55 protein-coding genes (1 of these 55 running past the window's edge) are annotated in these 57671 nt (G+C 48.3%); 18 read left to right on the forward strand and 37 right to left on the reverse strand.

Features of this window, described 5'->3' with window-relative positions:
- Together C162_RS07285 and C162_RS07290 are read right to left on the reverse strand one after the other, a co-directional pair.
- A partial coding sequence (locus C162_RS07285) for a sialidase family protein (protein ID WP_036692994.1) occupies positions 1-2183 on the reverse strand: 2183 nt, incomplete at its 3' end.
- A 298-nt stretch (positions 2184-2481) separates the two neighbouring features.
- Entirely contained in the window at positions 2482-3216 is a 735-nt protein-coding gene (locus C162_RS07290) for a hypothetical protein (protein ID WP_143804333.1), read from the reverse strand.
- A gap of 193 nt (positions 3217-3409) precedes the next feature.
- Here C162_RS07290 and C162_RS37560 point away from each other — a divergent pair, with 193 nt between their 5' ends.
- A complete protein-coding gene (locus tag C162_RS37560) occupies positions 3410-3562 on the forward strand; it encodes a DUF4304 domain-containing protein (protein ID WP_084648854.1) in 153 nt (50 codons plus the stop codon).
- A 163-nt stretch (positions 3563-3725) separates the two neighbouring features.
- On the opposite strand, the gene C162_RS07295 is transcribed toward C162_RS37560, so the two are convergent.
- The 6 genes from C162_RS07295 to C162_RS34180 form a co-directional block, all read right to left on the reverse strand.
- Complete coding sequence (locus C162_RS07295; protein WP_036693000.1) at positions 3726-4895, reverse strand: DUF4317 domain-containing protein; 1170 nt, start codon at positions 4893-4895, stop codon at positions 3726-3728.
- A gap of 182 nt (positions 4896-5077) precedes the next feature.
- The gene (locus C162_RS07300; RefSeq protein WP_036693010.1) at positions 5078-5686 is read right to left on the reverse strand and encodes a hypothetical protein; all 609 of its coding nucleotides are present in this window, start codon (positions 5684-5686) and stop codon (positions 5078-5080) included.
- A gap of 45 nt (positions 5687-5731) precedes the next feature.
- Positions 5732-6571, reverse strand: coding sequence for a hypothetical protein (locus tag C162_RS07305; RefSeq protein ID WP_036693014.1), 840 nt, complete (start codon positions 6569-6571; stop codon positions 5732-5734).
- Between the two features lie 274 nt (positions 6572-6845).
- On the reverse strand, positions 6846-8393 hold the full coding sequence (locus C162_RS07310) for a GGDEF domain-containing protein (protein WP_036693017.1): 1548 nt from the start codon (positions 8391-8393) through the stop codon (positions 6846-6848).
- Between the two features lie 73 nt (positions 8394-8466).
- The gene (locus C162_RS07315) at positions 8467-10221 is read right to left on the reverse strand and encodes an ABC transporter ATP-binding protein (RefSeq protein WP_036693020.1); all 1755 of its coding nucleotides are present in this window, start codon (positions 10219-10221) and stop codon (positions 8467-8469) included.
- Positions 10218-11951, reverse strand: coding sequence for an ABC transporter ATP-binding protein (locus C162_RS34180; RefSeq protein WP_162174445.1), 1734 nt, complete (start codon positions 11949-11951; stop codon positions 10218-10220). Before C162_RS34180 ends, C162_RS07315 begins: the two co-directional genes overlap by 4 nt.
- A 170-nt stretch (positions 11952-12121) precedes the next feature.
- Here C162_RS34180 and C162_RS07325 point away from each other — a divergent pair, with 170 nt between their 5' ends.
- Entirely contained in the window at positions 12122-12328 is a 207-nt protein-coding gene (locus tag C162_RS07325) for a helix-turn-helix transcriptional regulator (RefSeq protein WP_036693024.1), read from the forward strand.
- The gene (locus C162_RS07330; RefSeq protein WP_036693028.1) at positions 12325-12756 is read left to right on the forward strand and encodes a hypothetical protein; all 432 of its coding nucleotides are present in this window, start codon (positions 12325-12327) and stop codon (positions 12754-12756) included. Before C162_RS07325 ends, C162_RS07330 begins: the two co-directional genes overlap by 4 nt.
- 17 nt (positions 12757-12773) lie before the next feature.
- On the opposite strand, the gene C162_RS07335 is transcribed toward C162_RS07330, so the two are convergent.
- From C162_RS07335 to C162_RS07350, 4 genes are all read right to left on the reverse strand, one after another.
- Positions 12774-14498, reverse strand: coding sequence for a helix-turn-helix domain-containing protein (locus C162_RS07335; RefSeq protein WP_036693032.1), 1725 nt, complete (start codon positions 14496-14498; stop codon positions 12774-12776).
- Between the two features lie 51 nt (positions 14499-14549).
- Positions 14550-15317, reverse strand: a complete 768-nt coding sequence (locus C162_RS07340; protein WP_036693035.1) for a (2Fe-2S)-binding protein — start codon at positions 15315-15317, stop codon at positions 14550-14552.
- Between the two features lies 1 nt (position 15318).
- Complete coding sequence (locus tag C162_RS07345) at positions 15319-16386, reverse strand: ABC transporter substrate-binding protein (protein ID WP_036693038.1); 1068 nt, start codon at positions 16384-16386, stop codon at positions 15319-15321.
- Positions 16387-17136: 750 nt separating this feature from the next.
- Positions 17137-18294, reverse strand: a complete 1158-nt coding sequence (locus tag C162_RS07350; RefSeq protein ID WP_036693042.1) for a 5-methyltetrahydropteroyltriglutamate--homocysteine methyltransferase — start codon at positions 18292-18294, stop codon at positions 17137-17139.
- Positions 18295-18516: 222 nt separating this feature from the next.
- On the opposite strand from C162_RS07350, the gene C162_RS07355 reads away from it, so the two are divergent.
- The 5 genes from C162_RS07355 to msrAB all read left to right on the forward strand — a co-directional run bounded on the left by C162_RS07355 (position 18517) and on the right by msrAB (position 23212).
- On the forward strand, positions 18517-19059 hold the full coding sequence (locus C162_RS07355) for a hypothetical protein (RefSeq protein ID WP_036693044.1): 543 nt from the start codon (positions 18517-18519) through the stop codon (positions 19057-19059).
- 76 nt (positions 19060-19135) lie between these two features.
- Positions 19136-19840: a response regulator transcription factor gene (locus tag C162_RS07360; RefSeq protein ID WP_036693045.1), complete on the forward strand. Its 705-nt coding sequence runs from the start codon at positions 19136-19138 to the stop codon at positions 19838-19840.
- A gap of 83 nt (positions 19841-19923) precedes the next feature.
- Positions 19924-20880 (forward strand): HAMP domain-containing sensor histidine kinase, encoded by a 957-nt coding sequence (locus C162_RS07365; protein WP_442792423.1) that lies wholly within the window; start codon positions 19924-19926, stop codon positions 20878-20880.
- A 43-nt stretch (positions 20881-20923) separates the two neighbouring features.
- The gene (locus C162_RS07370; protein ID WP_036693048.1) at positions 20924-21640 is read left to right on the forward strand and encodes a cytochrome c biogenesis CcdA family protein; all 717 of its coding nucleotides are present in this window, start codon (positions 20924-20926) and stop codon (positions 21638-21640) included.
- Positions 21641-21658: 18 nt separating this feature from the next.
- Positions 21659-23212: a bifunctional peptide-methionine (S)-S-oxide reductase MsrA/peptide-methionine (R)-S-oxide reductase MsrB gene (gene msrAB, locus C162_RS07375; protein ID WP_200869189.1), complete on the forward strand. Its 1554-nt coding sequence runs from the start codon at positions 21659-21661 to the stop codon at positions 23210-23212.
- 96 nt (positions 23213-23308) lie between these two features.
- Here msrAB and C162_RS07380 read toward each other — a convergent pair whose 3' ends face one another.
- Positions 23309-24412, reverse strand: coding sequence for a slipin family protein (locus C162_RS07380; protein ID WP_036693050.1), 1104 nt, complete (start codon positions 24410-24412; stop codon positions 23309-23311).
- A gap of 396 nt (positions 24413-24808) precedes the next feature.
- Between C162_RS07380 and C162_RS35905 the strand changes: the two genes are divergently transcribed.
- Positions 24809-24967: a hypothetical protein gene (locus C162_RS35905; RefSeq protein WP_156949560.1), complete on the forward strand. Its 159-nt coding sequence runs from the start codon at positions 24809-24811 to the stop codon at positions 24965-24967.
- Positions 24968-25446: 479 nt separating this feature from the next.
- The gene (locus C162_RS37565; protein ID WP_367272796.1) at positions 25447-25530 is read left to right on the forward strand and encodes a putative holin-like toxin; all 84 of its coding nucleotides are present in this window, start codon (positions 25447-25449) and stop codon (positions 25528-25530) included.
- Positions 25531-25723: 193 nt separating this feature from the next.
- Here the strand turns inward: C162_RS37565 and C162_RS37445 are convergent, their stop codons facing one another.
- From C162_RS37445 to C162_RS07415, 7 genes are all read right to left on the reverse strand, one after another.
- Complete coding sequence (locus C162_RS37445; RefSeq protein WP_063828991.1) at positions 25724-26428, reverse strand: NADAR family protein; 705 nt, start codon at positions 26426-26428, stop codon at positions 25724-25726.
- A gap of 25 nt (positions 26429-26453) precedes the next feature.
- Positions 26454-27290, reverse strand: coding sequence for a copper amine oxidase N-terminal domain-containing protein (locus C162_RS07390; RefSeq protein ID WP_036693051.1), 837 nt, complete (start codon positions 27288-27290; stop codon positions 26454-26456).
- Between the two features lie 62 nt (positions 27291-27352).
- On the reverse strand, positions 27353-29767 hold the full coding sequence (locus C162_RS07395; RefSeq protein ID WP_036693052.1) for a DUF2357 domain-containing protein: 2415 nt from the start codon (positions 29765-29767) through the stop codon (positions 27353-27355).
- A complete protein-coding gene (locus C162_RS07400) occupies positions 29739-31544 on the reverse strand; it encodes an MrcB family domain-containing protein (RefSeq protein WP_235218370.1) in 1806 nt (601 codons plus the stop codon). The genes C162_RS07395 and C162_RS07400 overlap by 29 nt, the downstream gene beginning before the upstream one ends.
- 489 nt (positions 31545-32033) lie before the next feature.
- Positions 32034-32357: a nucleoside triphosphate pyrophosphohydrolase gene (locus tag C162_RS07405; protein WP_036693056.1), complete on the reverse strand. Its 324-nt coding sequence runs from the start codon at positions 32355-32357 to the stop codon at positions 32034-32036.
- Between the two features lie 5 nt (positions 32358-32362).
- A complete protein-coding gene (locus tag C162_RS07410) occupies positions 32363-33049 on the reverse strand; it encodes a nuclease-related domain-containing protein (RefSeq protein ID WP_036693057.1) in 687 nt (228 codons plus the stop codon).
- A 142-nt stretch (positions 33050-33191) separates the two neighbouring features.
- The gene (locus tag C162_RS07415; protein ID WP_036693059.1) at positions 33192-33689 is read right to left on the reverse strand and encodes a hypothetical protein; all 498 of its coding nucleotides are present in this window, start codon (positions 33687-33689) and stop codon (positions 33192-33194) included.
- A 152-nt stretch (positions 33690-33841) separates the two neighbouring features.
- Here C162_RS07415 and C162_RS07420 point away from each other — a divergent pair, with 152 nt between their 5' ends.
- Positions 33842-34099 (forward strand): helix-turn-helix domain-containing protein, encoded by a 258-nt coding sequence (locus C162_RS07420; RefSeq protein WP_036693061.1) that lies wholly within the window; start codon positions 33842-33844, stop codon positions 34097-34099.
- 141 nt (positions 34100-34240) lie between these two features.
- Complete coding sequence (locus C162_RS07425; RefSeq protein WP_036693063.1) at positions 34241-35104, forward strand: hypothetical protein; 864 nt, start codon at positions 34241-34243, stop codon at positions 35102-35104.
- A 36-nt stretch (positions 35105-35140) separates the two neighbouring features.
- Here the strand turns inward: C162_RS07425 and C162_RS07430 are convergent, their stop codons facing one another.
- From C162_RS07430 to C162_RS07460, 7 genes are all read right to left on the reverse strand, one after another.
- Positions 35141-36256, reverse strand: coding sequence for a DNA cytosine methyltransferase (locus tag C162_RS07430; RefSeq protein WP_036693064.1), 1116 nt, complete (start codon positions 36254-36256; stop codon positions 35141-35143).
- Positions 36257-36529: 273 nt separating this feature from the next.
- Positions 36530-39190 (reverse strand): DEAD/DEAH box helicase, encoded by a 2661-nt coding sequence (locus C162_RS07435; RefSeq protein WP_036693065.1) that lies wholly within the window; start codon positions 39188-39190, stop codon positions 36530-36532.
- Positions 39180-40100, reverse strand: a complete 921-nt coding sequence (locus C162_RS07440) for a Hachiman antiphage defense system protein HamA (protein ID WP_036693066.1) — start codon at positions 40098-40100, stop codon at positions 39180-39182. Before C162_RS07440 ends, C162_RS07435 begins: the two co-directional genes overlap by 11 nt.
- A gap of 192 nt (positions 40101-40292) precedes the next feature.
- Complete coding sequence (locus C162_RS07445) at positions 40293-41312, reverse strand: hypothetical protein (protein ID WP_036693067.1); 1020 nt, start codon at positions 41310-41312, stop codon at positions 40293-40295.
- 279 nt (positions 41313-41591) lie between these two features.
- Positions 41592-43469, reverse strand: coding sequence for a DUF2075 domain-containing protein (locus tag C162_RS07450; RefSeq protein WP_051493294.1), 1878 nt, complete (start codon positions 43467-43469; stop codon positions 41592-41594).
- A 19-nt stretch (positions 43470-43488) separates the two neighbouring features.
- Complete coding sequence (locus tag C162_RS07455; RefSeq protein ID WP_036693068.1) at positions 43489-43818, reverse strand: nucleotide pyrophosphohydrolase; 330 nt, start codon at positions 43816-43818, stop codon at positions 43489-43491.
- 119 nt (positions 43819-43937) lie between these two features.
- Entirely contained in the window at positions 43938-44264 is a 327-nt protein-coding gene (locus C162_RS07460) for a hypothetical protein (RefSeq protein ID WP_036693069.1), read from the reverse strand.
- A gap of 97 nt (positions 44265-44361) precedes the next feature.
- Here C162_RS07460 and C162_RS07465 point away from each other — a divergent pair, with 97 nt between their 5' ends.
- Entirely contained in the window at positions 44362-44856 is a 495-nt protein-coding gene (locus tag C162_RS07465; protein WP_036693070.1) for a hypothetical protein, read from the forward strand.
- Between the two features lie 69 nt (positions 44857-44925).
- On the opposite strand, the gene C162_RS07470 is transcribed toward C162_RS07465, so the two are convergent.
- The 4 genes from C162_RS07470 to C162_RS07485 all read right to left on the reverse strand — a co-directional run bounded on the left by C162_RS07470 (position 44926) and on the right by C162_RS07485 (position 47097).
- The gene (locus C162_RS07470; protein WP_036693072.1) at positions 44926-45387 is read right to left on the reverse strand and encodes a hypothetical protein; all 462 of its coding nucleotides are present in this window, start codon (positions 45385-45387) and stop codon (positions 44926-44928) included.
- Positions 45388-45398: 11 nt separating this feature from the next.
- On the reverse strand, positions 45399-45965 hold the full coding sequence (locus tag C162_RS07475) for a DinB family protein (RefSeq protein WP_036693074.1): 567 nt from the start codon (positions 45963-45965) through the stop codon (positions 45399-45401).
- 73 nt (positions 45966-46038) lie between these two features.
- Positions 46039-46815: a hypothetical protein gene (locus C162_RS07480; protein WP_036693076.1), complete on the reverse strand. Its 777-nt coding sequence runs from the start codon at positions 46813-46815 to the stop codon at positions 46039-46041.
- A gap of 57 nt (positions 46816-46872) precedes the next feature.
- The gene (locus tag C162_RS07485; RefSeq protein WP_036693079.1) at positions 46873-47097 is read right to left on the reverse strand and encodes a hypothetical protein; all 225 of its coding nucleotides are present in this window, start codon (positions 47095-47097) and stop codon (positions 46873-46875) included.
- A 250-nt stretch (positions 47098-47347) separates the two neighbouring features.
- Here C162_RS07485 and C162_RS07490 point away from each other — a divergent pair, with 250 nt between their 5' ends.
- Positions 47348-48082, forward strand: a complete 735-nt coding sequence (locus C162_RS07490; protein WP_235218373.1) for a class I SAM-dependent methyltransferase — start codon at positions 47348-47350, stop codon at positions 48080-48082.
- A gap of 3 nt (positions 48083-48085) precedes the next feature.
- Here C162_RS07490 and C162_RS07495 read toward each other — a convergent pair whose 3' ends face one another.
- Entirely contained in the window at positions 48086-48574 is a 489-nt protein-coding gene (locus tag C162_RS07495; protein WP_036693080.1) for a hypothetical protein, read from the reverse strand.
- A 200-nt stretch (positions 48575-48774) separates the two neighbouring features.
- On the opposite strand from C162_RS07495, the gene C162_RS07500 reads away from it, so the two are divergent.
- Entirely contained in the window at positions 48775-49752 is a 978-nt protein-coding gene (locus tag C162_RS07500; protein WP_036693083.1) for a phosphotransferase enzyme family protein, read from the forward strand.
- 94 nt (positions 49753-49846) lie between these two features.
- On the opposite strand, the gene C162_RS07505 is transcribed toward C162_RS07500, so the two are convergent.
- The 3 genes from C162_RS07505 to tnpA form a co-directional block, all read right to left on the reverse strand.
- Positions 49847-50866 (reverse strand): carbohydrate-binding protein, encoded by a 1020-nt coding sequence (locus C162_RS07505; protein WP_036693084.1) that lies wholly within the window; start codon positions 50864-50866, stop codon positions 49847-49849.
- 287 nt (positions 50867-51153) lie between these two features.
- On the reverse strand, positions 51154-52227 hold the full coding sequence (gene tnpB / locus C162_RS07510; RefSeq protein ID WP_036693087.1) for an IS200/IS605 family element RNA-guided endonuclease TnpB: 1074 nt from the start codon (positions 52225-52227) through the stop codon (positions 51154-51156).
- A gap of 6 nt (positions 52228-52233) precedes the next feature.
- Positions 52234-52635 carry an IS200/IS605 family transposase gene (tnpA, locus tag C162_RS07515; protein WP_156949566.1) on the reverse strand — a complete coding sequence of 134 codons (402 nt, stop codon included), beginning with the start codon at positions 52633-52635 and terminating at the stop codon, positions 52234-52236.
- Between the two features lie 183 nt (positions 52636-52818).
- Between tnpA and C162_RS07520 the strand changes: the two genes are divergently transcribed.
- The 3 genes from C162_RS07520 to C162_RS07530 all read left to right on the forward strand — a co-directional run bounded on the left by C162_RS07520 (position 52819) and on the right by C162_RS07530 (position 56521).
- A complete protein-coding gene (locus C162_RS07520; RefSeq protein ID WP_036693091.1) occupies positions 52819-53361 on the forward strand; it encodes a hypothetical protein in 543 nt (180 codons plus the stop codon).
- A 303-nt stretch (positions 53362-53664) separates the two neighbouring features.
- Positions 53665-55809 (forward strand): ATP-binding protein, encoded by a 2145-nt coding sequence (locus C162_RS07525; RefSeq protein WP_036693094.1) that lies wholly within the window; start codon positions 53665-53667, stop codon positions 55807-55809.
- A 22-nt stretch (positions 55810-55831) separates the two neighbouring features.
- Positions 55832-56521, forward strand: a complete 690-nt coding sequence (locus C162_RS07530) for a response regulator transcription factor (RefSeq protein ID WP_036693096.1) — start codon at positions 55832-55834, stop codon at positions 56519-56521.
- Between the two features lie 69 nt (positions 56522-56590).
- Here C162_RS07530 and C162_RS07535 read toward each other — a convergent pair whose 3' ends face one another.
- Both C162_RS07535 and C162_RS07540 read right to left on the reverse strand, forming a co-directional pair.
- Positions 56591-57160 carry an SF0329 family protein gene (locus C162_RS07535; protein WP_036693099.1) on the reverse strand — a complete coding sequence of 190 codons (570 nt, stop codon included), beginning with the start codon at positions 57158-57160 and terminating at the stop codon, positions 56591-56593.
- A 117-nt stretch (positions 57161-57277) separates the two neighbouring features.
- Positions 57278-57671, reverse strand: the 3' portion of a protein-coding gene (locus C162_RS07540) for an RtcB family protein (RefSeq protein ID WP_036693102.1). Its footprint extends 833 nt past the window's final position; 394 of the gene's 1227 nt are visible here — the last part of the coding sequence; the start codon falls outside the window, past its right edge; it ends in the stop codon at positions 57278-57280.

Consider the following 57671-nt stretch of genomic DNA (forward strand, 5'->3'; position numbering starts at 1 on the left):
GACGGAACATTCAGCGTCTGCGCCACGCTGTCTGTAGTCGCCGAACCGTCACCCTTTTTCACGATGCTTAATGACGTTCCCAGCCAACCGCTATCTATAGCCAGCTTGCCGTTAACGTCTACCGTTACAGGCTGACCATTCACGGTATAAGCAGCGCCTGGCGTCAGGCCAGTCAGCTGCTCTGCAGTATAGTCGATCACCGCTCCAGGGGTAGTCTCCGGTGCCCCCCCCACTCCACTGTCCAGTACAATTCTTGTATTGTCGTTACCTACAATATAGAATTTATCATTCTGGAACCTAACCTGGTTTAATCCTTTTCCGCTGACTCCCAGCGCCTGCTCATCATATTGGGTCCAGGTAACCAGGTCTTTAGAAGAATAAACCACATGGGATTCCTGATCGTTGTACACTACACCCGCAGCAACATAATAACCGTTACCATAATCTATGGAACGCAGCTCCGTCCAGGCTGCGCCTGCATCAATCTCATGCTTCGTCCAGACAGAGGTGTCGCTTAACACACCGCTTGTCTCCAGCAGCTGCGGAGTTCCATCATTGCCATTCGTAGCTATAACGGCATATTTTCCATTCGCATAAGTGATATCATAGAAAGTGATGTAGCTGGAGGGCTCGTAATCCTTCAATGAGTCAAGTGAACTCCAGCTTGTTCCATTCGTAGAGGCCCAGATCCCTCCTGTACCAAAGGCCACATAACCCCCGTTCACAGCCTTCACATGGTTGAAAGAAGCGCCGTTTAAGGTAGTTACAACTGTCCATGAGACTCCATCAGCAGATTGGAGAACGTTATCGCCAGCCACGGCAACAAAACCGTTAGTGCCATAAGCTAATCCTTGTACAAGACCGGTAGCTCCGGCTGGAAGATCTGTAACCGTCCAATTCTCTCCATCTCCAGAGACACCCAGCTTTTTCCCCGCTGCAACGAAAACATTGTTTCCATAGGCAATTTCAGCGAATCCCAGCTTAGGCAGCAGGCGGTTAGACACACTCAACTGATCCCAGCCGCTTGAAGAGGACAGGAATATACTATCCTGAAGCTCCGAACCCGCGTTTGAGAGAACGTTTCCAACAACCTCCCACTTGTTTCCATTATAAGAACTTCCTTGTAAATTCCCGCCGAATCTGGCCCAGCGGGTCTGATCTGACGTCACGACAAGACTATGCGATGACTTGGTTATCAGAACCATTCCTGTGCCGTTTGAAGCAGCCGATATAATGGTATGATTCGTTACGGGCTCCGCCGCTGTCCAAGCCCCTCCACTATTGGCCGAGGTATACATTTTACCTTCCCTGCCATATCGGTAGAGTAATGATCCCGCCTGCACAACGCCAAGCATATAATCGTAAGAAGAGTCTGCCGCAAAGGTCATTCCATTGCTGCTTACATAACCGTTCTCCCAGTTTTTCGATACATAGAGCTTACCGTTGTACACAGCTAATGCATCCAGCCCAAACGTTCCGCCCAAGAATGCAGACGTCCAGCTTGACCCGTCACCCGAGTGGGCATAAGAGGCGAATATATTTCCCGTAATCACATATTTTCCATTGAAATTAATAATGTCCGTTATATAAAAAGTAGTACTGGTAGTCGATCCGTTTGGCCAGAGTGCCGGAACAGTACTCCACTGGCTCCAATTCTGTCCGTCTGCGGAAGAATAGATAACTCCAAGGTCTTGCGCCCGATTAGCAGCGGCCCACCTTCCGCCGACAGCATAAAATATCCCGTTAATGTAACGTACCTTTTGCAGGATATCAGCATTTACAGATGAGGATTTATCACTCCAGGTTCCGCCTCCATCCGTAGAGACAATAACCTTAGCCTTTGCAGTGGAGTTTGAATAATCAACACCTACCGCTACATAAGTACTTGAGGTAAATGCAATACTCCTCCATGAAATCTTGGCATTAGATGAAGGGGTACTGATCTTGCTCCAGCTCATTCCATCAGCCGATTGTACGATTCTCCCGCCCTCTCCTACTGCGGTATAAGTTCCGTTCTCATAGATTACACTGTTCAAGTTCGTATCCAGGTTGTCTGCCACGGCCGATGCAACAGTCAAAGTATCCGCCGAAGCCTGTGCTCCGGCAATACTCATATTCGGGAATATCAGTATAAATATAAGCATGAAAATCGAGATTTTTTTCCATAACAACGGTCTTTTCATACACATGCCCCCTTATGTCTATTAAATGTGCCGTCCAATTTATCCGTTAGCCAGCCCTCAACCCGTTAGTAAAAGTGCCCTCCTGTGAGCAGAATATAATTATCCACATTGGATTCGACAAAAATCGCCATAAACCTTCAAAATTACTTTACTAAAATTTAAAATACATCATTATATTTTTTTGCCGAATTTGGAAGCCACTCTTGCAAAAGAACTCCAGCTTCGCAACAGGATGAGTTACCATACGCGCAAAAAAGCCCGCTCTGTCGATTGCACAGAACGGGCTGATAAATATCCTCTACATTTCTTCCACATACCGCTTGGCTTCGCCAAGGGGCATATCCGTATGCTGACGAACCAGCTTGATGGCAAGAATAAGCTTGCCGTCCTTTTTTAACTGCCGGACATGCTCCTGGACCTCTTCGGGAACGACCCTCAGTGTTGTGCTTGCTGCCTCCCGGCGCTTCAGCTCCGCGGCTACCCGCTGCTCCATATCCGGCGTCAACGTCTCGTCTACAGAAGCGGCAGGCACCGGCCAGCGCTCCGGCCTACTTCCCCGGACCGCTGCGAGTACGGTGCCTACAATCGAATAGAGCACCATATACTGGGCCAAGCGGTACAGGTATAACCATACGGTACTTAGCGTGACCATCTCCCCGCCAGGCTTCAGTATAGCAAGGTTATCCGAAATGACATACTGGCCTGGCGCATAATTATTGACATCCTGGTCCAGCTGCAATTGACCTATAGATGAGACGATCCATTGCAGCGGCTTATTGTATACGGGGTTCCCGGCCGTGTCGATCATCATGCCCAAGAACGAGAAGACGGCGACGGCAAAGACCAAATAAGTGGACCAACTCAACCTTTTTACTAAAACTATAATACTGAACACAACCAGCAACGTCAGACTTCTCATGTAATCGTTATGTAGGAATAATTGAAAAACTACCGGCAGCCCCCATCCGAACAGCAGCACCATCACAGCCGCAAACCCAAAGAAAAACAATAGAATCTTAACATTCTTCATCACTACCTGCATTCTCCTTTCCTGTCTCCTATCCTATATTTACCCAGAAAGAAGTCATTTGAGGCGATCCTGTTTATAGTACCCTATAGCTGTCAGCCGACAGGTTATAATATGCAGCCTACTATCACCTCAGGTGAAGGAGGACTTACTTACTATGCAGGAATTGTTAAATATGAAATAATTATTCAAACAAGTCATCAAGCAGGACGTCAAACCTTTTTTCTCCGCACAGGGCTACCGTACAAAGGATCTGAACTTCTACAAAACAGAGGGCCAGCTTATCTATAACATCAATATTCAGAAATCGACGGGCAATACCTGGGACAAGCTCAGCTTCTATGTGAATTGAAGCTCTTCCTAAGCCCGCCCTGCTCCGGCCCATTGTGTTCGGTTTTTCGCAGACATTGGGCGTCGCGCACTCGCACCAACCCTACACCTACACATAAAGGGCTTCCCGCTCTCCTAAGGAGACATCGGGATAGCCCTTTTTCCGAAAAAACCTTCTATACAGATTAGGATAAGTTCTCCGTCAGCAGCGTGAAGCCCTCGATCACCGCATCCTCATCAATCTCAATCATGATGCAGCGCTTGCCCTGGTAATTCACCTGCCGCACATATCTCAGGTCCTGCGGGCTGATCGTGATGGAAGCGACCTTCGTATCGATCTTGATCGACTTCGAGGTGAACTTCGGGATGACGCTGCTGGCCTTCATCTCATAGTGCTTATTGTCCACGATGGTCTCGAATGCCCGCTCCACCTTCTCCGCCGTCACATCCTCCACGCCACTCGCCTTTAGCACACGCTCCACATCACGGTAATCGAGTCTCGGCGGTTCTTCCTCTTCCGCGTTGTCTTCAATCACCTGATGAATCTCTTCATACACCTGGGCAATGGTCGCCACATCGATCTGTTCGCCCGCCACTTCCTTCACAATATCTTCAAAAATAGACCGTTCCTCCAGCGCCGTCACCGACCGCTCCGCATTCAGCACCTGCTCGATGAACTGCGGGTTCGGGTTATTCGCGCTTCCTGTGCAGTACAGGACACGGTTGATATCCGAATAGTTGTCGGTCACACTCGGGTAGAAGAAGCCCTGCTCCGGCGTGCTGAGCTTGATGATCGGGTCCACCATGATATTATACTTGAACTCCCGCTCCACATAATCGAACAAAAGCGTCTTACGCTGCTGCTCCGTAGAATTCACACTGCACAGAATGAACGGGTGCGCGAATACCTCGTCCTTCCCGGTCTGCTCAGCTTCGTCATTACGCGCCTTAGTCGGCCGGAAGTATTGCCCCCTTACGAAGGTGATGACCGCATCCTTCTCATACTTGGCATCCACCAGCATTTTGTCCACCAGCATGAGCATCAGGTCCTGCCACTCCTCCGGGTCACCGGTTATCAGCCCCTGGTGCAGCATCACCTGCGACGGCTCCTCCGCTTGCTCCAGGAACTTCAGCTCGAACAGCTTCTGATCCAGCTCGCCCGTCAGCAGCTTCCGGAAGTTACTCATATACAGCTCCTGCTTCTCGCGTTCCAGCATGGCGAACGGCTGGCGCTCGAAGTGGTAGATTTCGTTCGTTTCTTTCATAATATAGACATTCAGAATATCGTACAGATTCAGCTGATCATGGTCCATCTTGAACTGCTTGCGGATATGTGCGGCTTCTTTCTTGATCATGGTATGTGACACAGCTCCTATGAAATGAATTGGTCAGGCAATAGCTTCCTTAATTATAGCACGTACGTTCTCCATGCAGTTGAAAATTCCGATTCAGCCCCTCACCTCAATGGAGGTGAATTCTCAACGTTGGTGATAAATAAAACCCCTTCGCCAGAAGGGGTTTTATTTATCAGTTCTATTCATTTTTTGTAGGCGGCTTCAAGATCCAGCAGATTCTTATCCGAGATCACCTGGTAATTACCGTCCTGTTGGGGAAATTCCAGGCTTGCCATAACTTCAGCTTTGAACAATCCATTCTCCCTCTCTGCTGTCTTGTCTGTTCCTGAGGATATCTTTATCAAGACCCAGCCGGTGCGATAATTTTCCTCCTTACGGATAATGTTGATCCATGAGTCTCCAACATCGGCAGGCTGTTTCTGCGGGTCTCCGTAGAGGTAGTTCCAGTAGAAGCGTTCCCCGGATTTCTTTGTGTTTCCTCCTTTGCTGAGGCTTTCAAGCTTCCCCCCAGCATCAACACATAGGTAAGCAGTATCTCCAGATAATTCATAGATAACATCATCACTGCCGTGCAGCTCAAACAGAATGCCTGGAGTTACGCTGATTGCTGGTGACCACCCAGCATTCCAGGATATATCAACTATTTCGTCAGCAGGCACATCAACAGCATTCAGTTCCTTCACTTTTTCCTCCGTATTGAGCGAGCACCCGGTACCAATCAGAGCCAGCATAAGGACTGCGCAGACAAATTCCCACCTTAATCTGCCAACTTTGATTTTGTTGAAGCTCATATTCAGCACCTCCTCTATTCAATTGGGATATTAGAAAATCAAAAATCAGATTGCAGGCTCAATCTTGTTAGGTTGGGGCCCAGGACCGTTTTTTGCCCAATAAATAATATAATAAATTGAGCTATTGTATGTTATGTTCCCCGGGTTACTTATATTGTTTACAGAATATTCATTAGTCCAGGTGGTATATCCTGGAGAGGAATAATTCCATCTCAAAGGATTGGTCCCCCCAGGTTTATGTGTCCAATCATTACCTGATAGATCACCTTTCATGAAAAGATAATCTACGCTGCCTTTTCTAATAGCAACTACTTTTTGATAATTAGCTAGTGGCGATGGTTTTGTGATTGTTTTATAACCCCAATATCCAAGGGTATCCAAATCATCAACTACTAAGTCCGCCATACTAGCTATAGGTAAACTCATACTGAATCCCTGACCGGAATGATAGCCTGGATTTTGGAATACATGCACTCCAATAGAATATCCATAACAATTATATCCGGTATAGCTGTTTGACCATGATCCTATCACTGTGCTATTTACTAACGAATAGCTGGCTTTAGCAGAGCTTTTTAAGGGAGAGACATCGAGAATTCTCCTAGCTAACTCCGCTAGCTCTGTATAATTATATGGGATGTGGTCCGTGCTTACTACTCCCCGCTCGATGTCCGAAACTATTGTCTTCACAGCATTCTCAGTGTATTCATTCTGTTCTAATCCCTCAGGCAGGATCAGCCCGTTATCAACGAGGGTATCCAGTAAATTATCACTGCTTAATTGTGCCAGCTTCTCTATTGCTAATGGGTTAGTCTCAGCATTCACTTGATTGGCCGGGAATCCGAAGACAAATAACATTATGATTACCAAAAATCCTGAGAGCATTACCTCCCCCTACAATAATAAAGATAAAAGCACAAAAATGTAATATTTTACACAATAATTCCATATCTTTATTTTCTACGAATGCTAAAAAGCCTTTTCTGCCATTGAACAGAAAAGGCTCCTCCGACAAAACATATCTACTACACAATAACCATATCAAAATTTCGCCTGATAGCCTGAGTGTAGTGGGGTGCTCTTGATATCAAGGACCCTTGCCGTCTCATACAGAAACTCCCGCACGGTTTCCTCAATTAACGACATCCCCCTGCCCATCTCAAATCTCATGATTTCCCTCCGCCTCTCCCCGCTTGATCGCATACATCCGTCTGTCGGCTTGGCGCAGCAGCGCGTCCGGGGCCGTTCCGTCCTGCGGATACAAGCTGATGCCGATGCTCATATCGATCTTCAGCTCTTCGCCTTCATAATCCAGCGTGGCCTGTGCAGCCGCCGCCAGCAGCCGGTGTTCCAGCTCTGCGGCGGTCAGCCCGCCTCCATCCACGGGGCAGAACAGCACGAATTCGTCGCCGCCGAAGCGGGCCGCCAGCCCGTCCGGCTGAACCAGCTGATGGATCATGCCCGCTACCTTGCATAACATCTGGTCACCGGCCTCATGACCCCAGCGGTCGTTCACCAGCTTGAACCGGTCGAGATCCAGCAGCAGGATGGCTACTTCCCCGCCACTGCGCTCTGCTTCCGCAAGAGTCTCCTCCAGTTTGTCGTAGAATTGTCTGCGGTTCGGCAGCCCTGTAAGCGGATCATGATAGGCCATGAAGGCAATCTGCCTTACATGCTGATTGCGCAGCCGGATGTCCCGGATGAGCAGCACGGCATGAGGCTCATGATCCACGGTCACGTAATCCCCGTTAATCATCACCTCGATCGGACTGTCCCCGCTGTGCAGCACCATTTCCAGCTCGCTGATATCCTCTTGCGCCTGAAGCTTCGCCACGATCTCCGCACCGCCCAGATCGGCAAGATTAGCCTTCCCGAGGGACAGACGATCGAACATCCTGCCGGCACTCGGATTCGCTTCCTTGATGCTGCCTGACAACGAGACGAGCAGCGCAGCCTGCGAGCTGATCTGAAACATTTTTTTATAGCGCTGTCCTGAATGGTGTAGGAACTCATACCTCTGCATGGACAGGCGCAGCACGAAGCACCAGATCAATCCTCCGTAGATATACGTATAGGGCGGCAACATTTCATCGAAGCGGAGATAACCGAATACAGCTACCCAGAAGAACGTCACCCAAGAGCCGTACTCCAGCAGCTTGAAGATACCGCCATGCTCCTGGTAATCAGGATCGGCGGCACTCCACTTGCGTGCACTGCGCAGCATGACGATGGGGATGAAGCTAAGCAGCAGACTTGCCGTTAAGGTCCCGTAGTAGGCTGAATTTGCTATCGGCCATTTCCATACCCCGCTTACGGTGAACAGCTGCACAGAAGTATAGGAACGTTGACCAATGAGTCCCGCCGGGATCGCCAGCGTTAGGATATGTAACAGATAGGGATACCACGGCCGGGACATCCGCTTATGGAGGCCAATCAACCGGGCAATCAGATGGAAGCCAAGCCCTGGAATGAGGATACCGACATTGGCGAACCAGACCGCAGCCAGCACCGGACTATATTCAATCGGCAGCATATACCGGATGTACTCCTCCAGGAACATCAGGAAATAGCACAGAATTGTAGCGCTTACCAGACGATGTTCAATCTTCCGCGGGTTGCGCAGCAGCACATCCATTCCCATGTAGAAAAAGAAGAGCATCGGCAGCCAATAAAATACGACAGGTATCCACACATGGATCGGGCTCATCTCTCTTCTCCTCTACAGTCTGTCACGGACATAGTTAATCTTAATTTTAATATATTACCGGGTGGAGACGCCGTCAATGAACAAGTTCTGTGGTATGGCTTAAGGCGGCGTATTGGCTGCGGAACAGCAGATCATAGGCCTCATTCCGGTTACGCAGGTTAGCATGGGTATCGCAGGCTGCCACCTTACCGGCTTGCAGAACCAGCACCTTATCACAGTCTTGGATCGTAGAGAGGCGGTGTGCGATCGAGATCATGGTAGTTCCAGCCGACAGACGCTTCAGCTCATTCCTGATATCGCTCTCATTCTCATGATCCAGGGCGCTTGTACTTTCATCGAAAATAATAATGTCCCGCTGCTGCAGCAGCGCCCGCGCAATCGACAGCCGCTGCTTCTGGCCCCCGGAGAGCTTCATCCCCTTCTCCCCGATAACCGTATCCAGCCCTTGCTCGAGTGATGCAATGAAGTCATAGATATTGGCGCTGCGGCAGCAGGCGATCAGCTCTGCTTCCGTTGCCCCGTCCCCCGCCAGCAGCAGGTTCTCCCGGATCGTCATATTGAACAGAACAGGCTCCTGCACCACGATGCTTACCTTGGCCGCCACACTCCCGCTGTTCACCGCATGCAGATCCGTGCCGCCGATGCTGACGCTCCCGCCCTGGGGCTTCATCTGTCCGGTCAGCAGTCTGGCAAGCGTAGACTTGCCGCTGCCGCTCTGCCCTACGATGGCTAGATGTTCGCCCTTCCCCACCGAGAACGAAATCCCGTCCAGCGCGAAGGCATTCTTCCCCTCATAGCGGAACTGTAAATTCTGAACCTCAATCTCTTGTCCGCTAATGCGCTTGTAAGGCCGCTGGTCCACCTTGGCATGCAATAGTCCGATCACTTTACTGATATTCACCGAATCATTCTTGTAATTCAGCAGGCCGTTGCTGATCGTCTCGATGAATCCGAAGAACTGTCCGTAGAAGCTGATGAACACCAGCAGCACACCGACCTCCGAATAGCCCTTAATCACGAAGAGTCCGCCGATGAAATAGATGAACAGCTGGGTAATGAAATTCTTGGTGAAGAACGAATAGGTAACGCCCAGATGCTGATAGAGCTGGCTGCGGAACCACACCGGACGGATAGCTGCATAATGCCCGTTCAATTCCTCTAGCTGGGCCTCCTCCAGATTATTGGTCTTAATATCCTTCCAGTTCTGCAGACTAGCATGTAAAAAGGATTCGTACCCGTTCTGCAGTCTCCATAGCTCCTCTCCCGCCTTTCTCGTCTTCTCGCCCAGAAGATTCACCGTCAGCAGGGAGACCGGAACGAAGACGAAGCTAAGGAGGGCGATCCGCCAGTCATAGCTTACAAGGATCCCAGCCAGCGCAGCAGCATACAGGACAGCGTAGCTGAAATCTAACAGATGAACCGTGAAGAACCGTCCGGCGGCAGCTGAATCCTGCTCGATCCGGCTTTTTAGATCACCAATGCTGTACCCGCTATACTCCTCATAATCCAGGCTGCTCACTCTATTCAGCAGTTTGCGCTTAAGCCTGAGATCATACCTCAGGAGCAGCTGGTTGGAGTAGCGCTTGCTGACCGCAATCCCGGCCGTCGTAAGCAGGAATACCCCCAGATAACCCGCGATAACCGGCCATAGCCCACTCAGATGCTTCTCCACCAGCACGCGGTTGACGAGCAGAGAGTACAAGAATAACGGAAGCAGTCCGCAGACCAGATTCCACAGCTTGAACAACGCGAGCACCAGCAGCGGCTTACGGACACCTTCAATTCCCTGTGTCAGCGCCTTATAGGCGGCCCATCTTGTCATGGTCATACCGCTTCGCCTCCTGCACACTGTTCGCTGAATAGATCTATGTACGTTTTGTTGCTTCTGATCAGCACGTCGTGAGTATCGTAGCCTGTGACCCGGCCATCCTCCAGCACTGCAATCGAGTCACAGCCTCTAAGCGTGGACAGCCGATGGGCGATGATGATCAGCGTCCGGTCTTGCCCAAGCTCACCGGTCATCTGCCGGATCAGCGCTTCATTCTTGCTGTCGAGGGACGAAGTTGCTTCATCGAAGACCAGAATTTTCGGATTCTTGACCAGGATTCGCGCAATAGCCAGACGCTGCTTTTGGCCGCCCGATAATTCCTGCCCGGAAGTCCCCAGCACCGTGTCCAGCCCGTCCGGCAGATTCAGGACCAGCTCATACAGCGCAGCTCTCTTAAGTGCTTCGAGTAACAGGCTGTCCTGATCACGGTTATTCGTAAAAGACAGATTATACCGCAGCGTGTTATCGTACAGAACCGTCTCCTGATGGACCACGCCCACCTGACTCCGCAAGCTGTGCAGGTTATATTCATTCACGTTGCGGCCATCGATCAGAAGCTCGCCGCCGTCAACAGGATAGAGGCTACAGAGCAGGCTTCCGAGCGTTGTTTTCCCGGCTCCGCTCCTCCCGGCAATGCCCACGGTGCTTCCTCCCTCCACACGGAGATTGAACCCGTCCAACACCCGCCTCTCTTCCGTATATCCGAAGCTGACATTACGAAATTCAATCGTCCCCTCGTTAATCAGTGTGGGCAGAAGCGCTTCTCTGTAGTCCTCCTCCTGCTCATTCAGGAGCTGCGCAACACGCTGTAAGGACACCGACTGCCCCCAGGTATCGGTAATCTTGCCGCTCATCGAGCTGAAGTAAGTCACAGCCATATTGAAATAGCTGGCGGCAGCCACAAAAACACCAAGCTGCATCTGCCCCTTCACAATCAGCCGGGCACAAATGATGAACAGCAGCAGTTGTGCAGCAAGCGTGATGAATGCGTTCACCCGCTCGGTGGTTACTTCGATTCTTCCATTGTCCACATGCTTGTGATGGATAGAGACTGTCCGTCTGAGATAGGTACGCGTTACCTGCCTCCCGGCATTCAGCAGCTTGATCTCCCGCATATTCGCCACAATTTCAAATAAGTACGAGGACAGCCTCCCTTGCTCCGCCGCCAGATCCCGGTTAACTCTAAGCGCCCGTTGCTTAAAGTATTTCGAGGCCAAGAACACGACAGGCACCAGTACCACCGTGAACACTCCCAACAGGACATGATAATAGAACATGAAGCCCACGGCGAACACGATATGCAGTAGATTCGAATACCCCCACAGTCCGCTCCAGAAGACGAGATTCATAATGTCCTTGGCATCGCGGTTCATCCGGCTGATCAGATCGCCGCTGTACATCCCGGAGAGATCCTTCCCCTTCTGATGCAGAATCTTGCGGAATAGCGCCCGCCGGATATCGAACACGAACCCCGTCATCATCTGGGAGGAGATCAGATTGTTCAGCGTCGCCACAATGAACTGATTGAACAGGAGAATTCCGGCATAGATCAGGCACAGCTTCAGGAAAGCCTTCAGATCCTGGTCATAAAAAGCGATATTAATCAGCCGTCCGCCCAGGAACGGATACATCAGGTTCACTAAGGTCATTAACGTAGTTACTAAGAAACCGCATACAAATACCAGCTTGTGCATCCGTATGAAGGTCATCACCCACCGTCTTGCAGTCACTGCCCCACCGCCTTCCATATATTCACAAGGAATATTGTAGCACGGACGTTCGTATATGAGGAGTGAGCAAATTCTCCATTCATCCTAGAATGGAAAGCAAACTTTACATAATGCGCATAATGCGATACACTCTCTATGTAAAGTTAACTTTCCATAAAGAGAGGGATTCCATGAATAACCGTTTGGAAGAGTTACGCAAGCAGCGCGGAATCAGGCAGGAGGAATTAGCAGCGGCGCTTGAAGTGTCCAGGCAGACGATTGGTTCGCTGGAGAACGGCCGCTATAACCCCTCAATCCTGTTAGCGTTTAAGATTGCCCGTTATTTCGGGCTGAGCATCGAGGAGATTTTTATTTATGAGGAGGAAGAGAATTCATGAAGAAATCCGTCACCGCTTATCTTCTGGTTATTGCAGGTCTTCTGTTGCTGGCAGGCAGTCTGTACCTTATTAGAACGGTTCAAGACCCGCAGGGGATCATGCGGACGTTGCCTTATATCTGTATTGGGCTGGGCTCCGGCGTCTTTGGCAGTGGAATGGGGGAACTCATCGGACAGCGTGCTCTGAAGCAGAGCCCTGCCACCGCCAAGGAACTGGAGATCAACAAGAACGATGAACGCAATATCGCCATTGCCACCCGGGCAAAGGCGAAGGCCTATGACATGATGGTTTATATATTCGGGGCTTTAATGCTGGCTCTTGCCTTAATGGAAACTGAACTCACCGTTGTGCTGTTACTGGTATTCGCCTACCTGTTCACGATTGGATACGGCATCTATTACCGGTTCAAGTATGATCGGGAGATGTAATTGGCAGCCGTCATCACTCAAGCCAGCAAGGCCTGGGCCACCTGATCCAGAATGCAGTTGATGCCTGTAGGTCCATAACAGCCGATCCAGGTAGCAGCATCTACCGGGTATATAAGCTGCCGCTGATCTGCACCTAGCATGCCCCTCACACTATGCTCTGTCATCGATATTCCCCCCTGCATTCGCTCGTTGCTGAGCAAAAAGTAGTAGTTAGCATGCACAGCCGGAAGTCTGTCCACGGAAATATGATAGGCCGTGTCAGAGGCGGTGTCCGCCACAAATAACGGGGCCGGCAGACCAAGGTCGCGGTACAGTACAGCACCTGTGCGGTGAGAAGCCGTGTGTACCCGGACGATGGACTCGCGCGGACGGATCAGCGCAACACTTTTACCCGCGAGTACCGGAGCAAGCTCTGCGGACAGCAATGCTGTACGGCGGAGATAATCGGCAATAATATGCTCTGCCTCCTCCTGCTTGCCGGTCAGTTCTCCGAACAGACGCAGAATCGTCTGCCAGCTCTCATTACGCTTGAACATGACCGTTGGCGCTACCTGGCTTAAGCGTTCATAGTGCGGAGCATGCACCTCGGTGCAGATAATCAGATCCGGCCGCAGCCGTTCAACCGCCGGCAGATCCGGGTACTCATAGGTTCCGAGCATTTCCGTTGCCGTTAATCTCTCCCGGAAATACGGCGGGAAATTCAGCGCCCCGCTTCCGAAGCCTACGCTTCCTGCGGGGGACATCCCCAGCGCATGTAAATGGTCAGCATATTGGACGTCCAGCACGGCGATCCGCTGCGGAGCAGAGGTGACAAGATATTCGCCCCGCAGATGGGGGATCACCGGACCCTGTGTTGATCCGTGCGGGGAGACCGAGCGTTCCGGCAATCCCGAAGGAACGGGAACCGTCCCCGGATCTGAAGCGGCAGCACGCCTGTAGAGCTGCGGAGGGACTCCATAATGCTTCTTGAATGCTCTGCTGAAATAATACATGTCGCGGTAGCCTGTCCGCTCCGCGATTACGCCGATGGGAGCATCCGTGTAACGCAGCATTCGCTCTGCATTCTCCATCCGCAGCTGGATCACGTATTCCATCGGCCCGAGCTGCTTCTCCTGCTTGAACCGCCGCTGGAGCTGCCGCACGCCGCATCCGGCCAGTGCGGCCAGCTCCTTAAGCCCCAGCTCCTGACGATAATGTCCCGCGATATAGGCGGCAACAACCTCCACCATATCCGGCTCTCTGCCGCCCTGACCACGTTCATGCTCCATAATAAGCTCGCACAGCATGCCTTGCAGCAGCGCATTGGCATGGAAGCGTTCCAGTCCTTCTCCCCGGCTCCATTTGGCTGCAATTCTCTCCGCTGCCATATGCAGCTCCGCAGGGGGCGCGGAATGGTGTACAAACGAAGTCCGCAGCGGGTGATTGCGCTGCGGGAAGAGCACATGGGCAGCTCCCGCAACAGGAATGGCCTTGTAGCTAATAGCTGTATAATGAATGTTGTCTGATCCCGCACTCAGAGTATAGGCTGATCCCTTGGCAGCATGACAAGCAAAAGAGGCCTGGACATGGCAGCCTTCACCATTCATCACAAGCCCTCCCTGCCCGCCGATGGCCAGCAGCAGCTGATTTGCCGCCAGTTCCGTTTCGCCCAGCACGCCGCCGGGCGGCACAGTACCACTGCGCACATCAAGCATCTTGACCGCCGTATCACTCCATAGACTCGCCTGTTCTTGTTGCGGCATTTCTCTCATCTCCTGACAACAGTATCCTTTGCTAAACGGATAGACCTGCTGTCATTTTAATTGAGATTCATTCTCATTGTCAATTTTCGGGCACTTTCTGCAATATTCCCCGGACATCCGGTAGTAAAAGCAGCACGTGATACGCTTGCTCTTCGCAACCGGAGCCTCGTCACTCCCCTCGGTGAACAGGGTGAACGGGTTGCGTCTTGCGCTGAACAATGGACCGGCGGCCATCCGGGTCAGATACGTAAAGTCCTCTTGCATCCGCAGCCTTTCTTCGCCGGACAGATCTGCTCCGGGCGCATACAGCGGGGCAATACGCACCATTATATTCTCCCACAGCACAGCCATGGAGACAGGTCCAACGGCAGCAAGCGTCTGCAGCATCGGCGCAAGCCGTACTGCAAAATTCCCCTTAACAACAGCTTCGCGCCACACTCCCCGATCATCCGGCGGGGAGGCTGACTGAAGCCCGTCCAGCGCCAGGAAAGGGAATGTCGTCTCTTCTGCAGAAGCCGGATGATAGAGGAAGCTTCTGTCCAGCGGGAAGAAGACTTCACGATTATGAATGGTCATGGCGGTCAGTATTGGCGCGATCCACAGATATCCGATCCGCTTAGCCAGCATGGAAGCCGCAACCTGTGTGTCCGGCGCACCGATATAATCCTTAAGCCAGCTAACATATTCGCGGCACACCGCCTCGTCTTGCAGCTCACTCAGAGCAATGGTGCGGACGCTGCCCGCAGGCGGCTCCCCCAGTCTCATCCGGTAATCCTCCGCCAGTTCCCTCCAGGGGGCGGACGACAGATATTGGTCCATCTCAGTTAGCTCCAAGCAGCGCTTCCGAGGCCTGATCTACAATAATATTGATCGCAAGGGGACCATAATACGCGATCCAGAGCGTTGAATTCACATCATAGGCACGGTTATTCTTCACTGCATCAAGGGATTTCCAGATCGGACTGCTGGCCAGAGCCTCTGCCTCTTTGGCGAACAGATCATCTGAGAGCAGAAAATAGCGATCTGCCCCGATATCAGAGACAGTCTCCATCGATATTTCAACCGAGGTATCATCCTTGATCGCCTGAACGAACGCAGGCGCCTTTAATCCCAGATCCTCATACAGAATGCTTCCAGTACGGTGCTCAGGACCATGTACACGGATCCCTTCCGGTCTCGGGCGAATCAGCGCGACCGTCTCGTCGCCCAGCTTCGCCGACAGCTGCTCACGCAGTCCGGTGATTTTATCCTCATAGGCCTTCTTCACCACTTCGGCCTCTGCCTGCTTACCTGTTATTGTACCGATGGTAGCCAGCGTATCCCGCCAATCCTCATAGAAGTCCAGTACGATTGTAGGCGCGATTTTACTGACACTCTCATAAGCCTCCTCCTGAAAATCAGTCATCAGGATCAGATCCGGGTTCAGCGCCACAATTGCTTCCAGATTGGGCTCATCGCGTGTACCCAGGACCTTCACACCATCCATCTGAGCACTCAGATATTCCGGGAACTCGTCCTTGGTTCCAGCAACCACGCTGCCTGCCGGCTTCTCTCCAAGCGCGATCAGCTGATCGGCGAATTTCACGTCAAGCACAGCGATCACCTTCGGCTTCTCCGTCAGCGTATGTTCACCTTTCATATCTTTAAGAGTAACCGGGTAGGCTGCTGTCGCCTGTGCCTCCGGTGATGCCTGCGCCTGTGCTTCAGCCGACGGAGACGGTTCAGCTGACGCAGACGGCTGTGCGGCTGTCCCTGCATTAGCTCCCCCTCCAGATCCGCAAGCTGTCAGTACCAATACCAGTGCCAGCATCCATACCATGAATAATCCTGATTGCCCAGCGGCGAATTTCTTCCTGCCGGCCTCTTGTTTCTGTGTTGCTCTGTTCACACTGACTCCCCCTGTTATGTATTATGTGATAATGATTTTCATTATCATAATTGTTAAAGCGAGTATATCCGATCTGCTGCCTCTGTTTCCATGTACTTTTGCGACATTACAGCCGGATAAATGCGACATGTTGTTTAGCTATATAAATTGAACTAATATTTTTTTCTTTTGGGATTGGCCGTGACTCCAGAGAAGTTTTGGACTTCCGGCCGCTGTTGTGTTTGAATTTCTTGATTAAAACTGCTACGCGCAGTGGAAATCCAAACACAGCCTATGCTTACGATGCGAGCTTTCCTGCGGAAAGCCTTCAGGCGGGCGCTTCCGCTCCTACAGTTCCAAAATTCCCCTCCGCCACTTTTCCCTTAACTTTAATTTTCAAGTTTAATCTATATAGCAGGTGATATAGACCGAAACATTAGGAAATCACCCTGTCGGGTGAAGGATGCGATGCCTTCTCTTACCAGCCGCTTGTATAGAGAATTGTTGCAATTCTTGCAGGATTCCTCTTTAACTATTACTTACTGAATGTACAATGTTGCATTATTCACACAAATTTCGGTGTTTAGAGCAAGTTAGCACTGGATTTGTTGCATTTCGTGCAGAATTTCAGCGTAAGACGCTTCTAATGGGCAGCAATGTTGCATTTCTTGCAGGAATCCTCTATACATGTTACCTAAACAATCAATAAGCCCGCATCCTGTTGCCAGATGCGGGCTTGCTTTTATGAACAGTTGCTGCCTATTAATGAAGTTAAGCCCAGTATTGCTGAGCAATCTTTTGCCCCTGTCTGATCTTCGCCCATTGCTCCGCTTCCGTCAGCTCATTACCCCCGTCGCAGGACGCGAAGCCGCATTGGTGGGAGAGCAGTAATCTCTCCTTCGGAATGATCGTGGACGCTTCATCCAGCATGCGGAGGACACGGGTCTCATCGTCCAGCGTACTGGTTTTGGAAGACAGCAAGCCTAGTACAATTTCCGTCTCCGGTCTATCCTTGAACACGGCAAGTGCCTCCAGCGAGCCCGCGCGTTCGTCGTCCCACTCCAGGAAGAAGCGGTCGTACTTCAGCTGCTTCAGGAACAGGTTGGCAATCTTCACATAAGAGCCGCCGCCCATATTCCGGGAATCATAATTCCCGCGGCAGTTATGGGTCCACATAAGCAGCCCCAAGCTATGTCCGTAATCAATAATGGTGTTGTTAATATCGATGAACTCTGTAGCGAGACTCTGTACTTCTTCATGGTTGATTGCCTCACCGGTAAAGGGCGAATTCGGATTATCGTCCGCGAATAGCTCCCAGAGGCAGTCGTCGAATTGCAGAATCTTACCGCCAGCGGCTGCGAATTCCCCTACAAAATCCTTATATGCCGTCACTAGACCGGCCTTCAGCTCATCACGGTTCTGGTACACTGCACCTTCGCCGCCAAGGTTATCCGACCAGGACAGCTCTCCGAAGATATGGGACGGCGAAGGCACGCACAGCTTCGTCTCCCTGTCTCCCGCATGCTCTTGAAGCTGGCGGTACGCCTGAAGGAAGTGGTGATTCTTACCGCCCAGCTCGCCTGTGATGCGCAGACCGATGTCTTTGCGCGTCTCGTATTTGGAGGTGCCGTCAACGTCTCTGAAGAAATACCCGTGAGGCGCGATATAGCGCTCCATCCCCTGGAAGCCCCACGCAAAGTCCAGATGCCACATCGACTTGGAATACTCTCCATCCGTCAGAATCGATAGCCCATTCTCCTTCGCTTGCTCGACTACCGACTGAATCGCCTTCGCCTCACACTGCTCATAGCCCTGGAAATCCCCGTAAAAAGGATACTGAATATCGTCCCGGTGTTCAATCTGCTGCTTATATTCTAATAGCTCCGCCGGACGCAGCAGGCTGCCTACGATCTGAAATCTATCACACATGATTAGCCCTCCTCTAGTTCCACTGTTCTGTCTTTGTGTATAAATTCTAGCATGGAGTACGGCATTAGACGTAACACTTATAACTGATATCTGGCTATAGGGAGAAGTTATACGTTCTTTGCGCCGCCGTAATACAATCGTAAGATTTCGCTTAGAGAATCGTAAGCTCTCCCGTTTATTCTGTTCCATGTAACCACTACAAAGAAATGGAGCGTGATTAGCATGGGTAACAGCAAAGCAGGCAAACGGTTCATGATAGCGGCAGTATTGGTTCTCTCTCTGGCGGTGTCCGGCATCTCCGGTGCGGCGGCAGGCATCAAGACGATGAAGAAAGACGGCATGGAGCTGATGAACCTAAGACAGGCCGCCATGATGTACGGCTACAGCATTGAATGGAACAGCAAGGACCGCTCCGTCTCGCTGATGTACATGGACAAGATGATGGACGACAGCAAGACGATGGACGACAGCAAGATGATGGACGATGGCGACATGATGGACGATGGCAAGATGATGGACGACAGCAAGACGATGGACGATAGCAAGATGATGGATGACGGCAAGATGATGGATGACGGCAAGATGATGGACGACGGCATGATGCCGATGGGCAAGATGATCAAGGTTATGATTGGGTCGAAAAAAATGATGGTCGACGGTAAGACGGTTAATCTGAGCATGGCTCCGGCCCTGTACGATGGCAGCACTTATGTGGCGGATACGGTAGTGACCATGTACATGAAGCCTGCCAAGGCCATGAAATAAGCCGGACTGAGCCGGACCCCCGCCATATGATATGATGGAATCAAATGGATTTTGGACAGATATGGGGTGGGTTAAGATGAATGAACGAGTGCTGGTCGCGGATGATGATCCGAATATTACCGATGTGTGCCGCAGGTATCTGGAACGGGAGGGGTATCTGGTCACCACCGCCAAGGATGGCTTGGAGGCGCTAGAGCTATGGCGCAGCCAGTCTCCAAGCCTGATTGTGCTTGACTTGATGATGCCGCATAAGAATGGCTGGGAGGTATGCAGCGAGATCCGGCAGACCGAAGATCTCCCGATCATCATGCTGACGGCGCGCGGCGAGGAGCAGGACCGGCTGATGGGGCTGACGATGGGGGCGGATGATTATCTGACTAAGCCCTTCAGTCCAAGGGAGCTCGTACTGCGGGTGCAGGCGATTCTGCGCAGAATGAGAGTTGTCCAGGTATCGCCGGCTACCGCCGCTGAGCACACAATCAAGTACGAAGGACTGACCCTCGATGTCGGGAAGCGTACGGTGGAGATCAGCGGGCAGGCGATTGACTTGACGGTGACCGAATTCGAAATGCTGTATCTGCTGGCGAGCCATCCGGGGCAGGTGTTCTCCCGGACGCAGATGCTGAGCAAGATCTGGGATTTCAGCTATGAAGGAGATACGACTACCGTTACGGTGCATATAAGAAGATTACGCGAGAAGATCGAACAGACTCCCTCCGACCCGAAATACATCAAGACGGTCTGGGGAATCGGATATAAGTTTGCGGGTGATGGCATCTGATGAAGCTGCGCACCTATCTATTATTGTCCAGTCTCACGGGGATCGGCGTATTGTTGATCTGTCTATTCGTCAGTTATTCCCGGATGCTGCTGACCATTGATCAGCTATACTATCTGTCGGGCATCACAGCCGGGATCGGCGTGTTCTCCTTCGTCCTGCAGCATCTGCTGACGCGGCCGGTGGAGAAGTCCATTGCCCGGATTACGGAGCAGACGGTACGGATTGCCGAGGGGGATTTCCACACCGAGGTCCCCACCATCGGCCCGCACGAGTTCAAGCTGATGGCCCGGCAATTCAATGAGATGAGCAGTAAGTTAAAAGAGAGCTTCGACCATCTCCACCAGTCCGAGTCCGCCCGGCGGGAGCTGATCGCCAATGTCTCCCACGATCTGCGGACCCCTCTTGCCTCCATTCAGTCGTTCGTAGAAGCGCTGGAGGATGATGTGATCAAGGACGAAGAGACCTTCCAGCGGTATCTGAATACGATCCGGCTGGAGACGAAGCGGCTGGCGGGGCTGATCCAGGACCTCTTTGAACTATCCAGCCTGGAGGCCAGCGGCGGAACCTTCGACCCGCAGCCCTGCCATGCGGATGAGCTGCTGATCAGCACGCTGGAGAGCTTCTCCTTCCATCTGGCGGAGAAGCGGCTGAAGGTCGAGATTGAGCTGCCGGAAAAGCTGCCCGCGGCCCTGATGATGCCCACGCAGATTAAGCGGGTGCTGTCCAATCTTGTGCAGAATGCGGTTCAACATTCTCCTGAAGAAGGCCATATCGTGCTGTCCGCCGCCGAGGAAGGCCCGTTCCTGCGAATCGCTGTGAGCGATGAGGGTCAGGGAATTGAAGCTGCGGAGACCTCACGGATCTTCGAACGGTTCTACCGGATAGATAAATCACGCAGTAAGAATAGCGGAGGCGCCGGACTGGGTCTTGCCATCGCACAATCCATTGTAGAACTGCATGGCGGCAAGATCGGCGTAGAGAGCACTAAAGGTTCTGGAAGCTGCTTCTGGTTCACGGTCCCCATCTACACCAGCCGGTAAGCCTTAGCTTTAGAGAAGCGTATTCATATAGGTGGTGATAGAGATGGCTGGTGATTTTGTATTCCTGTTCGGCGTCTTCGGCGCAGGGGTATTATCGTTTTTTGCACCCTGTATTCTGCCGCTGCTTCCGGTCTATGTCTCGTATCTGTCCGGAAGCCTGGCGGGCAATGTGAATCAGGGAGGGGTGGACGCAGGCTCCTTGCGGTTCCGTTCGGTATTCATGCTGCGGACCCTAATCTTCGTGCTTGGACTATCTGTGGTCTTCATCACCCTGGGCTTCGGCTCCGGCATTCTTGGCAATGTCATTTCAAGCTCCAGGTTCATTGCCGTCTGCGGAGCGATTGTCATTTTATTCGGAATCTACCAGACCGGACTAATCAAGATCTCCTGGCTCGAACGGGAAAAAAAGCTGTCCAGTCCCCGCGCAGCACGTGGCGGCTATATCGGGGCCTTCCTGCTCGGCCTGACGTTCAGCTTCGGGTGGACGCCGTGCATTGGCCCGGTACTGGCGGGCATTCTCAGTATCGCTGCCGGGGAGGGCTCCCCTGCTTACGGAGGATTCCTCATGCTGCTGTACACGCTGGGTCTGGCAATTCCTTTCCTTATACTATCCGTCTTCTCAGACTATCTGGTGCAGCGGATTCGCCGCTTGTACCGGTTCATGGGCGGAATTAAGATCGCCTCCGGCTGTATGCTGATCGCCATGGGGCTGCTGCTAATGACAGACCAGCTGAATACGATTGTGAGCTGGATTCAATAACGGGAGGAGGAATCAGGTATGAAAAAGATATGGCAGTGGTTCGGAATGCTCATGGTCATTGGCGGAATGCTCGCGGTCCTGGCCGCCTGCGGCGTCAAGCCGGAGGCAGGAGCAGGTAAGACAGACTCTGGCGCAGCTATGAGCAAGGGGAAGCCGGCTCCGGCATTCGCCCTGCAGGATCTGAAGGGTGATTCGCTGAAGCTCGAGGATCTGAAGGGCAAGAAGGTCTATGTGAAATACTGGGCCTCCTGGTGCTCCATCTGCCTTGCCGGTCTGGAGGAACTGAATACGCTGGCCGGCCAGGAGAAGGACTTCCAGGTGGTATCGATTGTAACCCCAGGCTACAAAGGCGAGAAATCCGCCAAGGAGTTCACGGACTGGTTCAACAAGCAGCCGTATGACAATCTGACTGTGCTGCTCGATGAAGACGGGACATGGGCCAAGGAGTTTCAGGTACGGGCGTATCCCAGCTCTTTTTATATAGATGAAGAAGGAATGCTGGTGAAGTCCCTCCCGGGTCATGCCTCCAACGAGCTGATTAAGGACACCTTCGCGGGAATGAGCTCCACCTCAGCTGCCGCCCCGGTTCCAGCGGTCAAAACCGCAAGTATAGCCGAGAAGGATCTGCGTAGCCTGTACCTGGCAGGCGGTTGCTTCTGGGGTGTGGAAGCGTATATGGCCCGCATTCAGGGAGTTCAGGATGTCACCTCAGGCTATGCCAACGGGAAAGGCGAGAATCCGACCTACGAGGATGTTATTCGCGGGGACCGGGGGTTCGCGGAGACTGTGCATGTGAAGTACGATCCGAAGCAGGTCACCCTGAAGCAGCTCCTGGAAGCTTATTTCAAGGTTGTTGACCCGACCAGCCTGAACAAGCAAGGCAATGACCGGGGCGTTCAATACCGGTCAGGAATCTACTATTCGTCCCCGGAGGATGCAGCTGTTATCCAGCAGGCTGTAGCACAGGAGCAGACCAAGTATGACAAGAAAATCGTAACCGAAGTCCTTCCTCTGGAGAACTACTATCTGGCGGAGGAATATCATCAGGACTACTTGGCGAAGAACCCGAACGGGTACTGCCACATTGACTTAAGCATCCTGGATGAGCAAGAGCCGGTCATCGACCCGGCCCAATACCCGCGCCCTTCCGACGCAGAACTGAAGGAGCGGTTAACTGCCGATCAATACGCGGTAGCCGTCAAGAATGACACGGAGCGTGCCTTCAGCAACGACTATTGGGATAACTACGAGGCTGGCCTGTATGTCGATATCGCCACGGGTCAGCCCCTCTTCTCCAGCAAGGATAAATACGACTCCGGCTGCGGCTGGCCCAGCTTCACCAAGCCCATTGCCCCGCAGGTCGTCACCTATGATACGGATACCAGCTTCGGCATGGAACGCACCGAGGTCCGCAGCCAATCCGGCGACATCCACCTGGGCCATGTCTTCGACGACGGTCCCGCAGACCGCGGCGGCAAGCGCTACTGCATCAACAGCGCCTCTATCCGCTTCATCCCTCTGGACCAGATGGAGGGGGAGCATTACGGGTATTTGACGGGGTTGGTGAAGTAGATTAAGCGTAGTCGTACCGATGTAAGGAGCTTCTCATACAATAAGAATCGCCCTCCACTAGCTCATAAGCTGAGCTGTGTGGAGGGCGATTCTTGTCTATTTACTTGCGCCGATCAGTGAGCTTAACCGCTCCAGCAGATCACCGCCGCCGGTGACCGAGATGGAGCCGATCCGGTCGCAGATTTTCTCCAGGAATTCCAGCTCCTTGAGCCGGAACAGCGTCTGGTTCTCGTCCATCAGCTTCGCCGTATTCAGCAGGCTGCGCGTTGAGGCTGTCTCTTCCCGGCGGGTGAGCAGGTTGGCCTGGGCTTTTTTCTCAGCGAGCAGCACAGTGTTCAGGATCTCCTTCATGTCTCCCGGCAGAATGACATCCTTCACGCCCGCCCCAAGGAAACTCACCCCGAACTCCTCCTCCTTCTCCCGGATACGGTCCAGAATGAACGTCGCCACATCCTCCTTCTGCTTCAGCAGATCGTCCAATCTCAGCGTCCCGACATACTCGCGCAGCAGGAGCTGAAGCTGGATATGAATCTGCTCATCGAAATCCTTCATCTCCAGCACGCGGTGCGGACTTACGATCCGGTACTGGCAGACGAAGTTTAGGCGCAGCGTAACCTTATCTTCCGTCATCATCTCCTGGCCGAGCAGGTCCATCTGCTGCTGTCTCAGATCGACCTTCTTGGTCAGTACCGAGACCGGTCCCTTCCAGAAATAATATTTGCCCGGCGTCAGCTCCCGCTGTAGCGTATGGTCATAGAATAGGAACCCCAGCTCGTGGCTGGCGATTTCGCAGCTCTGCAGGTGCGGCGTAAGCCGTGCGATGATCGAGCGGTCGATCCCGGCGGGCAGCTCCGGCACACGAATGTCGGTGTGTACGAAGGTGTGCTTCCTCAGCAGATTCCAATACGCATACACCCCCGGCTTCAGCAGCTGCATGAACTGACCATCCTCGTAGTGCAGCACATTCTCATGATCCTGTACACGTACCACCTCAAGCTCCCGCAGGAGATCATCATCCTGTAAAAACAGCTGCAGGTCCTTGCCCTCCACACTGAACGGCTTGGCAATATTCATGATCACAACAGAATGCTGCGACCATGAGAAATAACGGTAGGTTCCCGGCAGCAGCCGCTTCACATAACTTCCCTTATGAAAGAGCAGACCGCGCTGGTCCGCTTGAATCGTGATTGTCTTCAACATCGTATGTAATACCCCCTTCATGATTGGACCAATGGATGACAGAATCCCGCTGCGGACCCGGACGGAATCACGCTTGAGACAGCCGGTCTGCCGGGAGATCTGGGAGGACTGCTTGTGTACGGGGCTACCCCACCTTCGGGCGGTTGCGTTCACTTTTGTCCTAGCCACTGCCTCCCCGGCAGTCCTTCAATCGGTATCCACGGATTACAAAGCCCTGCCGCAGTAGCGCTACACCAGCCGCCAGGGATGCTGTCCATTGGTTTCCTTACTCAGATTGTGCTTCAATTGTGGCTCGATGGAAATCGAGTGTAACCAACGTCGCTGTGAAGGCGATCGGGGAATCGAACCCCTTAGTTGCTCTTACCGAAACGGACCGTACAGGATACCGTAACATACATGCCGGCACTGCGGGATCACCAGAGATCCCCGCCTCGTTACGCCCGCCCGGATAAGAACCGGATGCAGGATGAACGCGCTCCGCGTTATCTTACAGGGTCTATCATCGCTGATATCCGGCGGAACGAACATGGCGGAAGTATTACGATGGAAGAATAAATTTCCAGAGGGGGGGATTTTAAGAGGCATAGGAAAAAGCCCAAAGGCAGGTGGGGGAGCCTGCTTTTGGGCTTGGTTAAGGATTCGGTTTGTGTATTCCATTCGTAATCCCTGTTGTTCATGTTCGGCATGTTCATTATCGCATTGCTTAATTCCCCCATGAAGAATTAGGCCGCCCTGGTCTAAGGAAGCGATCCTATTTCAATGGATAAACTTTTGAAGCCACCGCCCTTAAAAGCGGCTATTGCTCCGAGAGTCGTGTTCGCCGCACGGCTTTCTTTTTTCATTATACTTTCTTCTGCCTATTGCACCACTCTCTCAAAATTTCTCAGTACCCCTAGCCCCTCTTCCGGCGGGCTCCATTGGATGAGTCTGCGCTGTTCGTATATTCAAAAATTTCCATTCATGGTATAATCGCTGAAGCAATAGAAAGGCTTATATGGGCGGTCGGCTAATCTCCCGGAAGGGAGGTGAAGCCTGTGGAGGTATACCAAGCATTGACGCTAATGATTTCGTTCGCGACTCTGGTTGTGTTGATTCTCTCTTTCCACAAAAAGAAATAGACCGCCCTCACCAAGGAATCGGTCTATTTCTTAACTGATATTCCGAAAGCCACCGCCCTTAAAAGCGGCTATTGCTCCGAGAGTCGTGTATCGAGCACGGCTCTCTTTGTATTCTACGTTTTTTCTGCCTTTACTATACCACAAATCATTTCATAAAGTAAGAAAATGTATAGAGATATCTATTTTCTTAGAATTACTCATTAGCCCGAGCCCACTCCTCCGGCGGGTTAAAATACCCATCGTACTCCTTAAGAGCTTCCGATGATTGCTTCCCTCTCCAATCCCGCAGCTGCACCAAATAATCCTCCCCCGCGCCCATTCTCCAGCCCATACTGAAGGGAGGAAGATCAGGATACACCATCCATTCGGGCAAAAAGAACTCGGGGCTGTATCCCGCAAGACCATCCCGAATCTCCGTCAGCAGCTTGCCCAGCATATTGCCGCCCTGCCCGTCCCCGCCGTCTCCCCAATAGGCATCATTCGAGGTATGCTCAACAAGGGTACAATCGCCTGTAGATAGCAAGATGGACTTGATCACAGAATGCTGCTCGACTTTGGCAATCAATGCCTCCCGCATCACCTGAACCTTGCACTCCTCCCAATCCGGGCGCAGCGGCCGATTCCGCTCCCGACCCATCCTGGCTGCGATCATAGGCGTACTGGCGAGCCGGATCTCCTCTTCATGCTCAGTCCCTGCGAACTTCTGCGCCTGAAAGTAATGCTCCGATGTCGCCCACTCTTTGCCTTTTAACAGAATCGGATACTTCGCAAAATTAGAAAAACAGCCGTAAGGCTTATCCGTTTCATAGAAGCGTATTATGCGCGCCTCTGGCTTAGCCGATAACCATTCCTTTCTATGTTCATCGTGCAGCTTCTGAATGTGTTCCGGGGTGTCCATGGCAGGCCTGGCCTCCTTGTGTTTTTTACTTAATCCGTGAATTGAAAATCACATAATCCGGCGCTGTGGGCACATTGATTGTGAATGACAGAGCTCCTGCCTTAGGCGCCTCCTTCAAGGGGCCTGGAAGCTGCCGGACAACGGCCTGACCCTGGCTGTTCACAGCAACGAACTCCAAGCTGGAAGCTCCCTTGGGAATGACAAACCCGGAAGCATTAATCACGCTCAACGCCAGCCGGAAGCCTTTCCCGTCGGCAGACTGTGTAAGCAGAGTAGGGTAAAAGGGATTCTGGTGCTCTCCAGGCACATTTCCAAACGGAGTCACGCTCTGCCAAGACTTGGCCTGCGGCAGCACCGTGTCGCCCCGTCCCTGCACCAGCAGTACATTGCGGTTAAGCAGGTTAGACATGTTCTCCCATTTCAGCTTTTTCAGCCCGGTGAGGATCGGATTCATGGGTGCAAACAGCACGCCCTCCCGCAATTGCGGGGCTGTCCCCAGTGCTATTGAAATGCCGTCTTTGTTCACCGCCGTGGCCTGCCCGGCCCGCAGCTGCCCCACGCTCTCCCCAAGAAGCGAGATCGTAGAGCTTTTGGAGGCGGCATCATAGGTCAGTTGTGCACCCAGCGCCCCTGCAAACGCACGGACAGGTACCATTAACTTGCCTGCCTCGATATAGGGAGCCAGCTTGCCCGGAAACAGCACATATTGATTGTTGATCAACAGCGGCCTGATCTGGTTCCCCACTACCGGTGCTGCCTGCGCCGGGGCCCCTGTATGCACGAGTGGCAGCAGACCAGCGCACAGCAGCATAATCAAGGTTTTCATAGCGAACCGAAAGAATGGACGTTGGCTATGATTCATAATTCATCAACCTCTCCTTTTTTTCAAACGAATCGAAATGTCTACGCTTCTCCAGGTCTCTATCAAATATTCCTAACCTCCACCACCCGACCCAAATCCACATACTCCTCATGATCCAGTCTCACCTTCACCCGGCCCTTGCGGCGCTTCTCCCGCCATTCGCGCAGTTCGGTCTCGGTATCCAGACGAAGCTCGGCAATCTCCAGGGCCCGGTCCAGAATATACTTGCTGGTATGGAGCACCGTGAGAATCCCTTGCCCTCCTAGCGCAATAGGGTCAGCTAACCTCTTCCATTCTTCAATGGTGAACCGGACATACAGGTCCTCTTCTGTACCCGGACGGCAAGGTACCTCGGTAATCTCCTTACGCCGCAGCACCTTCCAATCCGCTACCCTGCCTACCCAGTGAATGCCTGTTTTGGCCGGATCAATGAACTTCTTGCGGGATTGGCACATTGCGATGTATTCAATCTGGGTCAGCAGCTTCTGGCTGGCAAGATTCTTAAGCGGCATATGATAAAAAGCGTTCCGCACCGCCACCCCAATCTGCTCCGGCCCCCGGACAGAACCGGCTAATACATTCTTACCCGCCAGCTTATCGGCATAATACTCCTTCGTGCCGCGCGGGCGTGTCGATCGTTCGTAGGCTTTCTCCGGGCTGTCGCGGATAATCTCCTCCAGGAATTGCTCCACCAGACCTGTAGCATTCGGCAGGAACGGGAAGGCACCGATGTTGAGCAGCTCAATGCTGCGGTAGAACTGATGGCTCTTGAACCGCTCCTCATCCGGGTAAGGGAATAACACATAGGCCCCGAACATGCTGCGCTCATACTCCCCCGAGCCCTGCTCCTGATACACAATCGCGTCCCGGTAGCGGTGCATCGTATTAATGTCGTCCTCCTCCGGCCCGGGCTGCCCGTACCTTTTCTCATAGGGGGTGTCGGGATAGGCAGGATTCAACCGGTACTTCGCGTCAAAAACATACTTATACTCCTTCACCTGCCCCGCATCCTTCTTCTTCAGCGTAAGCACATTGTCCGGGCGCTGGCTCAGTGTCGGCGTCTTATCCCTCTCAGGAATCGCGTTATAGTACAGGATGAATTGCTCCCCATTGACCGGATTCTCATACACCATCCTAGCGCTCTGCGAACGGTCCAGCGTCACAAAGATCCCGCTGCGGTTCACCCGGATAATATCCTGCTTCACCAGCTTATACTTCTGCCCCAGCAGCTGATTCAGCTTGAGGAAGCACCAGTACTCATAGAGCTGCGCGACATCCTTCATGGATAGGCGAAGGAGATCGCCTTGGATCGACAGCCCTTTGAGCAGCATGAGATAGCAGCGGTACACCTCCCGGTAACCAGGAGCCATTTGCAGCACCAATGTCACGGACATCTGCTTCAGCACACCAGCCTCACGCACAAAGTCCATTTGGAGCACCCGGCCGATCTGCGTGAGCATAGAATCCAGCCTTGTAATCAGCAAAGGGTCGGATGTTCGGCTATTCTCTCTCCAGCGGTTCTTAAGACTCTTCAGCTTCCCGTGAATCCTCTCCAGCATCCAGCGGACCAAACGGTTCTCATTCGTATCATAGGCGAGGCGCTTCCGCGTCTCCATCAGGTGTGTGGCCGTGTAGCTTCGGTTGTCAATGCTTAAGAAGCCATGCTTCGCGTCCTCCCTTAACCGTTCAGGATGCTTGGCGAGCTCGCGGATGTTCTCTTTTCCGGCTTTTTTGACCCGGCTCGCATCCCTTAGACGGCGGTCCTGGAGCAGCGCATAGTTAGGGTTCTTGTTAATCCGCTCCACGGCCTCCAGCAGCTGTCTGAAGATATGCTGGAGGATCGCGAAGAATTCCGTCAGGCTCTGATGCTGCGTCTCCCGCAGCCCGGTAAGCTGGTAGGTGCGGCGCAGGAAGTCGAAGGCCAGATTATAGATCTGCGCATTCACTTCATGCAGAAGGTTCTGGTAATCCAGCTTGTAATCCATTTTCGAGGGGAAAATCTCCATCTCCACCCGCAGCAGCGTCCTCCCGTCCCCCCGAATCTCCCATTCCGTCAGTCCGACCTCATTCTTGAAGTTCAGCACGCCCGCCAGAATCGAGTCCCCCAGCGGCTTCACCGCCTGCCGGAGCAGCACATTCTCATGATAGAACGTAAGGTTCGCCGCCCCCTTAGTCTGAAGCACAAGCTCGTAAGACTGCGTCTCATAAAAGCAAGGACAAGCCCTCTCCCCCGGCACCCAATCCACCAGCCCATAGGCTTCCGGCGAGAACACCTTAATCTGCACCTCACCCAGCCGCTCCGAACAACTTATGCCAAGCGTGGCCTCCACCCACTCCTGCTCTGTAGAACGATGCAATTGCAGCGTCTCCACCGTAGGATGATAGGGCTTCCCCAGAAGATACAGCGTGAACAGCTCCGTCTCCACCCGCAGCAATTCTACCGCCTGATCACGAGAGCCAGTATGAGGTGAATCCATCTTCCTCCAGCCTCCTCAGCATGTAAGCCAATTTGCGGGCGCTCTGCGGATGCTTCACCCCAGGCGGCGTCTGCCCGCCAGCCCACTTCAGATAGAGCGGAGAAGCATCCTCCATGAGCGATTCGATATTCACGGCTAGTCCGGTACCATTCCCAATGGCCTCCTTCATTAAGCCCAGCAGGACCCGGCGCACTGAGGAATGACTGCCTTGAATGCGCGGGAGAAGCTTTTGCAGGAGCTGCCAGTCGAACGCCTCTTCCTCATCCATCAGGCCATACCGCTCGTTATAGATCATATAGAAGCAGACCGCATCCCGCACCCGGAACCCCACATGGGCATGAATATCCTCCAGCAGCGCGTTGATCCTAACCAGCCTTCCGGTCGTCCGCACCACAAGCTCCTGATGAGTATCGTAGGCATCGGCCAAGAATAGGTAATCGGAACGGAGGAACAGATGATTCAGCTCCGCCAGCTCAGCGGCACCGTCCGCCTCCTGCGTCATCGCCTGTGGATACTGCTGCAGATTGATGTAATTGAACTCCAGGGTGCTGGCGCGGTCGAGGACTTTTTTGCTAAAAGGGTGTGTGGTCTCGTCCATATTCACCGTCCCGATCAGGAACACATTCTCCGGGATGCCCAGGCCGCCGTACTTCAGCTCATCCTCAGGCGTACCCAGCATGGCAGCAGAGATCAGCGCCTGCGTCTGAATCTCTCCCTCCCGCCACTCCTGCGTCTCCAGCACACTTAACAGATCGCTGAAATAATGCTCCACGCGGGCCAAGTTCATCTCATCCAGGCAGATCAAATACGGCTTGTGCCGGTTCTCCGGCTGCCGCGCCTCCATGAACACCTGCGTCACCGGCCCCGGCTGGAACCGCCCCGCCAGATCCTTATACCCCAGCAGATCCGCAGGATCACTCCAATCCGGCCGTACCGGAATTAACGTAAACTGCCCATCATCCCGCGTCGCCCCCAGCGCCTCTGCAAACAGCTTCACCAGCCGCGTCTTCCCCGTCCCCGAGATCCCCGCCAGAATCACGAACGGCTTCGCCTTCAACGACAGGTAGAAGTTCTCAATCAGATGCTCCGGGAAAAAGAAGCCCTGGCGGCGGATGTGGGATTGGATGTGGTGGAGGATAGAGGGGATTTCAGCGTCTTCAATCGGCTCAGGTACGGATTCGATATGCTCTGTCACTGACTCTACCTCCAGAGTGCTTGCCGTTTCATTAAGTACATGCTCTTCAACGTAGATGCGATAATCTTCCACTACGTTCTGTAGATCCTGTATCAATGTCTCATCCGAAGGCACTTTACCACGTTCATACTTTATGTATGCAACCGTAGATGCCTGATAATCCTTCCCTCGGCCATGGCCCAGGAGCTGAATATTCTCGTCCTTATTCATATTTGTGAGAGGAATGAGCTTACGAATTTCTTGGGTTTTATTGCGTAGGTAGGTATACTTATCGTCGCTCCCCTTCTCCTTCGGTGTAATTGTTACTCCTTGAGCAAATGATAGATACACAGCACTCATATCTTCCGCAAAAAGATAGACGACATACTCACCGCTCTGCGTGGTACTAGTAATTCTTTTATCTAATATGGAGAACCAAGGTACATCCGCCCATTTTCCCTGCCCAATAGAGCCTTGAATCTTATAGTATTCTTCATTCAGGAAAGGCAACGCTCTTAGCTCAGATGGAATCGTCCTGCGTAATAAGATGCCTAAGGAATGATCCTTAAAAGGTTCTCTTTTGGCCTGAACATAATGCTCCATAATATTCTCCAGGTGTTTTTTCAGAGAGAACTGTTGCATTGCCGCATTGTACTTGTGTAGCTCTTCTTGTGCCAGATTCTCAAGTTGAGTTAGGCCAGCCTCTCCGAGTTTATGCTTCACCTCTGGATTGAAACCAATTGAATTATCCTCATTATCAACCGAAATTATTTCTGAAAGCACCTTAACAGGTGTCGTCAAAATAGCATTAAGTTGGCCTTTTGTTATCTCACTCCACCGGGAGTGATAGCGGGAAGGTGGCTCATCCACCCTATGGCCATTGTCTTGTTGCTGTATATAATAACCCAGAAATCGCTCCTTCACTTTATCAAAGGCCGCTCTCTCTTGATTAGTATTTTTCAACTCTTCAATTAAGGATAAGACAAGAACCATCTTGTATGATTTTTGTTTTTTCTTGAAAATTTGACTAATGGATTCTGGTAATGTCATGTTGATCCCCCAATAGGCACATTTAATTTCAAGCGAAAGTGGCTACTCCGTCACTTCAATTAGGAAAGTTCGATCTCTAAAGGCTCCACGTTCCTCAGCTTTCTTGGCGCGCACCTTCTCTAGATCCTCTGGCAGGATCTTATGTAATTGAGCAAGAGCATGGACTACCTCAAGAATATCGGCCAACTCTTCCACCGCCTCTGCATCACCAGCGGCTTGGTTATACTCTTCTACCTCTTCACGAAGCTTCTTTTTCAGTTCAGAAACATAGGATTCATACTCTAAGGTGATGCAGTTAGAGTTCTTACCTGTACTTTGGATAATCTCAGGGATTTTGTCACGAACAAGCTTGTTGTAGATCGGCATTTCATTCAGCCCCTTTTCTTGATTTTATCTATATGAAGCTTACGTATTTCGGCATCGGTGATGTTAGCCTGAACCAGACGATCATATATGGTTTGGAGATGTGCCGCAGAAATAGGAGGCTCAGAGGTTCCCGCCTTCAAGCTGATCAGCTTCCTAGAGATAAATTCACTTAATTCGACATCATAGACAACCAGTTCGTCCGATTGAATCTTTCGCAGCTCCGGGTCAATGCTGAACCTACATCTCATCGTGAATGAAATCATAGAGATGTATTTTACAGCGGCTACGTCTTTTATAAGACCCTCAATGGCCTTGATATGCCCATAGTTCTGCTTCAGCGGATTATACATCTTGTACCGGTTACTCACCGACCATTGCTGATCCGCCCGCCCACCTTTAATTTCTCCATTGTAGTTTTTTGTCTCAATAACAAATACGCAATATGGGGAAATAACAACATGATCAACCTGGGCATAACCTGTTCTGGATTTGGGATTAGGGAGCAGCAGATCGCTTAAGAATTTGCAGTCCTTAGGTAGCTGATCAAGCTGAATGTTAATTTTATGCTCGCCTAGTTCACCAATTCGGGTGGGAGCAACCTTGGGTTTAGGCTTTGGAGCATGTGCCTTGTGCGCAGCCTGTTGCGGCTTAGTGTCTGACTTTTGGAAGAGTTTCTTTAGTTCTCCAAACATAGCCCAACCTCATATCCTCTGGATTTACAATATGTATGGTAATTCGACAATATGGGAAGGATTCCCTCCCATTAATGAGCATAAGAAAAGGACTGTCGCGTGGACAGCCCAAACGTGAATATCCTTATGTTGTCTATTGTGCTTACTCCGAGAGAACAGAAGGAGCATTAAAGGAATGTGCAAGCTGCATTCCATCCTTAAGGCCTTGAAGATATAGGCGTTCATAAAGGACGGATTGCTTTACCAGGAGTTTATTCTCCCAATCCTCAAATTTCGGCATACGTGCGATATCTAAGGAGTCGAACAACGCCTGAAATGCCTCACTCTCTTCTTCAAAAGCTTGCCTAGGCTCGGACTCATATTCTATTTGTGCAGTCACCTCATTTAGTCGACCCTGAATTGTTTGTATAAACCACGTTGGAAAACTCACCACATCTCCCCCTGGACAGAAGTTTAAATGCAAAGCCTCTGAATTTCCGTTCCTTTCTTGATACATCTGATTAATAAGCTCATCCACCCTGCGACTCTGAGCCTGAAGCGCCTCATTAGTGCTTAACGGAACCCCTTCTTCCAGTAACCTCTGCCCGAGTTCATTCAGTCTTTGCTTCTCCTCCTCATACTTGTAAATTAGATTTTGCATTGTACCCTCACCTTTCTGTCAAAGCTATGGTAGTAGACGATGTATAGACATTTTAATGCGTTTATCGGTTTATTTCATTTTAATTCGATATCCGCATTAAAACAACTCCTACCTCGCATACAATTTGGTTAATATTGTGAGGTGACATGGGAATGAGACATCGCAAAGAGCCCCCAGGTGACAAAAACATCATCGGGAGCCGAGTCGTAGCAATTCGCAAAGCTAAGAAAATGAAGCAGAAGGATTTTCTTGCCCGGTTACAAACCTTTGGTTTGGATATCAGCCCGACCAGTTTATCAAGATTGGAAGGTCAGCATAGACTTGTCCAAGATTATGAGGTGGTGGCTATTGCGAAGGCGCTGGAGGTTACGGTTGGAGAGTTGCTGGGGGAAGGATATTCCTTTGAGTGACCGCTCAGTTATTATAGCTAACTTATCAAATAATAAAAAATCATACCTGCCATACATAACATAAGAACCATTTTCTCTAAAAGATTGCTTTGTTATCATTCATTTTCTTTTACTTATGAGTATGGCACGATAGGAGTATACATGCTAACAGCAATTGCATTATATAAACGTATCGGTATTCTAGCAAAAGTAAATGCACAGAATCCAGAAATTACTGATAGATTTATTGAATTACACCAAGTGTGCCGTAACATATTGAGTTCCGTAAACAGGGTGCCTTTACTATCTTTAATCCCAGAAAAGCGATACTTTGTCTTTCAAAATGAAAAGAAAAATTCTAGGGCAATAAATCTTGATCTCTTCCTTGAAGACATATCAGCAGTAGAAAATACCATTAAACATTTGATAAATAATGAATTAGGCAGCACTTCTCCCGAAGAAATTACCAAGGCATTGTATACTATGGCTATTAGTTTTTGTGCTGTTATTGACTTAGGCAAGAGTGGTGATCAGAAAACTCCAGGTACTTTTTTTGAATACTTTGCTAGTCATTGGTTTGCACAGACACTCTTAGTCCAGCCCCAAAAATCAATTCGTGTCTTAAATTTGGATAGAGATGCTTCACTACCCACTGATTACATTTTTGACCTGGGGGATAACCGCCCTAAGATTCACTTGCCAGTTAAAACTTCAACTAGAGAACGAGTAATTCAAGTCTGGGCTCACCAACGCGTCTTGGATGGAGTTTATGGAACTGGAAGATTCTTAGGTATGTTAGTGTGTTTATCGGAGACAAAGACAGATCAAAAAAAGCTCGAAGTGACCGACATTTGTCTCCCTGAACAATGGCGGGCATATCAGTTGTTTATTGCCCAGTTGTATCGCGTTTATTATTTAGATGCACCTAGTAAATACTTAGCACTCAATAATGTATTTCCACCAATCAACGTTAAAACGCTTGGAGAATTCTTTTACGAGGTACACAGTTTATTTAGAAATGCATAGTGTAAAAAAGGATCCGCCTTTGAGGCGAATCCTTTTTTATTGCTGCGCAGCTGCAACTTCAAGTATGCCTTGCTTTACTTCGGACGAACCGGAACGGTTCTCGTCTTCAATCATTAATGTACGTAATATCTCCGAACCAATCGCTTTAGCCAGTAGGGGGGGGACCGCATTACCAATTTGATGTCTTACTTCATGTCGATTTCCTGAAAAGCGATAATCTAATGGAAACCCTTGAAGCAATGCTGCTTCTCGCGGAGTTAATGGACGATTCTGAAGAGGATGTCCATATCTACCGCGAGTATAGCTATCAAAGCCACCAGTTATTGTTGAAGCTTGTCCATCCCATCTAAGACGACCATAAACATCTGGCCATCCACCTTTAGAGGTATCGGCATTTTTGTGGCATTCTAAGCGAAACTCCATAGGGATATCTCTCCATCCGCCACCCTGTGGAACAAATGAAAAGCGCTTGATATTCATTGCTGAAACGTTCGCTCTTTGATGGTTAGCTATATCTGGATGTTCAATTCTGTGATCTTCAGGTGGCTCTGGTAAATCCCTTAGAACTTCACCGACAGTCTTCCAAACATTAACAGTTGGTTGTGGAATTACAAATGGTGCAGTGATTTTTTTATGTTTTCCAACAATGATAAACCGTTCTCTGGTTTGTGCCAACCCATAATCCGCCGAATTATAAATATGTGGAAATAATATATAATCCTTCAGTTCCTCTTTTAAAGCTTCAATGAAAAACAAACCGCGCTTCTGTCCCAACATTGCAACATTTTCCATCAGAAAGAACTTAGGTTCAAGTTCTTTTACCAAACGTACAAATTCCAGAACTAATTTATTTCTTTCATCGTCTCCCAAATGAGCTCCGCGTTTTTGTTTAGAAAACCCTTGGCATGGAGGCCCTCCAGCGAATAAATCAAGCTCTCCACGTTTTATACCTGTATATTCCATCAAGTAATCTCCCGATAACCTTGAAGCATCTGCAACAAAGACTTTATCTGAAAGATTATTGCGATACGTCAAAACTGCTGGTTCATTAAGGTCGAAAGCAGCTCCGATCTCGAAGCCCGCCTCGTGCAATCCTAGACCAAGGCCACCCGCACCACAAAATGATTCGATGCTAGTATAAACTCTTTCCATATCGGTGTCCTCCTAATTCAACAGAATCAAATTACTTATTTTATCAAAATACCCAAGTATATCTTTTTCACACAAAACTATAAGTTGGACTTTATTATATCAAACACTGTTGAAAAATGAAACATGCGTTCTGTTTAGAAAATGTGTTCTATTTTTTCACAAAAATTAAAAAGGAACAAATGAGTGCATGAAGCTCACATTCGTTCCCCTTATAGTTTGGATAATTCTTAAAAAATCAAACTGAGTTTAAATTAATTTGCAGAACGTTAAATCTTAACGAATATAACCTAGTTCTCTTAAATATTTTATATAGATCGGCTTCATTTGAAGATTAGAACCTTTTGTAAAGAGCCATTCAATAACATCCCTTTCCAGATAGTTGTGTTCCTTTTTAAACTCATTAAATACTTTTAAGGCCACACTTCTGTTAATACCTAACGATATTAATTGAATCATAATAGGCTCCATTGTTCCTAATTCAAGCATTATGGGTAAGGATAAAATTAATTTATATTTCTCCTTTTCTTCTTCTGACAATGAGTATGCTAAAATATCAGCCAATACCTTAAAGTATTTCACCAAGGTAAATGTGATAACTTTTGAGTGAACCTTCATTACATTATTAATTCTTTTATTAATATCATTCTCATTCTCAGCATCTATCTCCTCACGAACATTTGCATAGTAATTAATATCCTCCTCAATTATTTCCCTAAAGCTCATATTTTGAAGCCACCTAAACCCAAAGTGTGAAATATTACCCATATATAATTTTTTAATGTTATGTTTGAAGTATGTCTCTTTTGTAACTTCGAAAACGTCATTTATTTTTGTGCACAATATAGAAAACTGCCAATAAAAACTCAAATCTTTAAATTCATAATTTTCTAAATCTACTTTTCTAATTTTCTTATAGAAATTAGAATTAGGGGAAATAACCCAATTAATAATTCCTTCTTCTTTGATAATTTGATATAACTTATTTTGTAACATAGGGTCTACAGAAGGATTTAATTTTAATACCTCATACGGTAGCTCTATATTGAAAAGTTGTGATTCAAGTTCATCTATTATTAATGCAATTTCCGACTTATCTAAGCCTTTATTCTTCAGATAAGTTTCCAACTCATTTTCACCACTTAAGTACTTATGTTTCAGTAAAGTAATTGTATGGCCACTCTTGTTTCTAGTTACATCAAGCGCCCTGTCCTTCAATTCATTTTCTATGAAACCATCCTTTTTTAATGATTTAGTACTCGCCAAAACCACTTCTTTTTGATAATTTTCTGCAAAGTATTTTTCTGCTATGATCTTATCAGAGTTATTCTTTGCTACAAAATATATCGAGCCATATAATGAATCTTTAATTCTTCCTGCTCTACCTATTAAATTTCCAAATTCAAATGGGGATAATTCATCAGTCCTCTTCTTAGGGTAAATTAGGAACAAATTCTTAGCAGGTAAATTTACCCCTTGAATTAATGTAGAGGTACAGTATAAATACAATATCTCTCCACTATCAAAAAGACTTTCTATTTCTTTCCTAACAAGTTCCGGTAATTTACTATGATGAAATGCAACACGATATTCTAAGCATTTAACTAAGTAATATTTTGGGTGTATTTCCTCTTTTAAATAATCAATTAATTCTCTAAGAGCATTACTAGCTTTGGATTCTAAAGAATTTAAGTGCACCAATGCCCATTTCTCAGCAAAATCCGTTCTCGGAGAGTAAATAATACTTTGTTCTCCATCGGCTATCCTTTTTACAATCTTAGACATTAAAGTGCCGGAATTGGAATCCGCGACCTGTTTAACATTAAAATCAACTGGCAATGAAATATTTAGTCCTTGAGCTTTTTCTTGTAAAGAGGTCACTTTTAGATCAAGATTGTTATAAATAAAATCAGGGGAAACAATGGCCTTTATCTGGAATACAGGTGATAAACTCGTTTCATTCTCAACACATTCTTTATTGAATATATTAGAAAACAAAGTGTCACTATTTGATATATTAGGGCCTGCCGTAACTATAGTTGTTTTCGGCCAAGCTTTACTTAAGTCATTCAAAACATATTCTAAAAGAACCCCTCTTCCTTCCTCATCTTCAATGTTTTGTATTTCATCAATAAAAATGAAATCTGGAGAAAAAGAATCATTCTTTTGATAAAGCACATTCAAGCATCTTTCTGGTGTAAGTACATACATTACTTTTTCATACTTAGGGTTGTCGTAGTCCACTTGAGTATTAATAAAGGCAGTTTTAATCATTATTTCTTTATTTAATATTCTTCGAAATTGTTCACTTACTTGGTTTAATAAAGCCTTTGAAGGAACGATATACAATACGTTGAATTTTTTTAATATATCAAACTTATATTTTATATAACTTTGGATGATAAATGATTTACCACTTGATGTTGGAGCAGAAATAGAAACATTATTCTGTCCAAGTAAACTTTCCCAAAGTTTCCTCTGAAAATCTGTTGTAACAATTGATTCTTGGTTAAGGTCTATAGTATTTTCATCACGTTTGAGTCCAACTTCGTAATCAAGAATTGTTCCGAATTCATGTTTAAATTTTATATGTGACAGATTTTTGTGTGAATTGGAATCATAAAGTACAGATAAAAATTTAGTTGCCAATAAATTTCCAGTTCGAGAGAAAATTATGTAGCTCATTTTATTACAATTAACATCATCGCTATACAATAAATACAACAAGGATGCAAAAATCTGAGCCCTTTGTTTATGTATATCTGTTTTACTATCTGAAAGAATAGAGGCCACCCAACCAGCTTTCTTTAGTTCACTCATATCAATTTTTTTGCTTGTACCATTAAAGTTTTTCGCTATGTAATTGTAAAGCATTGTATCTAAAACCTTGCTAAATATTGCATGATCGTAGGCCTGTTCACATAAATTATCCTTCATACTGTACCCCGTGTATTTGATAATAAACTGTGTTTCTAAACTTTCTGACGTTATTAACTGGGATAATAAAAAAGTCCAAATAAACCTTTTGTAGGTTTTCCCACTTAGTTATCTTATCTTGTATAAGACGAAAATGTTCATTTCCTCTATCAACAAAATATTCTTTAATTAACTCTTCCGCCATTGTCTGAGTCAGAGCTCCTTTTTCAATGGTATCAATACTGCTCGTATTGTACATCAGAAAAACTGGATGAACTAAAATGTTTTTCTGAAAAGCCTCAGAACCTGGCGTAAGACAATCATATACATAATCTATATCTAAATCACCACTTAGACTCTGTTTAGCAACCATAAATTCAGTGGCACTAAATTGTGATGATGATTTTTCATTATGAAATCTATCCAAAGAGTCTAATGCATTGTCAACACTAGCAGCGAATCCGTCCATTATTTTGGATTCCCCTATGAGACATGCCGAATGGTATTTATCAGGCTGATATTCATAATCCCCAAGAAAGATACCGTCCCCTCCTTTAACTTGGTCTCTTGGGTTTGATAATGTTGTAATTTTATAAGCAACCATTGGGCATTTTAGAACGCTTTCTACTAATAAAAAAAGTAATAGCTCTCCATATTTCCCGTCAGTATCGGGATTCTTTTTTCCGAAGTATTTCTGAGATTGTAATACAGCCTTGACCTCACCAAGTTCTTTTATTTTCCCTGGACTATAAACAAATTTATGAATTGACTCAGCTACAAAGGTTGAAATAGCATTAAAATCCAGAATATTTCCTGAAAACTTGATACTATATCCTCGTACTTTTATTTTTGTATCTTCCGCGTTGTGTTGTCTTACCAAATGATCGCTAACCCATTGTTCATCAATTTGAACTAACTTTTCCCATTCCATAGATCTTTTCAATTACTCCTTTATAGAAAATTTCTATATAAAAACAACTTTTTTAATAAACATTCTGATTATACATGCTTAGTTAGAAGTCTTATTTACTTTGTCTGTTTTCAGGCAGACATAAGGCTGAATAGTCTTCAAGCAATATTATATTAAAAATAATTTACACCTGAATTGTTTAATTTCTAATACTTAAATTGCTTCAAATGTCGCAATACCCCTAATCATATGATTTATATACCTATTTCTATTCAGTTCTTTTAATTCATCAACTTTTTGTTGACAATACATGTATGTCTCCATTTTAAATCCAGTGAGATCAATTATAACTGATTGATTTACACCTTTAAGAATCATCTTAATTACTGCATACTTTGAGATTCCAGTTGGAGTAAATGGGTTCCTTATTTCATCTTCCCCTTCATTTAAAAGTAAATATTCATTCTTAATCAAATTCAAATAATAAGCAGGAAATGAATGCGTAATTGATTTTCCTTTACTGTTTACAAAAAAGCTCTTATTATCAATTTTTTTGGACTCACGAATTTTCAAGTAACTTTCAATTTCTTTATGCAGATTGAAAGGAACTTCCAGGAGAAATGAGCTTCTCCGATTCTCCTGAGAATTAATTTCCAGCTTTCTTTCATCAACTAAATAATTTTCTATTTGTAGATCCTTTAGTCTGTCGAAACTAAATCCATACACAAGAAATAGCTTTATCATAATTTGAACTTGTACTGTAATGAAGGATTTATCCTCATCTTCTCTCATATATTTTAAAATAAATTCAGATTGATCTTCGTTAATTTCAGGATTACTTTGCCGTTCCTCTAATTCAACTCCCATAGAATCTAAAAGCAACTCAACATCTTTATATAAATTTTTAAACGGTTTAACAGAAATTAAATTCTGATTTGGAAATTCACTATATACTGCTTCTTCAAAAAATCTATTAATTATCGTTAAATAGTCATCAATGGCAGACTTACTTCGAACATTCTTATTTTTTAATATGTAATAAACTGTACTCTGGATAATATCATTTCTAGTTATTTCATGTTTAAGCACATTTTCAATAGTCGACTCCGATTTGAACTCTAAGATATATTTAACGAAATAGTCTCGAATTTTAGGTATATACATATCAAATTTTGATTTTGTTAGCTTAACGCCAAAGTGATAGACAACATTCATTATTTCATATTCATTCATAGTATGGCCCTCATTCCTTATACCGTTTTTTTATTCTCAGCTTCCCACCCCTTACATATTTCGCCAAATTCAACCGAAATCCTCTATAAAATGATCTATTAACTTGATTTACATTAAAATATGATTTATCAACGAAATCATGACTAGTTTTTAAATAATCACTCCCTAATACCACTTCATAAAAACAGCGAAAAGGCTGGCAGTTTAGGATTTCCCCCGCTCCATTCAACCTTTCCTCAATTCTTATGCCTCAGTAACATTATTTCATCATGTTAAACCTCACCCCAACCACACCACCGCTCCCTGCAAAGCCAACCGCCTCTGCAAATACGCCTTCAAATGAGGATCAACACAGTAGATATAGCACCCCTTCGTTCCCCGGGTCATTAGGGTGCGGTAGGTGTTGCGGATAATCTGATCGGCTATGCGGAGGGCTTCGTCTTTGTCTTTTTTGTAGAGGGTCTTGAAGCCTGACAGGGACTTGTCCGTCTTCGCACGCTTGAAGGGGTCGGTGATGATCCGGTTGTACTCATAGCGCATGTCTTCGCCGATGATCACTCCGACATAGTCGAATTCCAGGCCCTGTGAGGTGTGGATGCAGCCTACTTGCTCGATGGATTCCGGGTCGATGGCCCAGGTGGTGGTATTGCTCAGGTTCCAGCTCATGAAGAATTGGTACTGCTCTAATTGAATGTCATGAACGCCAGGATTGTTCTTGCCGTCGCTCTTCCAGTCCCAGCAGTAGCCAGCGAGCATTCGGGCCTTGTTATTGATCTGATTCTTGCTGAAGATTTCGTCCCGTAGCTTATTCGGGTCATCGTAGAGCCGGATATCATACTCGAAGTCGAAGCCGTCTGCATTCGCCGTCTCTCGGATCTCAAGCACATCATCCAGCCATGCCAAATATCCGTCCGAGCCATTGCACCGGAATTGGGACGCCAGGGTCAGCTCGGTGATCTCCGCATAGTGTCGAATCTGCTCCTTGCTGCCCACATCATGCATAGCAATCTTCTGATATTCATCAATGAAGAATACGGAGAACCGGGAAGCACGGATGATCTCCATCGTCTGATTAATCCCTTTATTTTTGAACAGGCCGGACTTCTCATTTAAGCGGTGCGCCTCGTCCACAATCAGGCAATCGAATTCATCGGGTAATGCCTCATAATACACGCCTGAGCCCTTGAACAGGTTATCAATGACCGACTTCTTCACGTTCTGCTGAAGCTTCTTCATGTATACGGAACGCGGAGCGCTATTCTTGGTTACATATTGGCAGACCAGCTCCCGGGCGGTAAGTTCTACCAGAAGATTAATGCCAAGCACCGACTTGCCTGTTCCCGGGCCGCCTTCGACAATCAGGACTTGCTTTTTTCCCGACTGGGCCTGCTTCGCTAATCTTAAAGCTTCCTCATAGACGACCTTCTGATCGTCAATCATAATGAATTCCTGGTTGCCCTGGAGCATACTTAGGAGTGAATCCTGCAACGATTTGGAGGGTTTAATTTTGCCATGCTCGATAAGGTACAGTGATTGGGTTCTATCGGTCTTTTTAATATAGGTCGTGATGAACCCTCTTAACTTCAGTGCATCTCCCTTGGAGAAGATCGGTGCTTCCTCAATGTAGGGGTCATAGATTGGATGTAATAACGGATCGTTGTCGGTTTGTATGTAGTTATGTAAATAGGCGCAGGGGTAGAGTTGTACAGCTTCGTTCTGTACGGTCTCATTATAATCATTGATTAGCCTGGCATAAGACCACGCTTGGTAAGATGGATGCGACGTTCTAGTCTTTGTCCGGTTAAAATAGGTTTGCACCAGTCCATCTGCATCCTCAACTGTCTCCACTTCCGTCCACTGCTTAAGCTCAATGATGACGACAGAGTATTGATCCTGTTCGTTCAGGCCTGTAATCATGAAGTCGACTCTTCTCGGGGTCGCTGGAATTCTATATTCAATCGCGATTCCTACGTCATCTGGAATGTCCGATGTGTTCAGTACTTTATATAGATAGTTCATGGAATTGTTCCATGCGTTGATTTCGCCCATGGCGGCCCTGCCGATTTTTTGGACGTACTGGTTATGGATCTTTACCGCAATCGTATCCTCGGTCACATCATCCATAAATTGCTGCTTGGTCGATTCATAGATAATCATAGAGCTCTCCCCTATTCATTCACTGCTGTGTGCTTTTGTGTGAGCTTCCCTTGGAGCTGGATATGGGGTATTTCTTCGCGTTCTTGTCTATCTTCTGAAGGATCGCATCCTTAACATCGATCTGCAGATCATGAGCCAGCGTTAGCGTGTAGATGAGAATATCCGCGATTTCGTCCTGCATGTCGGAGTAATGCTGCTCTATAGCCTGCTGACTGTTCTTCCATTGAAAAAGCTCCAGCAGCTCGCTAGACTCCAGCGTGATCGAGAGCGCCAGATCCTTGGGATCATGGAATTGCTTCCAGTCCCTGTCGTCACGGAATTGAATGATTCTCTGCATTAATTCGTCCATGTGAACCTCCGCCCAGTGGGTCAAATTCAATTTTCCACAATTTCTCTGTATGTAATGATGATAGCATAGCCCAACCTGAAAAAGGGAAAAGGTTGTTGTTTAGCCATTTCAATATTGAGCTATTCTTCCATATGCTTATATCGTTTTGTTCCATCGTCCACACCGTGAACGGGTGCCCTACTATATTGATATATCCTTCCATTTTCTTTACGATAAAAATATCTGGAGCTTCTATCATCCTCAAAAATAACGGTTGTACTCACCAGAGGAGCTTTACCAATTTGAGTATAAATTGCATATATATCTTTAGGGTTATACCCTCGTTCTTCTATTAAGTATGCTTCAACTTCGTTCGTTGTTTTGTCCTTGAATATTTGTAAACCAGCCACACTTACAGCGCAAACCATCAGAACAATTACCAGGAGTAGTATCTTTATTTTCTTCATGATAAATCTCCTTTGTATATAGTAGTAAGATATTCTAGGTGAAGGATCGGACCTGCATCTGCTACAGGATAAGGCAATATAACGGAGGAGGGTTAAAATGAACAACATCGCGAAGGTTATAGCGGGTTCCTTGCTTATAGGAATTTTTGTAGGCTGTGCAGATAACTCCAATGCTACCCCCAAACAAGATGCTACAAATCAAGAGGCACAGCCTTCAGCGCCACAATCATCATCGGATCAGAGCAATTTCAACACAGGTATATTCATTGAGTTAAGTGATGTAAATGATACGAAGTTTAATGATGACATTAAAAATAGTTTGAACGCAGTAATGAACGCTTTAGTGAACAATAACGCAGAAAAATTCAAGAGTGCATTTGCAAACGATAAATCGGCTGACGCACACGGCTTCATGCTTGGCAAAGAGTACTCTTTCGATAAGCTAAATTCTGTTGAAGAGGATTCTGCTGGAAGAACTGTTGTAACTCTAGAGGTTAAAGTTAAGGATGGTTCAGGTATTAAGTTTAACAATCTTTCCTTTTACTACGTGAAGGATGATACAGGCAATTGGGGGTTAAGGACTATAGATTAATTTCCGACCCAGAATTTAAAACAGTGAATAAAAAAGGTGCTCCTTCGAGAACACCTTTTTGTCTATGGTTTATTTAAAATAATTCTCCAGCTTACTTATTATTTCAGTATTGTCGGTTGAATAATCACTTAGTTTATTCTTGGTCTTACTACTGTCATACAAGGAAATATTAAATTTGTTATATATGTCAATCCCAAATCTAGCCTCCTTATTTATATATATCCGAAGGTTATAAGTATAGGAATCAAGCTTCATTTTTTCGTCATGTGCATTCTTCAAGTCTAACTTATCGAACTCAGCCATGATCTTATTTATTTCTTCCCGATCTTCAATTTTGATTTCATCTTGCGTAACTTCAACACCTGAAGATTTTCGGGTGATATAGATGGCCGATATTTCATTAATATTAATTTTATCAGTTACTACTTTCTTAAATGAAGTCGTCTTCTGAGAATTATATACAACAACAGCTGCAACCAAAATAATGATTAAAGCCCCGATTCCTATAAGGTACTTGGTTTGTTTTTTCATAATAAATCCCCCTATCCTCCCGCCCCCGTATACTCATCCATAACCCTTTGCATTTGCACAATATGCCGCTTGGCGTGCTGACACAGGAAATAGATGTATTGATACACATCAAGCTTCCCCAGGTTGTTTACCGTCATTGTGGTTGTGTAGAGTAGCCCCTCTCCGTTTCCTAGCTCCTTCAAAAGCTCTCTGCATTCGCTAATTTGCTCTTCCAGTAATGCTCTAATCTGCCCTAATTCTTTGTCCCCTGTAGGCTCCATATGCTCAGGTCTGATCCATTCAAAAGACTTATGCTTAGCTATTGCATCAAGCTCCTGCAGATGAATTGGACGGGATTCTATCACTGCCCTTAAATCTTTCTTTGTGGACAGTTCAATGGCTTTCCGCGTCCCTTTTCTAATGAGAATCAACAAAAAGTGATTGGTTAAGGTTACATGCTCCAATACTTGTTCAATACTCCATCCAACCTGCGGTTTAAGGGATCGGACGTCGGACTTCAAATCAAACCAGTCTTGATAATCATTTAATGTCTGAGATAGTTCCTGATCAATGAAGCTTATTGCTTGATCTACGTTCATGGTTCCACCAGCTTTCAGTTATCTATGGACTCCTACTTAAAACCCGCAGCATGAACCTATATATACTCTCTAGCTATCTACGAATCCGAGTGAACCATGAGCTTGGCCTTAGCAGGACAACGGTGATCATCGCCACTGCCCCCAGCAGCATTATATTCAAGCGGTCAAAGATCCGGTAGAATACATCCGGCGAGAGGTACGCTCCATTCTGATACAGTACCTCGTCAATAAGCCGTGCGAAGGCATGCGTCCCCCGGTTCAGGGTCCAATATTCCTGACGTACCGCAGTGAGAAAAGGCTTGTTTGCTCTAATCGCTGATTTCATTACAGCCTCTATGCTGTCTATTCTAATATAATAATACTCTTCGCCCAGTCCAGGGCTTGCCGCCTCTGCCGTCTTGAACGGCCGGACATACCGCCATCCCTTCTCATACGTAGGATAGCTGGTATACCCGTACCCTAACTCATAGAATGAAGATCCCGGAGAATGCTGCGGAATGGCCTCAATGACCGTCCCCTTGAGGATATGTAGGGCAACCGCCGTATCCTTGCTTGGAATCTCACTATAGTATTGCAGAGACACAGGCGCTTCTACAAAATGCGTTATCGAATAGGCAGGCTCTCCAGATATGCCGGGAAAATAGGAGCTATACGCGCCCAGATCCATCTGCTCCAGCGGAATGCCTTGTTGATAGGGACTGGCTTCGGCCGCAGCTGAGAAATCCTTGCGCAGCTGGTGATTGTGATATAATGAGGCCCCTGTCCGGTAAGCAATAACACACAAGAGGATAATGACCGTCAACACGGCGCACCACCACAAGAATGGTCTAGAGACTGAGGGAACAGACATGTCATTATCCTCCTTATGGGGGGCTTAATAATCTGGCTGAGCAGAATTACTCGAAATTCACATGGACGGTTCATCGGGAACCTGCGGCTTTTGGCTAACACTGAAGATGTCAGATATATCTTCAACTTTTATTTGCTCAGTGTCAGCACTAGTTTTGATTTGTAACATATTATCTTGAAATGTTAGAGCTGTTCCCCTGATTACTTCACCAATCTTAGGAATAACTACAACTTGCCTTTTCCCTTCTACTGTCCAGTTAATAAATTCATAAATATCAAACATGAAATCCCCCTTCCTCCGGCTCCCCCACCGCAAACCCCAACACCCTCGTGGCTTCTGCCTTGAACCTTCCGATCCATGCGTCCCAGCAGTTATGGATGTTCATCCGATCATCCCCCTCCTAATCATTTCAATCCCATCCTATCAATAAAAAACGAATATACTCAACGGTTCCATTCCCGCCTATGAACAGCTATGCTATCGTACCTTTATGCATTTATATTGTATTCCCAAGGAGGAGCTGGCATTGACTGTGCACAACAATCTGGAAGAGTACCGTGACCCGATCAACTATGATCGGGAGTTCGGCGGGGAGACACGGAAATATCAGTTCTATCTGGAATGGGCCAAGGCGTCTGCCGGAGAGGTTTTGGAGCTGGCTTGCGGAACCGGACTTACGACTCTGCCGCTGGCTCAGGCGGGAGTGGCCATAACTGGCGTTGATATTGCTTCCTCTATGCTGGCTTATGCACGGGTGAAGGCCGGGAACTTGCCTGTAGCGTTTATCGAAGCTGATGCGCGAACCTTCCGCTCCGATAAGCGGTTTGCCATGATCTATTTAACGGGGAATGCGTTTCAGGCTTTTTTGAGTGATGAGGATCAGGCCGCCTTACTCCGCACCGTCTACAATCATCTGGAGCCCGGAGGACGTCTGATCTTCGAGACGCGCAATCCCGCAGGAACTGACCTGTCCGATGAAGAGGAGACGGATTGGGGCCAATTCACCGATTCAGACGGCAACGTAGTCAAGGTATCGGGCACACAGACCTACGATACGGAACGTTCCATCATGCACTGGGTAACTTTTCGCGATTGGGGCAATAAGCGGACAGAGTCACGGATCGACTGCCGGTTCACAACATACGCTGCGCTGACGGAGTTATTGACCCGTTACGGATTCCGTATCGAGCATAAGTATGCGGACTGGGATCGTACCCCGTTCACCTCCAGCTCCCCGCTCCTTATTAGCGTATGCAAGAAATCGTAAGCTTCAATCTGTTCTCTTTGCCATAATTAAGCTGACGATCTGCTCCATCTCCTCCTGGTTAAGGACAGAATACCAGCGGGTGGTTGTGTTATCCTTGCTAACTTTCAGCAGAAGTAGCTCCTTCTTATCTTCGGAGACATCCAGCATCACTCTTAGGCCACCCTGGACGCTTAAAAATATGGAGTCGAATTGATCGGGCTCTTTTTGGTTACTTTTGTTCTTTTCCTTTATTTGCAGGCTGGAGAGACGGGTTATGAGATCGCTAAGATCATCATCGCCGGTAATATTGAATTCCCTCTTTGCGTCATTTCCAGGAATAAAGGTCAGGGTAGTGATCTCCTTGTCAGGCAACAGGGGGGCTACCTGCCCTATCGTTGTGGTTACAGGATGGAGCCAGATCCGAATGGTGGTACCATAATTTTGGATCAACAGGACAAAAGGCAGAACGGCAACTAGAATTCTCAGTATTAAAAACCCTTTCCCTTTACGCATATAAGGTTAACCTCCTTGTCTGCTCACTCATCTTGAGGATCACCCTAAAATTTACCTTCTAGTATATCATAAGTCAGATTGCAGTTATGGATGCCCATCCTAGCAATAAAAAACAAATATAGTCAACAGTTCCATCCCCGCCCATGAACAGCTATGTTATCGTACTATTATACTTTGATAAATGAGGGAGCGATCTGCGATTGGATAAACACTTGAATACCGCAATGGAAGCACTCGAGCACTACTCTATAAGCTGCAAATCGGTTGAGTTCATTGCACAGAGCGGCAATACGATCTACAAAGTCACTGATCTGGACAACAATTGTTACAGCCTCCGGTTACATATCTCCAAAGGTGACGCCCTTGAGCCAATCTGGAGTAAGCGGGAGGTCCTTCAATCCGAGATGGTCTGGCTGGAAGCCTTAACCTTGGATACCGATGTGACCCTGCCTTCACCCTGCAAGAATACTCGTGGAGAATTCATTACGGACGTGAACCATACCCGCTGCACTTTGTTACGATGGGTGGAGGGTGAGCAGAAGCCTTTCATTCCAACTATAGAAGATGCCGGGGCCATAGGTGAATTGATCGGCAAGTTACATAAGCAAGCCTCGAACTGGAGCATTCCCGCTGCCTTTGAACGCCCGGCCTTTGATCCTTCCCGGATCTTGCAAGCCCTTGATCTGCTAAAAGAACGTGCGGCTGACGGACTGCTTGCTGCGGATGATGTGGAGCTTCTATTGCGTGCAGGCGAACGGGTCATTCACATGATGAATTCTATGGAGCGGACCGCCAGTAATTGGGGCATGATTCATGCTGATCTGATTCCAACTAATTTAGTGTTTGATGGAGAAGAGGTACGGCCCATTGATTTTGGCGCTTGCGGGTTCGGTTATTACTTAGTGGATTTGGGCTGGACGTTCTCCTACATCCATCCTTCGTTCAGAGAACAGCTGCTTCAGTCTTATTCCATGCACCATCCGTTACCGGATAACTATACCCAGCGGTTAGAAGGCTTCTTCATCGCAGCGCAGCTGGAGACGATGAATTTCTGGTTGGGCTTGCCGGACTCTCAGGAATGGCTGCCTGGACATATCAATAAATTAGCCAGTAGAGAGATTAAGTCCTACTTAAACAATGAATCGTTTCTCTTCAGCGGCGTGCCGTATTGGGACTGAATCTTCACCTGGGCTTGGCACAAGCGCAAAATAAAGACGCTACGGGAATTCCCGAGCGTCTTTTCCCTTCTTTATAAGGAAGAAAGGTACTCCCTTAGTTCTGCCCCCCGTACCCCTTATACGTTCCGTACACAGCATTCGCATACTGATCCGCCAGAATCGGGCGGCCGTAGGAATCAGTGGCACCTGGATACCAGTTGTCGCCTCCATTATAGTGTAAGAGTCCGTTGTAGATGTTGCCGAATCTTGCGATCTTCTCATCAAGAATAAGTCCGCCTAGAGCTACCTGATCCTGTTCGCTGCTGTGATTATACGTGCGGCCGAATTTGGCGCTGAATTGGGAGGCATAAGCGGCGCGTGTATTCGGCTCGACCTGCATCAAGCCGTCACCGGCGGATGGACTACCCGGCAGACCTGCTCCGAAGCTGCTCTCCTTCTTGATCACCGCGCTCAGGAGTAGAGCGAAATCTCCGCCTTTGCCGAATTTATTGTCTACATTCATGGCATAGGTCCAGATCTGGCTGGGCACCTCGGAGGGGCGGGTGACGCCGGTTGCAGGCGGTGAACCGGTGTAGATTTTGACCGAAGACATCTTGTCATTCACACTGTCGCCGACCCAGGAGGAGCTTGATGTATAGGTCCACTTGGTGCCGCTGTAATTATCGTCTGCATACACCTCCACTGTCCAGCCGTTCGGTACCTTGAGCGAGGACATCCAGTCATTCGGAATGCCTGCTGCGTTCAACTGGGACAGCACATAATTGCCTGTTCCCAGGGTGACGGCCTTGCCGCCATAGTCCCTGTCTGCATAGAAGATGGCTCCGTTCGTTGCTGGTGGCGTTGTGGGCGTTGGTGTCGGTGTGGTGGTGCTGCCGCTTTTCCATAGTGCGGGGACATTCGGCGGCTCCCAGCCGGTCAGGGACGTATGCGCCTGAAGACAGGTATATGTACCTCCGCCATAGGTTACGGTGTCATTCACCGCATAGGCCGTGTTCGGCGACCACAATCCTCGCGCGGCTGCATTTGCATTCGGTAAGGCAGTGAAGAACACGGAGAACAGTAATGCGAATGCGGCCAACAGGGATAGAGCTCTAGCTGACACTTTGGTATACAATAGCCAAGCCTCCTCAGATCGTTTGCCCTCATAAAATAACCCTATAAAGTGATGCTATGGCTTAAAAAGGCCCCTTCAAGGGGCATCCATCAGGGTACTATATTTTATTACCAATTTTCTAATTCATTCCAACATTTCTGTAGTTTTTAAATAGCTTGCCGAAAGGATTATATTCCCATATAGTGAACTACCATCCACCTAAGAGGTGGCGGCTTCTTGGTCAATGAAGCTACTGCTCCAAGTTTACCCAAGCTCAAAGGCTAGTCCCTAGCCCAATCATTGCAAAATCACATGGCTAGTTTCAGTAGGTTTTGAGCAGCGTTTACATCGCGATCATGATGCACGTTACATTCTGGACAAGTCCACTCTCGCAAGGCAAGATTCTTCACCTCTGCGTTCTTATAACCGCAACAGGAGCAAAGCTGACTGCTTGCATAGTGCTTAGGGGCAATAATAAGTTCTCTGCCATACCATTGAGCCTTATATTCAAGCATCGAACGGAACATACTCCAAGCTACCTCGCTAATCGCTTTTGCAAGTTTGTGATTCTGCATCATATTCTTTACACGTAAGTCTTCCATCACGATGACTTGGTTTTCGTTTATCATTTTGGCAGACGTTTTATGCAAGAAGTCTTTACGCTGATTCGCTATTTTTTCATGGTGCTTGGCAACTTTCAGCCTAGCCTTATGACGGTTATGGCTTCCCTTCTTCTTCCGCGATACATCCTTTTGCAGCTTCGCTAATCGCTTTTCAGACGTACGCAAGTATTTAGGATTGGATATGATTTCGCCATTTGAAGTAATCGCAAAGTCTTTCAGCCCAAGATCAACGCCAATCTTCGTATGCATTTTGGGCAACTGGACGATATCCGTTTCAACCAATACCGAAGCATAATACTTTCCCGTTGGTGTTTTTGAAATCGTGCATGATTTGATCAGCCCCACGAATGGGCGGTGCAGCTTGATTTTAATGCCAGTTTTTAGCTTTGGAATCTTGAGATATCCATCCTCTATAGCCACTGTTCCATTTTGGTTATTCGTTGTGAAGCTATGATTATTCGTCTTCTTGCTCTTGAATTTAGGAAATCCCGTTTTCTTATCCCGAAAAAAATTCTTATAAGCCTTGTCTAAATTCAGTTGTGTATTCGCTAAGGCAAGGCTATCGACTTCTTTCAGCCAGTCAAATTCCTTTTTGTATTGTGCGGGTGTATTCCTCAGCATCGTTTCCGTTTGCTTGTAATGTTCAATTTTATCTGCAAGCATTCTGTTGTAGATGAAGCGAACGCATCCGAACACTTTAGCGAAGTATTGTTGTTGCCCATGGCTTGGATAGATAAGGTATTTGTAGGCTTTCAGCAATGGCGATCACCCTTTCACACCTTGGTTTTCGATGTATTTTTGAATGACGTCTATTGGCGCTCCCCCCGTTGTAAGCAAGCAATAGGAGCGTGACCAAAAAGCCTCTTTCCAAAGTGATTTTCGGAGGGGAGGAAACTCCTTCTTGATCAGCCTAGATGATGCACTCTTATAAGCGTTGAGAAATTTAGAAATGTCGGTATTAGGATGAGTTTTCATTAGGATATGAACGTGATCCCTGTCATGATTCCATTCCTGCAAAGTCACATTGTAAGTAGGCTGAATGTATGCAAATATCTCTTTCAGACGTTCGGATATTGGATCTGTAATGACTTTCCTACGATACTTGATGACTAGAATAAGGTGAAAGTGAAGGGAGAACACTGAATGGTTATTGGAATCTAACTTCATTGATTTCACTGACCTTTCCAAGATACGACTGAATACTTTTATTATAGCATCTTAGGCGGTTAGAATCCATGTAGATTAGACCGTTTCCATTCATCCCTCACTTAAAGAAGATGAGAGAATTCTGTCAACTGAGGGTTAAAAGTTAAATGCTCCTTATCCCGCAGAAACGAGGATGCTCCTTTCATGAAGTTCAAAATAATGTTACTTCTCTCTATATTCTCTATCTTGTTTGTGGGCTGTGACATTAATGTTGTAAATGATCCTCTCCCTCAAGCAGAACTTTATCACCCGCCTTCATCTCTGTTAGAGATTGCAATTGTGGGTAAAGTCCCTTTTGATTCCGTCAGAAATGTTAACTACATCCCTAAGAACCTCAAGGATATTGTTGAAGACCCTGCTATTCATTATGACGGATTAATTATTACTGAGGATTATCTGGCTGAAGCAGGAAAGCAAGAATATAGAGATTTCTTTAGCAACCTAACGTATCCGGTATTTTTCATGGGGACGGAAAATTTGTTAGCGAAGGTATTTATGGATGACCGGTTAACCCTTGATGCAGCAAGAATAGACGGCTTCGGCGCTAACGTATCCGGATTTGTTTTGTCGAAGGGTAAGCATTTGGAGTGGGGCCTGTATTTACCAGACAACCCTACAGAAGCAGATAAAGATATCAACATGATTCTAAGAATCTCCAATATATTAGAAGATTTCAAGCGCAAATGAACAAGGGGCTTCACAGTGATTGATCACTGAGAAGCCCCTTGTTCCATTTAATTATTCATCAGAAGGGCATCACGGAGAAGCTCCCCTTGCACCCGTGTGCGATGGATAGCCCCTCCCTTACCCACCAACCTTACAATTTTCGACATTTTCTTCTCCTTAACTCGCATTTTACACAGGAATTTAACCTATTAATGAAAGAAAAGAAAACTTTACATAGTGCAATTTCACACAATTTTCGGCAATGATGCTATCATTAAGGCAATGAGCTTAAAATGACGAATTGTGTAGATTGGGGTCGGCTTCATGATGAGGGGTATACTAAGGTCCGGTTCGCGTAATATCTGGTTACATATCGCTGTGGTCGTAGTTATCGGGCTGATCGCAAGCTATGCCCTCCTGTCTGCAACGCCGGATGCCCCCAAGCCTCGAAGCAAGGAAGGCCTTCTGGATCTAACGCATACCTCTATCCGTACGAATCCGCTGAAGTTACAGGGAGAATGGGCCTTCTATTGGCATAAGCTGCTCTCGCCCGAGGATATACGAAGCCGGATGACAGGCGGGGAACCGGCTGAGCGGGACCGGTATATCAACATCCCCAGCTCCTGGCTGGGCTACCCGCTGGACGGTCAAGCGCTGAAGAGCGAGGGCTATGCCACCTTCCGGCTGGTGATCCGGCTGAGTGAGCAGGATCGAAAGGAGCGGCTGGCTCTGCGGCTGCCTACTATTTTTCATGCCTATAAATTGTGGGTGAATGGAGAGCTGCTGACAGAGGTCGGTGTGGTGGATCAGGACAAGGAGGGCATGACGCCGAATCTGGCGACGAAGCTAGTGTTCTTCCAGCCTGAAGGCGACACGGTGGAGCTGGTGATGCAGGTCGCGAACTTCCATCATAAGCGGGGCGGCATCACCAAGGATATCGAGCTGGGCGGCAGTAATGTGTTGACGGTCCGGACCCATCTGAAGATTGCTGCGGATATGTTCATCACGGCCAGCCTGCTGGTGATCGGTGTGTATCATCTGCTGCTGTTCATGCTGCGGCGTAAGGACCGGGCACCTCTATACTTTGGCCTGTTCACTGTGATGTTCTCTATCCGTTCCCTGCTGAACGGCGAGCTTATGCTTACCCAGTGGCTGCCTCACTTTCCGTGGGAATTGCAGTTCAAGCTGGAGTATCTGATCCTGTGCCTCGGCGGATGGATGATCACAATGTATTTTGAATGCATTTTCCCGGATTACGTGTCGCGGTGGTTCCGCTATGGCACCCGGATCGTCACAGGCGCACTCTGTCTGGTAGTTGTGCTGACCCCTGCTCTCGTCTATTCCCGAATGCTGCTGCTGATCGGTGTGGTCGTGGTTCTCCATATGGTGTATCTGATGGTCGGGTTGGCTCATGCGGCCTTGCGGCGGATGGAGGGAGCGCTGATCTTCCTGCTGGTGTCGGTGGTGGCTCTGGCTACAGTGATCAACGATTTCCTGTATTACAACGAATGGTCCCCCATCGGGAACAGCTCGCCGTTCGGGCTGCTCATCTTCACGGTTGCCCAGATGCTGCTGCTCTCTTCCAGATTCACGCGGGCGGCAACGAATGAAGAGCGGATTGCCCGGGAGCTGCAGGAGGCCAACCACAAGCTGACCGGGATGAATGCCAATCTGGAGCAGATTGTGCTGGAGCGCACCCACGCCTTATCCGCCGCCCATGAGGATCTCCGCCTGTCGTACGAGCGCTTACTGCACTCCGAGGAAGGCCGGAAGAAGCTGCTAGCCTATATTACGCATGATCTGCGTATGCCGCTGTCCAGTATGCTGGGTTATGTCGAGGCGGTGATGGACAGGGTGAAGCCGGAGCGCAATGAACAGTACCTGAGGTATATCCGTGATAATACGATAAGGATCAACCGCATGATCGGGGAGCTGAGCTTCTTGTCCCATCTGGAGACAGGGCAAGTGGAATACCGGATGGAGCCGGTTCAGGTGATTCAGTTCCTGCGCGGCTTCTATGAACAATATGAGCTGGTGGTGCGGGATGCGGGGCTGAATTTCGATCTGGATATCGGGCATACAGAAGCTTCAAGCGCGGTCCAGCCTGTTGCCCGGATCGATACACAACGATTAGAGCAGGCGTTATTCAATCTGGTGTCGAACGCGATGAAGTTCACGCCTGGCGGCGGATTGGTGCGTCTTACGTTGGCCGTGGACGAAGGGAACGATACGCGGTGTGCGGTCATCAGCGTGCAAGACTCCGGTATGGGTATTCCTCCAGAGCAGCTGGAGCAGATCTTCGACCGCAATTACCGGGTAGACCGGCCGGGGCTGGATATGGGCGTGGAGGGCAGCGGACTGGGGCTGGCGATATGCCGGGAAATTGTACAAGCGCATGGCGGGAGTGTCCGGGCGGAGAGCGACGGGAAGACGGGGTCGATTTTCCAGGTCATATTGCCGTTGATCTGAGAAGCAGGAAGGTGACAATAGAATGGACACATACCGAATTATGATCGTCGACGACGATCCCCATATCTGTGAGATTGTTGAGCTATACTGCCAGCGGGAAGGCTTCGACTCCTCATCTTGCCACAGCGGGGCCGATGCTATGATGCTGCTTGCGTCCTTTAACCCGGACCTGATTGTGCTGGATGTGCTGCTGGCGAATGAGAACGGCATTGACTGGTGCAAGAACGCACGCAATTACACGAATGCCCCGATTGTGTTCCTAAGCAGTCAAGAGGAGGATGAGGTGAAGATCAGCGCTTTATCCTATGGCGGGGATGATTATGTGACCAAGCCGTTCAGTCCGGGCGTACTCATGGCCAAGATCAAGGCCCACCTCCGCAGGGTATCCACGGGCAGAAGGGAACAGCTGCTGGAGCTGCCGGGACTAACGCTGGATTTCTATGCTCAGTCTGTCCATATGGGAAGCAGAACGATTTTTCTGTCCAAAAAAGAATTCAGCCTGCTCTCCTACATGGCACAGAACGTGAATCAAGTGGTCACTGCCGATACACTGTTTCACCTCATCTGGGGGATGAAGAGTCTGGAGGATACGCGAACAGTGGCGGTCCACATCAGTAATCTGCGCAAAAAAATCGAGGAAGACCCCATCCATCCCGAGCGGATCATTACCGTCCGTGGGGCCGGATATATGCTGGTTGCCGGGAAACGCTGAGCACAAGCGGAAACGGCTTTGCCGACCTTTTAAAGGACGGTACCGTTTCAGCGGCAGCGGCCATAACAATCATCGTGCCCCGCGCCGCAGATCATAGAAATACTCCACCGCCGGATGCTTCCGCTGCATCTTCACGGCCATCCCCTCGATCCGCTTCCGCCCGACTCTCCGGTCCATCAGAGCCAGGATGTTCAAGATAATATCACTGCTCTCCAGGCTCTCCTCGATAGGAGTAACCAGGAACTTATTCGCCACCACAATGAAATTCGATTTCGTCAGGGCAGCCTGGGCCAACATTAATGCTTTGGCATGTTCGGTGGTTAAGCGGCTTCGGGCCATTATGATTAGGCGGTCCTCAGGGATGGGGCCTTTGGCCGTCAGTCTAACTGCTTCAATGTCCTCATTGGTGACGGAGATATGCAGCTCCGGGTCATTCTTGACCTCCAGCTCGGATGAGTACCAGCGGATAGAGCTGGACTTGTCGGTCATGCTGAGAATGTTCTTCTTGTCCACCGTAATATAACAGGTGCCTGATTTATCCGGCGAATAGCGGTAAGCGGGCGCCCGGTACTCTACCCGTCCCTCTAAGGATGGGCTGAGGAAGCCCTCCAGTTGCTGTTTGAGTTTGCTCCAGGACATGTAATCCCTCCATATTGAAAATGGAAAAAGGCCTATCGGCCTCTTCTTGAAGTTCTATGTTACCATACTTCGCGTCCTTACTGCCCGCCTGTGGAGACTTCGTGATGGATATCCCCCTCAATCCTTATACGGATCGAACTCATCCGCGCCAGCCATACATACGCCCACCGGCTTCAGAACGTGCATAACCTCAATGGTCCCGGCGTGCGCTTCCAGTACTTCTTGCAGCTTCCGGTAGACAAAAGGACTCTCGTCCGTCCCTGCGCCGCGCAGCTCTACACCGAACTCACGGACCGCCTCCATCATCTGCCCTGGCGTGATTTGACCTCCACTGCGGGTGCGGGTCTTCCAGTTCATACGGCCCGCTGCCTGGGTCCGGCTCATGATTCGGCCTGCTCCGTGAACGGTGCTGTAGTAGGCCTCACGGTTCTCCACGCTGTCCTTTCCCCGGACGATCACGGAGATGTCTCCCATGCTGCCGCCAATGAAGCCTATCTGGCCGGGTGCGGAC

The organism is Paenibacillus sp. FSL R7-269 (genome assembly GCF_000517865.1).
Classification (GTDB): domain Bacteria; phylum Bacillota; class Bacilli; order Paenibacillales; family Paenibacillaceae; genus Paenibacillus_AQ.

What these genes read in the sequence shown, in the direction of transcription:
- C162_RS07370 (WP_036693048.1), top strand. Translation starts at nt 20,924, where the DNA reads ATGGCTGGTGATTTTGTATTCCTGTTCGGCGTCTTCGGCGCAGGGGTA.
- C162_RS07480 (WP_036693076.1), bottom strand. Translation starts at nt 46,815, where the DNA reads ATGTCTGTTCCCTCAGTCTCTAGACCATTCTTGTGGTGGTGCGCCGTG.
- C162_RS07400 (WP_235218370.1), bottom strand. Translation starts at nt 31,544, where the DNA reads ATGGAGCATTATGTTCAGGCCAAAAGAGAACCTTTTAAGGATCATTCC.
- C162_RS07295 (WP_036693000.1), bottom strand. Translation starts at nt 4,895, where the DNA reads ATGATCAAGAAAGAAGCCGCACATATCCGCAAGCAGTTCAAGATGGAC.
- C162_RS07465 (WP_036693070.1), top strand. Translation starts at nt 44,362, where the DNA reads ATGAACAACATCGCGAAGGTTATAGCGGGTTCCTTGCTTATAGGAATT.
- C162_RS07445 (WP_036693067.1), bottom strand. Translation starts at nt 41,312, where the DNA reads ATGAATGAATATGAAATAATGAATGTTGTCTATCACTTTGGCGTTAAG.
- C162_RS07355 (WP_036693044.1), top strand. Translation starts at nt 18,517, where the DNA reads ATGGGTAACAGCAAAGCAGGCAAACGGTTCATGATAGCGGCAGTATTG.
- C162_RS07470 (WP_036693072.1), bottom strand. Translation starts at nt 45,387, where the DNA reads ATGAAAAAACAAACCAAGTACCTTATAGGAATCGGGGCTTTAATCATT.
- C162_RS07390 (WP_036693051.1), bottom strand. Translation starts at nt 27,290, where the DNA reads ATGAATCATAGCCAACGTCCATTCTTTCGGTTCGCTATGAAAACCTTG.
- C162_RS07340 (WP_036693035.1), bottom strand. Translation starts at nt 15,317, where the DNA reads ATGGACCAATATCTGTCGTCCGCCCCCTGGAGGGAACTGGCGGAGGAT.
- C162_RS35905 (WP_156949560.1), top strand. Translation starts at nt 24,809, where the DNA reads ATGCCGGCACTGCGGGATCACCAGAGATCCCCGCCTCGTTACGCCCGC.
- C162_RS07350 (WP_036693042.1), bottom strand. Translation starts at nt 18,294, where the DNA reads ATGTGTGATAGATTTCAGATCGTAGGCAGCCTGCTGCGTCCGGCGGAG.
- C162_RS07460 (WP_036693069.1), bottom strand. Translation starts at nt 44,264, where the DNA reads ATGAAGAAAATAAAGATACTACTCCTGGTAATTGTTCTGATGGTTTGC.
- tnpA (WP_156949566.1), bottom strand. Translation starts at nt 52,635, where the DNA reads ATGAAGTTAGATTCCAATAACCATTCAGTGTTCTCCCTTCACTTTCAC.
- C162_RS07395 (WP_036693052.1), bottom strand. Translation starts at nt 29,767, where the DNA reads ATGGATTCACCTCATACTGGCTCTCGTGATCAGGCGGTAGAATTGCTG.
- C162_RS07335 (WP_036693032.1), bottom strand. Translation starts at nt 14,498, where the DNA reads ATGCCGCAACAAGAACAGGCGAGTCTATGGAGTGATACGGCGGTCAAG.
- C162_RS07485 (WP_036693079.1), bottom strand. Translation starts at nt 47,097, where the DNA reads ATGTTTGATATTTATGAATTTATTAACTGGACAGTAGAAGGGAAAAGG.
- C162_RS07450 (WP_051493294.1), bottom strand. Translation starts at nt 43,469, where the DNA reads ATGATTATCTATGAATCGACCAAGCAGCAATTTATGGATGATGTGACC.
- C162_RS07440 (WP_036693066.1), bottom strand. Translation starts at nt 40,100, where the DNA reads ATGGAATGGGAAAAGTTAGTTCAAATTGATGAACAATGGGTTAGCGAT.
- C162_RS07315 (WP_036693020.1), bottom strand. Translation starts at nt 10,221, where the DNA reads ATGACCATGACAAGATGGGCCGCCTATAAGGCGCTGACACAGGGAATT.
- C162_RS07410 (WP_036693057.1), bottom strand. Translation starts at nt 33,049, where the DNA reads ATGTTTGGAGAACTAAAGAAACTCTTCCAAAAGTCAGACACTAAGCCG.
- C162_RS07530 (WP_036693096.1), top strand. Translation starts at nt 55,832, where the DNA reads ATGGACACATACCGAATTATGATCGTCGACGACGATCCCCATATCTGT.
- C162_RS07525 (WP_036693094.1), top strand. Translation starts at nt 53,665, where the DNA reads ATGATGAGGGGTATACTAAGGTCCGGTTCGCGTAATATCTGGTTACAT.
- C162_RS07310 (WP_036693017.1), bottom strand. Translation starts at nt 8,393, where the DNA reads ATGAGCCCGATCCATGTGTGGATACCTGTCGTATTTTATTGGCTGCCG.
- C162_RS07325 (WP_036693024.1), top strand. Translation starts at nt 12,122, where the DNA reads ATGAATAACCGTTTGGAAGAGTTACGCAAGCAGCGCGGAATCAGGCAG.
- C162_RS07365 (WP_442792423.1), top strand. Translation starts at nt 19,924, where the DNA reads ATGCTGCTGACCATTGATCAGCTATACTATCTGTCGGGCATCACAGCC.
- C162_RS07425 (WP_036693063.1), top strand. Translation starts at nt 34,241, where the DNA reads ATGCTAACAGCAATTGCATTATATAAACGTATCGGTATTCTAGCAAAA.
- C162_RS07380 (WP_036693050.1), bottom strand. Translation starts at nt 24,412, where the DNA reads ATGTTGAAGACAATCACGATTCAAGCGGACCAGCGCGGTCTGCTCTTT.
- C162_RS07420 (WP_036693061.1), top strand. Translation starts at nt 33,842, where the DNA reads ATGAGACATCGCAAAGAGCCCCCAGGTGACAAAAACATCATCGGGAGC.
- C162_RS07435 (WP_036693065.1), bottom strand. Translation starts at nt 39,190, where the DNA reads ATGAAGGATAATTTATGTGAACAGGCCTACGATCATGCAATATTTAGC.
- msrAB (WP_200869189.1), top strand. Translation starts at nt 21,659, where the DNA reads ATGAAAAAGATATGGCAGTGGTTCGGAATGCTCATGGTCATTGGCGGA.
- C162_RS07415 (WP_036693059.1), bottom strand. Translation starts at nt 33,689, where the DNA reads ATGCAAAATCTAATTTACAAGTATGAGGAGGAGAAGCAAAGACTGAAT.
- C162_RS07405 (WP_036693056.1), bottom strand. Translation starts at nt 32,357, where the DNA reads ATGCCGATCTACAACAAGCTTGTTCGTGACAAAATCCCTGAGATTATC.
- C162_RS07300 (WP_036693010.1), bottom strand. Translation starts at nt 5,686, where the DNA reads ATGAGCTTCAACAAAATCAAAGTTGGCAGATTAAGGTGGGAATTTGTC.
- C162_RS07430 (WP_036693064.1), bottom strand. Translation starts at nt 36,256, where the DNA reads ATGGAAAGAGTTTATACTAGCATCGAATCATTTTGTGGTGCGGGTGGC.
- C162_RS07305 (WP_036693014.1), bottom strand. Translation starts at nt 6,571, where the DNA reads ATGCTCTCAGGATTTTTGGTAATCATAATGTTATTTGTCTTCGGATTC.
- C162_RS07330 (WP_036693028.1), top strand. Translation starts at nt 12,325, where the DNA reads ATGAAGAAATCCGTCACCGCTTATCTTCTGGTTATTGCAGGTCTTCTG.
- C162_RS07495 (WP_036693080.1), bottom strand. Translation starts at nt 48,574, where the DNA reads ATGCGTAAAGGGAAAGGGTTTTTAATACTGAGAATTCTAGTTGCCGTT.
- C162_RS07475 (WP_036693074.1), bottom strand. Translation starts at nt 45,965, where the DNA reads ATGAACGTAGATCAAGCAATAAGCTTCATTGATCAGGAACTATCTCAG.
- C162_RS07520 (WP_036693091.1), top strand. Translation starts at nt 52,819, where the DNA reads ATGAAGTTCAAAATAATGTTACTTCTCTCTATATTCTCTATCTTGTTT.
- C162_RS07360 (WP_036693045.1), top strand. Translation starts at nt 19,136, where the DNA reads ATGAATGAACGAGTGCTGGTCGCGGATGATGATCCGAATATTACCGAT.
- C162_RS37445 (WP_063828991.1), bottom strand. Translation starts at nt 26,428, where the DNA reads ATGGACACCCCGGAACACATTCAGAAGCTGCACGATGAACATAGAAAG.
- C162_RS07455 (WP_036693068.1), bottom strand. Translation starts at nt 43,818, where the DNA reads ATGGACGAATTAATGCAGAGAATCATTCAATTCCGTGACGACAGGGAC.
- C162_RS07535 (WP_036693099.1), bottom strand. Translation starts at nt 57,160, where the DNA reads ATGTCCTGGAGCAAACTCAAACAGCAACTGGAGGGCTTCCTCAGCCCA.